Below are 54,784 nucleotides of genomic sequence, written 5' to 3' on the forward strand. Positions count from 1 at the left end.
CAAATCACCTTACCGTCCAAATACCTAGTTGCTTGTGAAACAAATCAGCCTATAATTCAAGCTTCTCCTACAAGAATGTGGCGATTAGCGTTCCAATGAGCAACTTCCTCGAGTCGCCTCAAGTACATAATTTACTTGACTACGGGTATCATCTAGCCGCCTATAAGACTGCAACTGACGAATTTCGAGGCGTATTTCTGGTCACGTCCTATAAGAACATCGCATACGTACCAGTCGTTGAAATTCCAACACCTACAACATTTAAGACAGAGCGCGGCGCAAGAATCGAAGCGTCGGCTTTGGCGTACCAGCTCATGCACACAGGTGTAATAAGTTCGCTTGTTCCGCCCAGCGAGGAGTCTTACAAGCTAACCAAGCTCTAGACTGACTTACAAGATGATAGCGTTCTGTGTTCGGTTTTTGAGTCCGGCCACTACCGCTCACCGGTCCAAACCGTTGTTACGTACAAAAGCCTGACATGCGCGCCCTGTCGCTGCAACTTCCTCGGTACGCAAAATCAAGGCTTGAATATCTCGCGCCACCGCGTCAGGAAGTAGCCCGCCGGAGGGATCGGCTGCAGCGCCTCCTTCGGCGCCACTGCGACTGGCCGGGGCGGCAGGTCCACCACTTGCACAGAAGGCGGGCTTGCGCATGCGCTCAGCAGCAGCAAGACGAGCGCGCACATCGTTGATTTCGTCATCGTAGACTTTCGTGATGGCTGCCGCTTTGGCAGCCTGTTGTCGGGCTTGGGCTAGGTTCTCGGCTGCGCGCTGCGCCACCGCCTTCGTTTCGACTACCGCGCGGGCTTTCTTGTCGGCGTCCGACAGCGCGTGCACCGCCGCCCTACCCTGGGCATTACCCAGCGCGCGCTGGTACAGCATGCCGGCGCCGGCCACCACGCACACCAACAATCCGCCATACAGCCAGCCGGGCACCTTGTCCGCCAGCCTGAGCAGCGTGCTCACGCCAGCACCCGTTTGGCCACAGCGAACAGCGCAAGGCGCTCGGCCAGGCCATTTGTGCCGCCGTTGACACGCCGGGACACCTTCACCTGGTCGCCAGCATCAGCCAAGGCGTTGATTCCGCGCGCCTGCCAGAACCAACCGGCCGAGCGGCAAGCATTCACCGTTTGCTCCAACAGCTCTGGCTTGGCCAGCAGGTCCAGGCCCAGCGCGATACCACAGGCCGCGTAGTTGGCGCGACCTGTCACCTGCAGCAGGCCACGGCCCTTGAAGCGCACACCGTCGCCCGCGCGCACGTTGCCCAGGTCCGTGCGCCCTTCGTACGCCTGGCCGCTGGCCAGCTCGCGCACATACACCAAGCTCCCGGACTCGTGCCCAACTTGAGCCAGGAACGAAGCCTGGCGCGCGGGCGTCGTGATGCCGAATTCCACCATGGCCGCATTCAGCGGCGCCAGGAACGTGGCCGCGCGCGGGCGCGAATTGGGCAGGATGGCCAGCAGCTGGCCCAGCGTGACGGCGCTCACTGGCCACCTCGCACGTCCCGCACGATAGCGGCAGCGTCGTGAACCAGCTCGCCGATGTCCTTGTCGCGGCGCTTGTCGAGCCAGCGCACCGTGGCGCCCAGTACCCACCAGGCGGGCAAGCCGGCCGCCACCATCAGCGGCGCGGCGATGAACAGGAAGCCCAGTGCCGGGTCGCTGCCGTAAAGTACGGCGACAGCGCGCGCGCTATCGAACAGGCCCGGCATCCAGTTCCGCACGACCACGACCAGGGCCGGGCCCATCAAGGCGGAAAAGAGAATGGTGACGAAGAAGCGCACGCCCGCTTCCTTGGCAGTTTTTGGCCACATGAACATGAATCCCAATGAGGTTGCGGCAGCGCCGGCCAGGACCGGGATACCAAAAATTTTGATCAGTGCGCCGCCGGCGGCGGTTGTTTCGATGGCCATGTAATGCCTTTCAGGTGGGGGAAATGAAAAAACCCGCCGAAGCGGGTTTGTGGTGAATGCTGTTTTGCTACACGACCTTGACCATCACATAAGCCCTGCCGTCGGGTTCAATCGAGATCACGCGGCCAACGGCCTGCAGGTACTGCAAATGGGAAAGATCAGCCTGGCGGATGGCAATCCCCTTGATGCCGGCACCATCCTGGACCGGCACGATGTAATCGCCCGGCTGGGCGCCCAGCACATTGACCGGCACGCGACCGGCGATGGCGATGCGGTCGACCTTCTGGCGCTCAACTTCGAGCGCGGCGTCGAAGACATCCATATTGGCGTTGTCTTGGATTACGGCGGCATGCCAGGACGCGATCGCAACGTTGTAGTCCGCCATTTTGGCTGCCCACTCTTCGTCTGTATCGCCTCGCTTGAGCCCCACCTCGATATGCTCGGTGGGGTTGCTTCCAGGCACAGATTCCTCGCCCATTTCGTCAGAGATGCGAACTGGCTTCACCGGTTCCGCACCAGCCTTAGCAGAGGGGCGAGGGCCAATGTCTTTCGACCAGGTGTCACCGCCGACAAATGAAGGATCAGTGGACTTGATGGCGAACATGACAGCGTCAGCCCAAACATCAGTCACCTGATTTTTGTTATTGATGCCGATGATCTGCCCGGCAGTAACGGAGGCACACGAGGGACATTTCCAAAAATACTCCGCCATGTCGCTGCCTTGGCCGGTAATGGTGCCCCCTGCAGCAATACTGCGACCAGTTACGCTATTCTTGCCAACATACAGCACAGACGTAGGTGCAGCCCACGAGAAAGTACCATCCGAAGCCAAAACACCAACACTAGGCGCAGTAGCCCCGTCTATACCAATATATAAAATCTCTTCACTCTGAGCAGTACCTCGGGAAATATGGTGACGTAGAGATGTGTCAGAAGAGCCTGCTTTAAGCGCAGGAATGTAGACCGCACCTGTACCCGTCACTGAAAACAGCGGCGCTGTCAGGTTATTCGATCCCAGGTCGAGGGCGTTCAGCGTCAACTTGTACCCTTGCGTGAAGGGGCTGCCTGCCGCGCCTACAGACGTGAACCAGTTGAAGCAGCCTGCGTAGCTGACGCCGGCGTTAGCCGAGATGCCCATGCACAGGACGGAGGCCGACGAGCTCGCTGTCATGGAATTCTCCTTCCATGCCCCGTACAGCGCAGAAGTTGCCACCGTCGCCCGGGCATCCGCAGAACGGACTTCTACTACAGTGTCAAAGCTAGTGCCAGTCGACGCTCCAGCTTGGGCGCCCATACCGCAGGAACGCGGAGAGGCATAGCCTGCTGTACTCGGAAGCGCGGCGCTATTCCATACAAGAGTGCCAGAAGCGCTGCTCACTTCTGCGGGAGTCGCGTAGGTGACAGTCTGCAGGCCAAGCATATTGAATGCTGCTTGAGCGAAACTGCCCGCAGCGAAGAACAGATAGACCGAGATTCTCCCGTCAGTTTCCTGATACGCTAGAAAACGAGAGTCAGAAGGAATCCAGCGGCTAGAAGACCAATCTACGCTGACGCCACCACCGTCATCGACACGACTACCGATGACAATAGTCATGGCAGTTAAAGTGGCAGCGCCCCAGCCGCCCAGCACAGCATCAATACGCAACGAGGCGAATGTACTGCCCCCTGTCGCAGCCATAGTAGCAATCTTATACAGGCGCTGCCCTTGACCGCCCTGCAGAAAGGAGTAGCCAAACTTATTGGTGGTGTGCACTCCAAGAGGCCAGGTCGTGACGATCGGTATGCTGGGGTCAAGCCACTTCGGGTCCATGTAGCCGTTTGGCCCACCCAAAGGTGACATGCCGACCTTGGGAGCGTACGATGCCACCACGGCACCACGTCCTGCCAGTTCATTCAGCCGGCGAATCACGTTTTTCTGGCCATAGTAAAAAAAATCACCCATTACAGTTCCTCGATGTCGATGTTGGTGGCATATGCCTGGTAATACGGCGTGGTGATGGCGGCGTTGGATGCCAGGCGCCCATACACTTGGTGCGCCTGCTCCAGCTGACCGTCTTCATCGTCTGGATACAGGCTGACCAGCAGCGGCCGCGACAGGCCGTTGCCGCGCACGATGCGCCACACTTCGGCCCGATCCAGCGGTGTCATGTTGTCGAGGGCCAGCGACAGCTTGCGGTACATTGCGCCACGCGCCACTGTCTGGCCGCCGGCGCCGTCCCTGTTCAGGGTGCTGGTGTCGACCGAAGTGACGCCTGCACCATACGAGGCGTTCACTTCCGGACTCCAGTAGGGACCCGTTACCAGGCGTGCCGCCTCGATGTAGCCGGCGGGGTTGTCCGGATCGTCCAGTTCGATGATCAGCTTTTTGACGTCGACCATCTGGAACCAGCAGCGCGCATAGGTGCCACCGCCATAGCTGAAGGCATTCACACCCAGCGGCAACGCGCCCCAGTCCCACATGCCCACGCTGGCGTACTCGCAGGCCGGCACGGCACCCGTATCGAAGTCGGGCACGTTATCGTCTGGCTCAACATAACCACGCACACGGATCGTTGCCGTCGGCGTCAGGTTGCAAAATGGCAGGGCCACGCAGCCGACGATTTCGTACGTTGGCCAGATTGCCGTAATCGTCAACGCCAGCCCGATCGAGCGCAGCACGTCGTGCTTGCCCTCCCGCTGCAGGTTGACCGGCCCCAGCGCGCCGGCCTGGCTCGATGCCGCCAGCACTGCCCGATCAGCAGCGTTGTCGTAAATGATGCGTAGATTTGGCATTTTATTCCGTTGTCACTATCGTCAATCGTTGATCGTACGAGCCGCCCGTGTCCATATCGATCGGCGCACCGATCTTGCGTTTCAACGTGAACTCCTGATAGGTAATGGCCGCAGCGAGCCGGTAGGTGCGCGGTAGCGTGCTTTTCACAGGGTCAAGGAAGGTGAACGCACCATTGAGCGAAATCGTGCCGCTCGACAGATCCTCGAACGAGTTATAGTTATCGAACGATATGCTTCCGCCCAAATAGAACGTGTGGACCGCAGTCTCGGCACCGTTATCGCCCAGCTTCCGGAACAATGTAAAGGCACATCCGGTAGCGCCCGCCCCGGCACTAAAATTGTAGTTATGGGAAGTCTGTGTGGAGTACATGTTCACACTGCCGACCACTGTGATGGCGCCGCCGTTGCTGCCGAACGGGCCGGTGATGACGCTTTGAGCGGCCCCGAACGTCGGGTTTGTAACTGCGGTCTTTAGCGTGCCGGCAGACAGGGAACCGCCAAAATAGCCTGCGCCCGACCGTTTCAGGTAAAAAATGGCATTCGTGTCGTTTTTTGTGCCGGCGCCAGCCCACATGGCATATACCGGATCATCAGGCCCCATTTCAACGCGAAAACCGGAACCGACACCCGAAACAACGTTGCCAGAAAAATTGGCCTTGCCCCCGGCAATCGTAAATCCTGGCGCCGATATGGCACCGTCCGCAGTAACAGCCAAATACTGTGCACCGGGCGCGCCGCCGTTGTAGTCGCCCATCAGCAAACCCACAGCGCTCAAGTGAAAACCCTTGCCGCCTCCGGTACCCATCGGCCAGCTATAGGAAGGGGTAGGATAACCAGGCCCGCCATAAATCACGGAACTACCGATCGTGCCAGCCGTCACATCACCGAGAATAGCTTTGATAGCGGAGAGCTTGTCGGCATTCAGCGCCTTGGCCGCCACTGTGCCGTCAACCAGCAAGTTGCCATTCAGCACCGTGCCCAGTTCGAGCCAGGCGCCATCAACATAGAATTTCGTTACCGCATGCGTGGCGTCGTACAGCGTGACCACGTCGCGGTTGATCGGCGCGCCATAACCTGCACGGCCCAGCTCGTACACGGCCGAGGCATCCGACCAGGTCGAATAGCCGGGCGCCGTGACTGTGACCGTGCCGCGCTGGCCGGCGGCGCCGTCGGCAGCCAGGCGCGTCGCGGCCGCCCATTCACCTGGGGCAATATCGTCGGTGGCGCCACGCGATGCGGCCGTGGCGGCCGACGTGAACAGGTAGGTACCGCCTGCCGTCGGCACCTGCGCCGACCAGCCATTGTTCAGGCCAGCCAGCGCGCCGCTGGCAAACGTAAAGGTGCACGCGGCCGACGGCAGCGCCGGCGCAATGCTGGTCGCGCCGCGCTGGTAGATGCGCACGGCCGCCACGTTCAGGCCGTCTGCACCATCCTTGGCCAACTGCACGGCAGCAGACCACTCATTGGCAGCGATCTCGTCGGCAGCGTTGCGGGAGCTGGCGGCGGCCACGCGCACATACAGCGGCGCCGTGCCGGCCGGAATATTTTTCGACCAGCCATTGGCCAGGTCATTGCCGGCCGGCGTCGTGATGGCCGCCGTGGCAAACGTGAAGATCACGTCGCCAGGAGAATCCGTGGGCACGGCGGCAGCGCGCTTGTAGGCGAAGGCTTGGCCCGTATTCAGCCCGGCCAGCCCGCTATTGCCAGCGGCGCCATCAAAGACCTTGCTGATCACGTAGTTGGCAATGTAGTCGACGCCGAATTCGCGGATACGCGCCTGCACCAGAGCGGTGTCGGTGGTCATCGAGGCAAAATCGACGGTGGCCACGTTGCCGTCGATGCGCAACGCGGTGCCAGCCGACACCGAAAAGACGATGTCGCCCACGACATTCACCGGCGTGGCCGTGATGGCGATCGATGCGGGCGCGCCGGCGCCAGCGCTGTTCACATGAAACACAGGCGTGCTGGCCGCCATCAAGATTGCCTTGCCGTCCGCCACGGTACTGAAGCGTTCCGCCGTTGCCTGCAGCAGTTTATCGCGCATGCCTCCGATCGCGCTCATACCAGCACGCCCACCGTCACGCGGCCGGCCAGCCAATGATGCGACAGCAGCACCACAACGCCTTGCACGCCTTCCTGCAAGCCGAAACGCTCGTCACGCACCACCACGGGCTGCCCCAGTTCCAGCATCATCATTTCAGGCTCTCCGTCAAATTCATAAATCGTGCGCTGCACCTTGTTCAGGGCCAGGCGCCGCGCCGCCTCCGCTCGCGCATCTTCTTCAGCCTTGAGGCAGGTTTCGATCTGCGGCGGATCGTCCGTCAAGCGGTACCGTGCCCGTACCACCTCATCGACCGCCGTTTCCGTCATCCATTCCGTGGCATACATGTCGGCATGCGCCGGCGGAATGCTGGTGGTCAGGTTGGCCTGAATCGTGTAATTGCGATCAAAGGCGATCTTGACGGCGGCGACCACCGGCAGACGCTGCACCACGTGCAATGAGTCGATCCGCATTTTCTCGGGACCGATCTGCACTGGCACGCCGGTGGCTGGCAGCGCGATCTGCACCAGGCGCAGCTGGCCGGTGCGCGACATCAGCGCCTGGGCGCCGACGCTGGCCGCCAGCTGCTGGATGGCTTGCGCCTGGTTCGTACGGTCCGAAACGTACAGCCCCACCAACTGCGGGTGCGCCGTATCGAACGCGGCCAGATTGGCCAGGTCCAAATCCGCCAGCGTGAAACGATCGACGGCCTTGCCGTAGCCGGTGGCGATGCGCTGCACCAGTGGCGCGATGCGCGGCGCATAGCCGCCACCGTTATCGCCCTGCACGCTGGCGGTGATCGTCGTGGAAAACGGGTCCGTGGTCAGGTTGAAGCGGCCCGCCTGGTCGTTCAGGGCCACGGCAATCGGCTTGCCGTTGGTGCGCACCTCGAACGTCGACTCCACGGCGCCCAGGAAGCCGTACTCCAGCGTCGCCGGGTTGGTCAACAAGGGCGCCACGTTATGGCATTCGCCGAATGGAATGGGCAAGGTGGCGTCCTTGTTGGACGAAGTGCCGCCCAGCTTTGCCTCGGCGATCGGCGTGTCGAGCCGTTGCAGCTTGTCGCGCAAGGACAGGTTGAGCACCTCGCGGCTGGAGCTGCCGATATCGGCCACGATGCCGTCAAACACCAGCCGGAAATCGGCGCGCGGCCAGCGCGGATCACCCGCCCAGGCCTTGATGGAGCGATTGCGCCACACGTCGCCGAGCCAGCTGTCGAGCGCTCCACCGGGATTGGCCAGCTCGATATCGCCTCCTGATAGGCCCGCTTCTTCCGTCAAACTGACCTGTTCAGTAAATACCAGGCCGCCGGTGGCCAGCGGCTGATAGGCGGTGTTGGCTGGCACCTCCGTCAGACGGGTGACATACGGCCGCGAGGAAATGTAGCGCGTCACTTCGCGCCCGGCCACGTTGACCTGGGCCTCGATCAGCACCATATGGATCGCCAGCGGACTTTTCAGCCAGTCCAAAAATTGTGCATCGGTCATTGGGAATACTCTACTTTTCTTGCCCAGGCGGACGCCTTGGCGGATTTATCGACACCGGCCACCACAGTCATGGCTGCGCTGGCGTTCGAGTCGACGGTGGCCTGGATGGTGGCGCCTGTCTGCTTGTCCTGATCGGCGCGCAGGCCTTTTATCTCAGCGGTCTGCGCCTCCAGTCTCGCATTTAAGGCACGTATTTCAGCGACCAGCACATCGGAATCAGCATTTGAAAGAGCCGAATAGCGTATGGGATCAAAAACTACTGGGGCAGGAGCAGAGGACAATGCGACTGGCGCAGCAACCGCTGGTGAACTGGTGAATTGCACTCCCAGCCCGTTCGCTGTGCCCATCGCCGCCTGCAGGTCGGCAATGGCTTGCGCCACCGTCAGCACGCTATCGTTAATGGTGATCAGGCCCGACACCTGGGCCTTGAGCGCGTCCAGGCTGGCCTGCTGCACGTCGACTTGCGCCGAGGCCCACTTGAGCGCTTCATCGTTGGCCGCCACCACGCGGGCGTAATCTGCCGCGTAGCGGGCATCCGCAGCGTTGACCACCTGCGAAGCCGTCAGAAAAGCTTGCTCGGCGGCGGACAGCCCGGATTGCGCTGTCGTGTCGCCGGCATTGGCGGCTGCCAGGGTCTTCTCGAACTGCGCGCGTGCCTCGGCGTATTTCTGCTCCGGCGTCAGCGTCGACTGCGCACCCAGCGCCATGCTGGCGTTCAGGCTGTTGAGGGTGGTCACCCACGACTTCGATTTCTCCAGCGCCGTCTTGGCAGCTGCTGATTCCGTTTCGTAGGCCTTGGCCAGTGCATCCTTGGCCGATACCACGGCCTTGGCCGCCTGAATCTGATCGAACAGCGCACGATTACTTGCATCAAGGGCAGCACGCTGCAGGTCCAGTAACTGCACCGAACTCATGGTGATTTCGTTGAGCTGCTGCTGAAGGTCCTTGCGCTCGCTGAGGATTTCATCTGCAGTTTTGGCGACTACCCCAAACTCATCGCCATATCGCATCAGCTCAACAAACGCTTGGCTCATCGCCATCATCGAGGCGTAGGTTTTCCGGCCCGCGTCAGTGGTGAGATCCTGCGCCAACGCCAACTGCTTAAACTGCTCGATACTGGTTACGTTCGCGCCCTGATTCAAAGGCGTCAGCACCGAATTGATACTGGTGCGTAGCGTTGCCGCCTTTTCAGCATCCGTGAAAAAGTTCTCCAGAAAAAAGCCGCCCTGGGATGTAAATTTATCCAATCCCCCGGACAACTTCAACAGTTCCTCGCGGGCTGCTACAGAGGCCATGCCGACCTGCCCAAAGGACTTATTAAACGAACCTAAAACAGCATCAACAGTGGCGTAATCACTTGCGATACGGACAAGGGTTTCGTACGTGCCTTCACCCGCTGCCTGGAAGTCTTTCAGGCTTCCCATCGCAAATTTAGCCATATCATCCCCAACTTTCGAGAACGCTGCCTCCAACTTCGTTTGCGCTTCCGCGCCAGTCAAGCCTTTCAGGCTGATCAGACCGAGATCCACGACGAAGGTGTCCAGACGGTCATTGAAGGCTGCGCCACTCTGTCCCAGGATGTCTGCTGCCGAGCGAATCGTATCCCCCATGCCTGTGATGATCAACCCGAACTGATTGCTGATGTCGTCATCCAAAGCAGAGGTTTTTATGCCGCTCTTATTGCTATATGTGACACCAAAAGCCTTCTTTTTCGTCTGGACATCTGCATAGGACTGCGCCACAAACGCTCCATCATCGATCCTGCCCAAGCTCATTGCATTCGCGGTCAAGCCCTGATCCTTAACGGATACCGTGGTACCAAAAAGCTTTGACACGGCCTTGCCCAGCACGGCACCAACCAGCGCGCCAGCGGCCATGCCCAACGGGCCGGCAATTGCCCCCATCGCTGTGAGCGTGCCACCCATAGTGCCCATCGTGGCCACACCTGCAAGTGCGCCTCCCAACAGTGCACCGCCATAGGCGCCAGCCCCAGAAAAGGCCGCGGCACCGACAGCGCCACCCAGTGTGCTGGTGCCGGTGGCGACACCACTGGCCGCCACATCAGCCCCATCCGTACGAGCAATCAGCGCGCCCAAGTTGCCGATATTGCTCTCGATATTGCGCAATGACGAGAGCATGGCACTGCTGATTTGCATGTCACGATAGGTATTTCCCTCAACCAGACCCAGGGACTTGGCAATCGATTCGGAGGCAGCCTTGCTATCGCCTAGAATAGATCCCGTGCCAATGGCAGCCTGGCGGTCCTTGACGGTCGTGTCCGAGCCACCGCTGACGCCGCCGATGGCGACGCCGAGCCCAGCAACAATTGCCGCCATGGCCGCCATTCGGGCAAAGGCCGAGTAAGGATCGCCCTCCCCTTGCGTCAGCACGGCATTAATACCCTTGACAACCGTCAATGCCACTTCTGCGGCATGCATTACCTGCGAGGCAGCCGCCATTGCTTGGTAGCCTTTTGAGCCCTCGCTGAAAAAGCCCTGAGCCGCCGTGGTCATATCCGCGTAAGACTTCAGTTGCGCGGTGGTGCCGGAGAGGTGTGCCTGGTTGATAGCATCGATCTTGTCCGGGTTGTCGTCGCTCAGTTTCTTGGCCTCGCGCAGCTCCTTCTGCGCACGTAATTGCCCTGCGACACCTTCACTATAGGCCTTGAACATTTGGCCGATGGCCTTGCCGCCGCTGCCGAATGCCGCGGACAGGCTGTCAGCAATAGATTTGCCAGCGCGGTCCCAGTCCTTGATGGCCTGGTTGGCGAGGTTTTCCATGTGCTTAGCGTCGCTTTGCGCGTCCAGCCCTTGGGCCAGGCGCAAGCGCGCCGCACGCTGGTCTTCCAGATACTTCAGGATTGCAGGTGCTTGCGCCAACTCCAGGTCCGTCGCACCAGCTGCGGCTTGGCCGGCCATGAACTGCTTCTGGTATGCGATGGCCAGGTCAAGCTGCGCCACCGCCTCGCGCTCGATGGAGCCACGCGAGACTTCGCGTCCGTGGTTTGCTTCTTCGATTTTTTGCGCTTCCTGGTTCAAGCCGGAAATATATTTGTTGATGGCTGCATCAGATGCCTCACCGATGGCCTCCTTGCGCAGCATTTCTTCTGCGTTGAGCAACTGGATTGCCCTATCCGATTGCGCCTCGGCAGCCGCGCGCTTGCCGATCAGGTCATTGATCTGCTTGGCATGTCTTGCAGCCTCAGCTTCCGTTGCACTGTGATGCGCGCGCAAAGCGGCAATCTGTACCGTGTAGCCGCCAATTTCCTCGGCGGCGGTAGCTTTTGCATAATCGCGCTTGTTTTTAAAATACTCCTCATCTCCCAAGCGACCGGCGTTGTGGAACATCTCGTTATATTTGGCCAGTTGGTCAATCATGGCCTTTTCCGCATTGACATCATCCTGGACGCGCGCCAAGCGATCCGCCATTTCGGTGTTCTCGACCTGATTGACCTTCGTTGCGGTGGGCTTTTTGGAGAATTCCTTGATGGTGGCAAGGCGGCGCGCCTCGATGGCTTCCGGCGTGATCATCGCTTGAATAAGCGGATCATTCGATTTCAAATCGATGAGCCCTTGCTCAGTCCTCCGGTTTTTCTCCAGTTCGACATTCAGCCGTCCAAGCGACTCTTCTTTGCGCTTATCGTCAGCGGCTTGCATGCGTTGCATGTCATGCATCAGAGCTGATTTTTTCTGGTGCTCATCGCCCTGCGCAATAGCTTGGGCTTCGGCAATATTCAGTTTTTCAACAGCTGCCGTTAATCCCAGGACAATTTTAGTGCGCGTCGCATCCATTTCTGGCGAGATGGTTCCAGGCGCTCGACCAAGGCGAACGTTACTTTCTTCCAGTTGCTGGTCGAAGTGACTCAGGCGGAAACTGTAAGCGTCCACATCCTTGGCTAACGAACCTTTCTTGGCGAAGTCACCGATTGCCGACATAGCCTCGCCAATAGCCTCGGTGACACCATGCCAAGCGGTTGCCACCGATCCGAGATTTTTTACCATCTTCTCGGCACCGTCTTTTGTTGCCTTTGCAAATTCTTCTGTTGCCAGAGCGGATGCTGCCTTTTGCTCCCCTTCTTTTTCCAAGGCGCGAATATGCGCAAAAACTTCGATGGTCAAAAAGTGATAAGTGTCGTCAAGCTTCAGTGCAGCACGAGTAATAGCTTCCGTCGAGCGCGCACCATTGCCCGTCATTTGTACGGCCAGAGATTCGAATTCAGCGATGGTTTTCTTAATGGTACTGCTGCCCGCATGCTCAAGCGCGATGATCGCATCGGAGATGTAAGCAATCTGGTCGCCCGTAAATTTGCCTGTACCGGCCAGTTCCGTGACGACCTTCTTTGCCTCACGAATACTCCCGCCAGCCTCAGTTGCCGCATGTGCCATCTCGTTCAACCTGTCGCTGGTCACGCCGGCATAGTTATTGGTCGAGATCAGGGCATTATTCATTTCGCGCTGCTCGCTGGCGCCTTTAATCATGGCGTAGGCAACCGTGCCCAGTGCGCCCACAAAGGCCAGTGCAGCCAGGCCGGCGGCGCTGAACAGCAGGCCCGCAGCGCCGGTCTGCTCACCTAGCACCATCATCGACCCGCCGAAACGCTGGAATTGCCCCTGGCTCAGCTCATGGGCGAGCACCAGCAGTTCGCGCTTAGCGCTCGCCGATTGAAAACTCAGGCCCTCCATGTGGCCGCCCGCCGACTTCGCGCCGGCGCCGGCCTCGGCCAGCTTATTGATCAGTGGTGAAGCGGCATCGGATACGCCCAACTGGGCTGCACGGTAGGTTTGTAGCTGCTGGGTCGTCATGCCTAGCGTGGCAACCTGGTCTTGCAGGCTTTTGATAAAGCGATCACCTGCCTGGGCGGCGCGGTCCTGCGCACCGGCAGCATCGCGAGCAGCCCGCTCTTCGCGGTGCATCGCATCGATGCTATTGCCCAGGGCTGCCGCCTTGGTCTGAGCTGCGCTGCCCAGGCCCAATTCGGCGGCGCGATAGCGCTCTAGTTCTCCACGCGCCAGGCCGAAGGTGTCAATCTCGCGCTGTAGCTGCACCAGCATCTTGTGATTCGACTCTTCGAGCGTGCGCGCGGCTTCAGCGGCTTGGCGCATGATGCGAGAGGTGTCGTTCATGGCGCCGTTGTAATCGGCCTGCTTTTTCCACGTACGCTCCGTCGCGGCGCCCAGGCTATCAATCCCGGCGGCGGCGGCCTCGCTGCTGCGCCAAACGCCCATCGATGAGCCCATGAAGCCGTCGAGCGTATTGCTGCCGCCGAGGAAGACTGTTCGAATGCGGGTAGTGGTGGCGCCCATGGCGTCGATGGAGGTGGTCGCTGCATCGACTTTTGGCACCAAGCGCGCGCCGGCCTCGCCGATGGCGTCCACGGCCGCAGCGCCTTCAGCGGTTTTCCCCTTCGCGTCAGCACTGGCTTTGCCAAGTTTGTCGATGGCCGTGGTCGCGCTATCAACCTTCTTCTCGACGCCTTCACTCGCCGCACCAAGTCGATCCATCGCCTGAGCACCTTGCTCCAGCTGCCGGGTATCGATTGAAAGGCCAAGTTCAGCAATATCTGGCATAGGTCACCTATAAAAAAACCCGCTCAAGGCGGGCTGAAGTCGCAAAAAAAGCCACCCTAAGGTGGCTGCGGTCGCATGAGTCAGATTTGTCTGCCCAAACTAATAGCTAAAATCTCCTGCTAGGCATTTTTTGTAGCCTATCAAGCGAGCGCTCTTTGAATCTAACTTGACGGTAAATACATGTCTTGCAACGTTTTCGAATAATCGCTCGTTCGCCAACTCTTTCTTTATTTCTTCATCGGTCGGCATCTTGGTCCGCTTTGGCGCATTCTTTTTTCGATAGTCCTTGATATCTTGCTCGGTGCCGCCCGCCTCCATCACTCGGGCATTAGACTCAGCTAATTCCCCGACCATCAGGCAATAGCCATCACTTGGAGACGCCGTAGCGCTGCCAAGACATAAACCACCTACCATAAATGCAAAGAAAAGTTGCCTCACACGTCCTCCTGTTTTCAAGGAGGCAATCTTACACCAGCGCCAATAGCGGCCGGCATTTCTGCGGGCGGCTGCTTTTTATTTCAAATCACTCATTCCAGCTTATCAGGCGGATCATCCAGGTTCAGCTTCAGTTGAAGCTCTTCTCCAAAAACCTCGCGCATCCCCTTTTCCAGCAACGCTCGGTCATGAGGTGTTGCGCTTCCGTCGCCAATTCGCTCACAAATGGGGATCGCTTTATCCAGTCGCTCCAACGTCATGTCGCGGTAATGCTTGGTGCCTGCGATAGCGTTGTTGATCTTGTGGGCAGCTGAGAACAGCATGCCAGTGTGGCTGACCAAATTCAGGGCCGCATGATGCAGCGGCAGCCGGTCGCGGTGGCCGCTCAGCCTCGCACGGGATAGCTCGGCTTCCAGGGCGACCATTCTATCCCAAACCTTGGCCTGCAACTGGTAGCTGTAGCTCATAGCCATCAAGCACGCTTCGCGCTTTGGGAAGTAAAAGCATGGCCGGTCCTGGCCATTGCCGCCGCGATAGACGCCGGAAAATTTTCCGGCGTCCTTGCCGAGTACGCGAGGGACCTTCTTTATAAGGTCTGCATGGTCCAGCTTAGCAAAGGGCTTCCCTTCTTTCGCCTGCTCCTTGCGATCAGCATTGATAAATTCCACCATTTCTAAGCTGGACATGGTGGGCTCGAAATCGCGGATTGGTCCGCTCATGCCGGAACTCCCATCGCCACGAGTTGATGGCCGTAAGCCTCGCGCTCCAGCGGGCTATTCAGATTCGGCGGCCGTCCAAACAGCACGCCCACCCCCTGCTCGCGCTTGTAGGCTTCCAATTCATCAACCAAGGCAGTAAGGCGTTGCTGCCAATTGTCCATCCGCTTCTGAGCGCGAAGATAGCGAGCCAGGCCCTCACTCATCGCCGTAACGCGAATGCGAGCGCCCGAAACGTCATGGCCATCGCGCGCCAACTGGTCCAGCAATTCAACCTCCAGGGCGCGATTACGCGGGTCCATCAGAACCTTCGGCGACAGCATGCCGTCACCGAAGCGCTCGTCTCGGTCATGCGGATCGGCTGCCGCAATAGGATAGTGATAGTTGGCCGGTTGCACCTGCTCTTCGTCAACGATTTCCCAGCTAGCGGGAACGGCTTCCATGAATTCACGGGCAATCGGAAACTGATCGGCGCGCAAATCTTCAATGGCCTCGACATTAAACTTGCGCAGTAGAGCCGAAGTCATATTGCGGAAAGTAGGTTCGATCACCTTGCCGCGATTCATCATGTCGGGAATCTCGTTGACCTTTTCCATAACACGACGTTGGCAAATCTCTTTCAGCACGGCCAGCTGATCGCCGCCGATACGGGCAGGCGCGGCGGCCTGGCGCTGCCGCTCGATCTCGGCATCCAGGATGTTGAGCACCCATACCCGGAAAGCCTTGGCAATCGGCGTTCGGGCAAACATGGCCAACAAGTGCGCACCGCGGAGACTAAACACTCGCAAGGTCTGTTTGCCGCCTGGGGTGCTGAGCTTCATCAGGCGCGTCATGCTATCTGTGAATTCATCGGCGTGGCTGTTGTAGAGCTTCATTAATGCCGCGCCCTTCGACGCGTAACCGAGCATATCTTCGATCTGAGAAATACGCAGCCAGATTTGTCGACCACGAACAACAGGCTTAATCAGGGCACCTTGGAAGCTGAGAGTGATCGCCTTCATTTCAGACTCCCTTCACGAGTGCCGAAACCAGTATTGAATGCATTGTAGGTGGCATCTCGCCGCAACTTTATTTCGCGCATCTCGGCTGCAGTTCGCCGCATCTTGAGGTCAAGGGCCGCAACGAGATCAATGACACCATCATAGGATACGCAGAAGAACTCGCCGTCACTTTCTGCATCTTTCAATGCACTGAGAACTATTTTTTCGTTCTCAACCACGTTGACGTGAGGCTGAGTCACAGCAACCCTTTGAATGGTTATCTTGGTGGATCGGAGTCCTCGAAGAATTGCTTTGAGGCGCTCAGATGGGTCAATTGTACGTCCAACCTTCACCCACCCCGTAGACAGCTGCGCCACATATATGTAACCCATGTCAAACAAGCCTACCTTCGGGCAATTTTTTTTGCTGATTTGAGCTGCGCTACCGCAAAAACTCCATGCTTGAGTATCAACCCTCAATGTAGTACTATCCATCGCGTAAACCCTTTCGTATTGGTTGACATGAGCCCCGAGCGATCCGCCAAGATTGCGTTCGGGGCTTTTTACTTTACTGTACATCGCGTTGCTCGGGACGCTTCTGAGCGCGCAAATTTTCGAGGCACGCTACGATAAAGTTGTTGGTACTGCGGTGATCGTTTGCTGCGGCCTCCACAACCCACTTTTTCAGATCATCAGGCATTCGAAGGCCGAATGGATTGACTTTTTGCTGCGCGCTCATTGGACTCCCCTTGACTGCGTTGTGATAACATCTGTGCTACTACGGTGCTTATACTAGCACCGTAGTAGCACAACTTCAAGATTATTTTTTGGATTTTTATGGCGCGCACAGACCCCCAAGTAAACATTAGAATGCAAGCTGAGCTGAAAGCGCAGCTTGAGGCCGCTGCAGCCTTCTCAGGCAGAAGTCTGAATTCCGAAATTGTCGAACGACTGATGTCGACCTTCGCGACGCCCTCTGTGCAAATATCCTTAAAAACGATAGAAATGCAAAACGGCCTTATTTCCTTACTGGGCAAATATTTAAAAATGATGGCCAGCCTTGCCAAGTCGGGCAATCCGGACAGACTTGAGCAAATACTTCTGATCGAAGCATTGGCAGAGACGCTTGAGCACGGTGATTACGAGGCAAGCGCTGAAGTTACCGGCACAATGCTTGATCTTGCAAATAAGCCAGCGGATAAAAAAATGCGTTGATTTGGATTGTGCAATCCAAATCAAATACCGTCCAAAACGATATTTGGTGAAATACAAAGGGTACCCCAGCCTTGGGGGTACCCTTTCCTTTATTGCCCCACCCTTCTCGCTCGCCACCCAACAACAATACACACCTGACACAACAAAGTCATGCGGAACGGTTCGCACGACTTTTTGATGCTTGTGGTAAGCACACGGCCATCCTATCGATGCAGAGCCGCATTGTCACCCACCCCGATCACTCGAAACTTATGGCAAATCAGGGGTTGGCCTTCGTGTTTTGGTGATAAATAAACAGCGCATCGAGGCGATCGATCACGCCCTCTTCGAACGGATCGAAGCGGACACCGTGGCGCGCCTGCCAGGCCAGTATTTCAGCGCTGGTGAGCGCGTTCACGGCCATGCCGCATTGGCGCTTCTGGTTCAACTGGGTGAACCAGATCCAGATATAGGCCAGCTCGGGCGGCAACTGCGGCAGCGCTGGGGCCTCGGGCGCCCGGTAGAGCGGGTTCTGCCGGGCAGTATCCAAGTGATCGCCCTTGGCATTGCCATCGCCGGCTACTGACGCTCGATCAAACAGGTGATCGGCGTACAGCAGCAGCGCCTGGGTCAGACCTTCAAAAAATTGGCGTCGTTTTCCAGGGCGGCCGTGACGCGATCCTGCCAGGTAGGGTATTTTTCGAACGCCGTGGCGATCAGCGCCTTGTCGAACGGCACTGCCGCGCCGTTGCTGGTGAAGCCGTACCAGTCGACGGCCACGGCCAGCGCCAGGCGCTTCTGGTTGTCATCGATGACGTGCACCAGCTGATCCGCACCTTCGTCCGTCGAGGCATCGATGGCGGTCTTGCGCTTGGCCGACTTCTTGTAGCCTTCGGCGCGCACGGCGTGGCTTTCCTTGCGGTACTCGTCGGAGTTCTTGCCGACGATGCGGATACCGGCTACAGGCTCGCCGTCGACGTCGAAGATCACGGGCACGTCGAAGGTCACGCGCGCGGCTGGCGCGGACAGGTTGGCGATATCGAAACCGACGACGGCCAGGGCTTGAGCGGCGTTCAGGGATGTTTGGGTGGTGTTCATGGGTAATACCTTTCGTGGGTAATAGACAATGCCCGTGCCGGCCGCCGCGCCCACGAAGGCGACAGCGACCAGCCGGTGCTGGGGTTGGCTTGGGCCAAAAAGAAAGCCCGGCGCGCGGCCGGGCAGGAGGGTTACAGGCTTGTGTCCTGGAAGGCCACGGTCGTGGCCTCGTGCTGCGCGTCGGCGCCTTGGTAGCGCAGGATGTCGAAAGCGCACGTGACGATCTTGTTTTTCTCGCCATCATCGACTTTCGCCGAAGTGATCTTGATGCGGCCCATGGCGATCGACATCACCTCGGCAAGCGGCGCCGTGCTGGCCGCCATGGCATAGGCCAGCGACAGTTCGACTTCCTGTTTGAAGTAGTCAATGTATGCCGAGTCCTGCATCAACACCGTGAACTGGCCACTGCCCAGCACCTTGCCGCGCGAGGCGGCCGTGGCGAACTTGGAGCCGATCACGGGATCGATCTTGACCTGGCCATCCAGCGACAGCGACATGCCGGTGCAGATCTGCGACGGGATGCCCGCCACCGACAGCATTGCGGTGGCGCCGGAGAACTTGCCGGTACCGGGCGTGGACGCTGGCGCCGCGAAATACGCCGCCGGCGTCGTCGGGCCTTCCAGCTTGCCCATCAGGGTGAAGTCCATGCTCGTGATGCCGTTCGGCTGAACGGCGATATCGACCTTGCTCACCAGTTGGTCGATGAAGCAACGATTCACGGCGATGCCCGGATCCTGAACTTCCGCAGTGAACCAGTCCGTCGTGTGCCCGGTCAGCGGCGTGAAGCTGCGCTTGCCAGTCGCAGTCACGGTCACCGGATCGGCTTCTACCTTCACCGTCATGGCGCTGCCATCCATGAACTGCCCCGTCAGCTTCAGCGCCGTGGCCGAGGTGACGAAGAAGTTCTTGCCGTTGTTGGCGGCGCCGGTGGTCAGGAAGCCGCCGATGCGCACCACGGTACCGGCGCGGTGGCCGTCGGCCAGCCAGGAGCCAGCGCTGCGCGTCAGACCCGTTGCGCTCGATGCGATGGTATTTTGCGCCGCGGTGGTGCCGCCGGCCGTGAAGTCACGGCGCAGCAGCGCGGCCAGCAGCACGGCGTAGGTGCCGCAGCTGGCCTCGCCCTTGATTGCGCCGGAGGTGCGGAAGTTGCCCAGGCGCGTGTCGCTCTGCTGCTGGCTGGGGTCAATCTCGTTGCTCGAGTACTTGTCAGCGTCCGTGTCGAACGTCGCCGTCACGCGCGGGTAGAGGCGGCCGGCGGCGGCCAGGGACTTCGTGCCTTCCGCTGGTTGCTTGCCGATAACGAGCAGGCTGTCGATGCCGTTTGCAGTGGTCATGGTGTTGATTGCCTTTCTTTGGTCGAAAAAAAAGACCGCCGAGGCGATCTGTGTGGGGTGATGCGAGTTACAGGTTGCAGAAGTACCGGACCTTGACAGGGACCATCCAACGGTCGCCGTCCTCGCGGCCGTCCGCGATTTCAGGCGTGCGCTCGATCTGCACGGTCACATCGCCCTTCGTGAAGCTTGCGCCCCGCTTGAACAGCGCCGCGATCATTTCGGCGCGCGCACCGGCCGCCGCGGTGCCCTGCCCTGGCGGATACAGCAAGCTGACCTGGAAGATGCCGCGCTCCTGGCGGGCGCCGTCGCCCATAGAATAGTTGTTTGGCTCAGCCGGCAGCAGGTAGGCAGCCTGGTAAGGTCGGTCGACAACCGGTTTATACGGCATGTTCTGCCATGCTGTGTCGATGCCCGGCGCGAGGCTGGCCAGGGCCGCCTCCAGTGCCGCGCGTATTGTTGGTTGGCTCATAATTTATAGGTCGAATAGCCCTGCGCAAACTCGCTTGCAGTGGTTCCATTGCGTGCACCGTTCACAGCGTCATCCACAATGTTGCGGAATTCCACGACCGTCAGGGCAACCACGCCAACAGGCGCCTGGCGGGACCAGCCCTCCTCGATGCGACGGGCATAGGGCAAATTATTCACAAGGAAGATCACGTCGCCCGCCTTCGCCGTGTTGATCGTGCTACCGTGGGCAGCTATTGTGGCGCTACCGTCCTTGTCGATCAGGTCGCGCACGCCTGCAGCCGGGGAGCCGATGGACAGTTGCCAGTTGGCGCGGAAGCGGCCCCCGGTGTAGCCGGGTGGCGGTTTGTGCTTCCAGAACTTGGCATCACCTACCGGCGAGCGCTGCACCAGCTTGTTGTCGACCTTCATGGTGACAGCGCGCACCACCAGATCCTTATTAGCCTTCGTCTTCGCGATAAACTCGGCGATCTGCATGGAAAATGACATACCGGCCATCAAAGCCCCCTGAGTTGCAGCGTGTGCAGCACGGCCACGTCGACCGGCGCTGTAGTTTCGACAGCCTTCACCGTGTAACTGGCTCCGCCGAACAGCACCAGGTCGGCCGCAGTCGGCGCCGGCATCGGCGCGCCGTTGCGCTGCAGCGGCGACAGCAGCAGCTGCTGGTCGCCCGCCTGGATCAGCGTGCCGTCGATGTTCTCGGCCTCGTAGTTGATCTTGACGCCCGTGCCTTCATAGTCGGTGGGGGTGCTGGGCGCCGTACCCAGGTCAGGGTCGTATTCACCAGTCACGATCTGACGCAGCACCACGATGCCGCCCTTGCGGCGCAGCGACTGATCGGCGCGGGCGGCAGTTTTGGCGTAGTCGGTCATAGGCTATGGCACTTTCAAGTAGTCATATGGCGGCGTCTCGGCAAAGCGCACAGCCTTGATCGTGGTCTTGCCGTCGATCAGCGCGCGCAGCACACGATGCCAGCCATCCATGATGAAGCCTTGCTGGCACATGATGATCGGATGGCTGGTGTCAACGTCCAATGCGCGCCGCACGTGATGCGCGATCCCGTAGGCCGATCCAACAGGGGTCCAGACCTCGCTGCCGGAGTAAATCGCCGCCAGTGGCAGGTCGAACGGCTCCAAATTCATGGCGCGCGCGATCAGGTTTGTGACGGTCCATACCTTCCCATCGGAACTGTATGTGTTATCAGCGACGAAACAGCCATCGATCTTCACTGCGGGGTATGCGCTCATGCTCGTGTCACCTTGATCGAATTGCTGCCACCGGCCGCGCCGATGTAAGGCGCCAAGAGCGCGTCTACCGCCACGAAGCGCTCACGCGCATCAGTAGTGCTCTGGAAGTATTCTGTTTCGAGCGGGCCGGTCTTGTCTTTTTTGATCGCGTTAGAGCCGGTATCGAGGTCCGGCAGCAGATCCTCGCCGCGGCCAGCACGCACGGCCAGGTCGATACAGGCATTGACCACCTCCGCAGGCACGATGGTGCTGGGCACGGGGAAGCCATCGACTGCCACTCCATAGCGCGGCCAGTCCAGAGCCTGCTGCTGATGCACCCGACGGCCGGCCCAGCGCGCGCGGTAGGTTGCCATGAACAGCATAGCCTTGCGCAGCGCGATCTCCTTGTCAGCCTCGGCCAGCGCCATCCAGGCGCTCTTGCCCAAACTGGCACAACGAGCATCTGCCGCCGCGATGCTGGCGTAGGTTTCGGCATCGCCCAGCCCTGCGCCAGTTTCAATTACGATAGGCATATCAGGCTCCCAACGCGATGGACAACTGCGCTTCGGTCATCGGTACATAGCCCGGGTCAACTGGCATATTGTCCGGGCCATAGCGCCGTACCAAATAGGACAGATCGTTCTCGTCGTGGCTGGTCTTGATCTGCAAAGTGCCCGTGCCCGTCTTCACTTCGGCATACTGGCAGGCATCGCCGCAGCAGTAGTCGCGCCATGCGATATCGTCAATTTTCATCACTGCCCCGTTCCGTAGTAAAAACCTGTGAAGCCATCACACATGCGCACCTTCCCGGCCAGCTGCTGCTGGCGGATGTAAGCGCAGGCTTTCTCAAATGCCGATTTCATCAGCAGCAGATTGTCACCTGTAGCATCTTCGCCGCTGCCAGTGTCGCCCAGGCCGCTGACGCCATGCCAGAACGGGAACCAGGTATCACCGTAGGCGATGATGACGTCGGTCATGCGGTTGATCTGGCTGGCCTTCTGCCAGCCCGCGATCGAGCCGGTCACTCCGGCCGTGATCTTCGAGATGCCGCCCGCCGTAGCACTGCCCCAGTCGCAAGCACCCACGTGGTGCGGGTTATCGATTCCCCATGGGGTAACCGTGATATTGATCTTGCGAGCGTGCCGCTGCATTTTGATGCCCGTGCCCTTGATCACCTTTTCGGAAAGACGGCTGGTGGACGACTGCGGTGACGCGTAGAACTCCAGGCCGCGCGTCATACCGGAATTGAGATACAGCGCAGTGACCGGCACAACCTCGTATGCAATGGCCGACGGTGACGTGATGGTGCCTGTCGCATCAGCGCCGCCCAAGTGGTTGGTTGAATGATTGATGCATTCCCAACCGGCGTCGTAGGCCAATTTCAGCCATGGATTCACGCCGGTCCAGTCCGTCACTACTTTGTCACCGCTGGTCCATATTCTTTTGGGTACAGCGACATACCCTTTCCAGTTGTAGGCGTCGAAGATCGGCAGGTAGTACGTTGGCATATCCGTGCCCACGGAATCCGTGCCCAGCACGATCTGCGCCTGCGAATCGAAATCGGTCCAGATCGAGTCGAAGTAGATGTTGGCGCCCGCCATGCCAGACAGGTCGATCTTCATGCCGGTAATTGCCGCGTCGCGGATATTGGCGGCGGCACCCGTGCCGTACGCGCCAGCCAGCACACCGAACGGGTGATATTCGGTTACACCGGAACCAGCCATGTAGGCGGCAGGGTCGCGCATCACGAATTTGAGAAAATTCCAGCCCTCCCTGACCTGGTTGCTGTTGAATCCGACCGTCAGGGCGTTGGTGTTCGCTGCGCCGGCGTCCGTGGTAAGCGTCATGCCGATGGAACCGGTCGGCGTGCCGCCTGGCTCGTAGCCTGGAAGGTTGTCGATGTAGACCCACAGGCCGATTCGCCCTTTCAGGTCCTTGACGCGCGCGCCAGTGGCGAACGCTGTCAATTTGATTTCGTGCGTGGTCGCCAACGTTGGCGACCACTGCAGCATTTCGGCCTGGCCGGTACGGCTGGTGACGCCTGTGATATTGCCTGCGGCGTCATAGCCAGTGTATCCCTGAGTAAGTGGTGGCGTGCCGCCTGCCACCATCCACATGCCGGCGCTGAAATTGGCAACCAAGCGACCCGCGTTTTTCAGGCTGCGCAGGATCCCGGTCGGCTGGCCAGATGGCAGCAATTTGACGTCACCCACCTGAAGCGGCCCTCGCGAGCCGTTGAATCCGCCCACATCGGTGGCCTGTCGCACAGCAGTCAGGGCTGCGACCTGATTTCCGGCACTCACAGACCCTGTAGTGCACGTTACCAAAAAGCGCTGTGCACCTGTATATGGCCCGATAGGCAACAGCGCGCCAGGGCCGACTGCCCACGATTGCAGCGAGTTCGTGCCGCCCAGCACTGGATCGAGGCGGTACACCACCCCGGAAGTGCCGGCTCCGCCAGTGACGTTCAGGACCTGGCCAACAGGCAGCGTGATGGTTTGCGGCGTGCCGCCGGCGGAGATGGTTGGCATAGCGACTTTCGGGAATGCGGTTTATGGAATGCCCCGGCGCGGGGCGGTGCCGGCCTGGGGTTACGCCTTGGCGGCCTTGGCTGGCTTTTCGGCCGTAACCGCAGCAACTTGTACCTGTGCAGCGGCAGCGTCCTTGGCAACCCGGACGCTCGCGGCTACTTCGCGCAGGCGCTGCGCTTCAGCCTCATTGGCGTTCTCGCGCACGGCGACAGAATCTTCGCGCGCGGCCAGCGCCTGATCGCGTTCGGCTTGATCATCGCTACGCTGGCTCAGCAACAGTTCCAGGTCGTCCAACTGATCCTTGCGCGCCAGCAGTTGCTCACGCCAGGCCAGAAGCTCGGTCATGGTGGGCGCGCCGTCAATGGTATCGCCGCCCAGAGTTTCGCCTTCCAGCAACTCGTGCTTCCTCGGGTCGAAGTCTTTCTTCTCGATCAGGACAAATTCGCCTTGGCTCGAGTGGCTTGGTTTAATCTTGATGGTTGTCATTTCATTCTCGCAAGTTGCCCGACGCCGTGCTGGCCGCCGGGGTGTTTAATGGCTTAGCCGCCGATCAGGTGGCCGCCCAAGTGCGGATTAGGCGCCGCAGTACCCCACGCCAGGTTGACCTCGTAGCGGACCTGGCGCTTCTGCTTGTAGATGCAGAATTCGTAGGTGATGCCCGAGATCGGATCCGGCACCAGCATGACGTCATCGGCCGAGTCGCCGCCTGCTGGCATGGCAGGCGCGCGGGTCGCCAGTTGGAGAGCTGCGCGCTGGAAGAACGCATTGCGCACGGTCGCCGCGATCAGCGTGATGCTGGTTGCTGCAGCCGGGATCGCCTGGCGCAGGCCCGGCGCTTGCAAGCGAATCTGACCGCCGTTCGATGCATCTGCATCGCCAGCGGCCAGAATGTACTGGCTCGGGTCGCCAGCAAATTTCACGATGTCGCCGGCGAGAAAGGCGCCGGTGCCTGCCGCAGCCAGGTTAATCACGGTCGCGCCTTTGGCGTGACCAGCATTACTGGTCGTCGCGGCTGCAGCATTGCCGGCCACGATCAGGTCGCCAATCGCGCCCGAGTTATGAAGGTCGAAGCCCTGAACTACGCTGACGGCGCCACGGCGCAGCAGATCGTCGGTACCGGCTTCGTTCACGCGGAACAGGCCGGCCTGTTTGCCTTCGATATTCGCCATCGCAGCTGAGCCCAGGACCATATGCAGGTCGGACAGCGGCGCGCCATTGTCTTTCAGGATCTTCTTCGGCTGGGCGAAGTCGGACAAGTCGCCCGAGGTACCAAAGGGGATCGTGCCCACAGCGCCATAGGCGCGGCTCAACTTGATACTGGTGGCGGCCAGGTCCGCTTCCACTTCGTTCGTCAGCGTCCGCAAGGCCTGCGCGATACGCTGCTGATTGATGTTGGCGTAAGTGCCAGCGCTTTGCAGGCGCTGGGTATCATCACCGTTGATGCCGAACGGAACGGAGCGCTGCTTCGAGATCGTCATGTCGACGTAGTTGATGGTCTGATTGCCAGCGTCTTCGGCGTACGCGCCTTGCGTCAGGTCTTCAGCGGCCATTGCACCGACAACCGGCGAGCGGACAGTCTGGTTCAGAGCAGCGCGCTCGGCGGTCGAGTCGCGCGACACGGCCGGGATGAAGCCAACTTGCTCGCGCGCAATGACGTTCATTGCTGCATAGATGTCGGGGATGAGGCCGGTAAGGGTAAGGATGGTCATTTGCTAATGCCTTTCGGGAATAAAAAGGCCCGCGTAATGCGAGCCAGTCGGGATGGTTTGAGTTGTAGAACGGATAGGCTATCCAGCCCAAAGCACCCCGCCGACATCCATCAGCAAGGCATAAAAATAGTTCATTGAGAAGACTGGATGAATTGGTTGCAACTGCTTAATCGGTAACGACCGCGCCGCCCTTGATTGCCTCGGCCTGCGCCTGCGGGGCCATGGTAAAGAACTGGGAGCGCGGGATTTCCTTGCCACCGCCGGCGCCGCTCTTGCCGCCACCAGCACCACCACCGGAGGCGCCACTGCCTTTCAGGATCATGTCTTTGTTGGCGTATTGGCCGACCATCACTTGGATGGCCTCATCGAAGTCAGCATGGTTGCCATGATTCGTGGACGAGAAAATGGGGTTGCCCTGCTGGTCCATCGGAACCAGCTTGCCGCCATCGACTTTGAAGCGACTGCCGAAGAAAGTCCGCGCCATGTCAGCTGGGATGGCCAGTTTCTCGGAAATGAATTTGGAGCTCGCAAACGAACCGCCAATGATGTGATCGTTCAGATCATTGGTGAGCTTCGTATTCTGCTCGGTCAGCGTACGCTGCTTTTCTTCGGCTGCGCGGGTCGCCGCAGCAACCGCCTCATTTGCCGAACGAGTGGCGGCGTCCTTGATCTCCTGCACCTTGGCGGCGGTGGTCAAGTCGCCGGAATTTATGTTGGCCATGGTTTGCAATGCGGCGGCAGCGGCGGCGGCATCTTCGATACCAGCATCCTTGAATGGCTTCAGCGCAGCTTCAGCAGCCTCTTTTGCCTGGCGATGGCTCATAGCTTCGCCGTTCAGGCTGGAAATCTTCGCTACGGTAGCGGCGGCGTCGTGCGCAACTTCGCGGCCGTCGTCAAGAATGTAGACTGGCTTGCCATCCTGGACAACGACATTGCCATTTGCATCGAGTTTCAGTTTCATTTGGTGGCTTTCTGGGCATCCGCCCTTGAGAATGGCCTTCCGGCCGTGCACCGCGTCGCGTCCGCTTGCGGCAGAAAAAAGGCCGCCTGGTTGCCCGGGCGGCCTTCGTTGGTATGAAAAATTCTATTTGTACTTCGCCTGCAGCTGCTCCAGCGTCAGCTTCCTGCCCTTGAGGTTCATCAAGTCATTCAGCGTGATTTTGCCAGCCTCGTACATCTCGGCGCGGCCCGGGCCCAGGTATTCGGCGCGCCAGGCCTTGTCCTTGCTGGCCAGGAAGCTGGCGAAATTCAATTTGCTGCTGACTGGGCCGCCGTCGCTGGGCCGCGTGCTCTCGCCCGGCTCGTCCAGCTCGATGCCCAGGTCCTTGAATGACTTGGTGCGCGTGCTGAGCACGCAACGGCAGCTGAAGTGAATGCCGCCCGGCCCACCCGCCCACTCGTGGGTGTGATTGATCGGCTCCTGGTCGTCCAGCGAGTACTCGCGCAGATCGCGCATGGCGCACAGCAGGCAGGTGTGTGAATCCAGCGTGGCCAGCCACACCAGGCACTCGATCAGATCCGCGTTCTCATGGAAGCTGGCCAGGCGCGCGGCATTGGCCACGGCCTGCACCGAGCTGTGCACCAGCGCGCGAGCGTTCGGTTCGGACGTCTTCAGGATGCCGGGCATGACCTCCGCATCGCCGCCGGCGGCCTTGGCACTGGTGCCGACGACGCGCGCCACGATCTGCGAGGTCGTTTCACCCTGTGCCGCGCCGAGCCGGACCTGGCTGGCGAAGCGGAATTGCGTGTCGAGCGCCTGGCGTTTCCACCAGTTGGCAGACGAGGCGCCCTTGATCAGCGTGTCGCCGACCAGCTTTTCAAGGTAGGTCGCTGGCGGCAGCTTGGCGCCCAGCTCGATCTTGAGGCCCTGGGTCAGCACCTTGGCGGTGTAGTCAGCCTCGATGCGGGTCATACCCAACAGGTTGCGCATGGCTTCCGCTTCCATGCCGCTGTAATGCGAGGCGATGACAGCGTTCGATTCCCGCAGCAGCGCGGCCAGCCGCTGTTTGCCATAACTCGACACCTCCCCCTCGCCCAGCTTGGCAGCCAGCTCCTTCGACATGGCACCCATCAGCGCAACGATCTTGCCCTGCACGTCAGCCGAAAAGCGCAGCAGGTTCAGCGAATGCACGAGAAACATCTCGGCAATCCACTCTTCGAGCGCGCCCATCTAACCCCCCGTCAGGTCAGGCCCGCTCGACTGGATGCGCTCCTGCTCCGTTTCCCAGTCCAGATCCGGCGACAGGATGCCGCGGCGCTGCAGCTCGTTGAAGTACGTTTCGCCCGAGATTTTCCCGCCGGTAGCACTCTTGAACAGCAGCTCTGCACTGGCCTCAGCCAGCGACGCGGCGCCGAAGTCCTTGAAAATGGTGATGTGACCGCCTTCGCCCTCCCCCACCCATTCAGCCATGAACTGCAGCGCCTGGTCGCCAGCGTCCTCGACATTGCCTGCGATCTTCTGCAGCGCGCATGCGCCCTGTTCGTTGTCGGCCAGGGTCTGCGATTCGGTCACGTTGCCGGGCTTGATCACCAGCAGTTCAGCGCCGGCCTGGCGCATGCGGTCTTCCAGGTCGAGGATGGACAGGCGGCCTGCCTCAATGGCCTTCCCGCCGTGTTCAACGAATTTCAGGTCGCCCTCTGGCGAATCCGACTTCACTGCCGTCCCGGCGCCGACCGTGATGCCGCCCTCGCCCAGCATCTTGGAGAACAGGATCGGGACGCGCGCGACGTGCAGGATATTCTGCTGGTCGCTCTTGCTCTGCCAGTGCTCGATGTTGCTGTGCGCCAGCTCAAGCAGCGGCGGCGTGGCCTGCATGTAGCCCAGGCGCTTGCCGTAGACCGGCACGAAGGGGATAGTTTTCAGGCTCGTGACACCTTCCTCGAACAGCGCCCATTCCTTCTTGCTACCTGCCTCGCGCTGGCGCCAGATCTGCCAGGTGCCGCGCCCCAACACGCGCACCTGCTCAATTTCCTTGGTGTCGAAGTCGCCATTCGGCTCGGACACGCTTTCCAGCAGCCGCAACTGGGTCAGCCCGTTTAGACTGGTCGCATTTTTCGGCAGCCAGCCCAGGACGTTCTGCACGTGGACCTGGACGAAATACGGGCGCACGCCTGCGGCCTGCTCGTCGGCCTTCGTCACCAGGTTGTCAGCCTTGGGAAAGTCGACCAGGATGCCGGCGAAGCCGTAGCCCATCGCCTCCTGGGTGATCTCAGACAGGAAGCTATGCAGGTCGCGGCCGGACAGGTCGACATTTTGCAGCCAAGGCTTCAAGCGTTCCGGCACGTCTTCGCCCAGCGTCACCGGCTTGCTGAACGGCTTGGCCGACAGCACGTCGATGGTGCGGGCATAGGCCGGAAACAGCGTTGCGACGGCCAAACGGAGGTCGTAGCTCGCACTATCCTCGCCCGGCCACTGCGGCAGATATTTCTTGCCGGCGGCACGCATGGTCTTGGTGCCGCCCAGCAGCGCGGCGATCAGCGCGCAATCCTCGTTCAGCTTTGCGGCTTCGGCTGATTGTTTGCGTACGGCGTCGGTCATGGAAATCCTCGTTGTTACATGCGCAGCGGCGCTGTGGTGGTCGTGCGACTCGTCACTGGCCAGCGCTTGGTGATGAAGTAGCCGCCGGCATCATTGGCGTGGTCAAAGCCGCCCTTCTTGTCCGGCTCTCCCTTGTCGTCATAAATCTGACGCTCCAGGCTGAGCGTGTATTTTGGGCACTTGGTGGCATTGACTAGCATGCGGCGCTGGTCGTAGGTGTTGCACAGCATCGCGTTGACGCTGTTGATCCGGTCTTTCACCGCAGGATTCGCATGGTCGACCACTACCGTGAAGCCAGCGGCGCGCAGCAGCGACAGGTCTGATTCGCTGGCACCACTGCTCTTACGGTTCTGGCCGGACGCATCCGGATAAATCGTTATCAGGTGCTGCTGGCCGGCCTGCTTGTAACGCGCCTCGATCTTCTCGATCATGGCCGGCGTGTCGAACACCTCCATGAATTCATCGACAGCGCGCGGCAGGTCGTCGCGAATCACGAAAACAACCGCGGCGCCTTTGCCGACGTTGAAGTCCATGCCGATATGCAGCGCGTCGCCCGGCTTGACCGTGTCGTCGGTATGGTTGCGGCGCCGATCGAAGCAGTAGTAAATGACGCCCTGATAGTTCTCGAAGCTTGCCAGATACTCTTGGCGGAACGTGCGCGGATCCATCTTGCGCCGCGCGGCTTCGATCTCTTCGGCCGGGACGTTGCCGCCGTCGACCGACGTGTACAGCCAGCTTTTGTGGTCAGGCTCACGGCCCTGGCCGTCCAGATAACTGTCGTAGCAGTGATTGAAGCCTTTCGGCGTGCCGATGCGCAGCGCATGTCCACCAACCCGCTCCTCGCCGTTGATGACGAAGCGGCAGGTCGACAGCATCGGCCGAAGCACCTCCTCCCACGCGGCGTACACGCAATCGGCCCATTCATCGACAAGCGCGAAGAACAGGCCGGAGCCGCGCAGGTTGTCGTAGGCATCCAGCCCGACAATACGGATGACGTGGCCCGCCTTGGTGGTAATCGAGCATTCCGTCTCGTTCGGCTTCCCGGCGCGCCAGCTGGGCGGGATAGCCTGCTTGAGGCGCTTCCAGAACACGCGCTTCGCCTGCTTGAACGTCGGCGCACAATACCAGATCTCGTCCTCAGTGCTGACGTTCCACTCGGCGGCCAGGCGCGCAGCACGGCGAATCTCGGCTTTGCCCAGGAACGTCTTACCGAAGCGCCGGCCGCACACCGCATCGCGGAAGCGTGCCTTCTTTTGCCATCCCCAGCAATAAATGTTCGCCTGCTTCGGCGTCAGCGCGACGGGCCCTTCAGAGAATCGGGCTGTCGGGGAGGTCTTCATCGGGCTTCAATATGTATTCAGGCGCGACCGGCATGCCTTCGCCGGTATCACCTGGTGCTTTCGGCGCATCAAGGCGGCGGTTCACGTACACGTCGCCCACTTCTTTGGCGGCCTGCTCAATCACGGCGACGGCCAGCGCGATATTGCGCATGCCCTCGGCCTGCTGCGCCATCCTGGCCAGCGCGCGCAAACGAAAGGCGCGGCTGGCAATCGGGATGGCCGCCGTATCCTCGCGGAACTTGGTGCGTGTGTCGTTGAAAATCGTTCGCCACTTCAGGCTGAGGTTGCGCCCGACGTAGCAGTTCGGGTCGTAGCACGCCACCTGCTGGCGGAGGACATCGAGGCCAAATTCCTCTTTTACCGCTTTCGCCACCTGCGTCGGCGTGTCGTAGCAGGCCAGCGCTTGGACGATGAACTGCTTCACTTCGTCTCGTAGTGCTGCCATAGTTGCCTTCCGGTAAAGCCAGCGTAAAGCCTACGCGGCCTTCAGTAGGCAGGTTCCGCACGCCCTCGCTATGTTGATTTTCGCCACTTCTGGCGCTGTCTTTGCTGCGTCGATGATGCGCTGCACGTCCTCGCTTGCGCCGTAGCGGCGGACCACACCGACGAATTCTTCGACGTCGTGGCCGCGCATGCACAGCTTCGGCAGCCCGTACTTGTTGAAAGCTGGCGCGCCGAATTCGTCCTGCTCCTGGGCGATGTGATACAGCTCGTGCTCGAGCAGCGCGCAGAACTCGGCGTCGCTGCAGGTCAGGCAATACGATGCGTCCAAGGTGATGAGGAAATCCGGCACCGCGCCGAACCAGTCGACCATCTGCTGTTGCTGGCGGCCCTTCTGCCACGGCCCGCAGCGGAACGTCACTTCTTCGCACTCGCCCAGCACGGTGCGGCCTGCCTTCACGAAACCCATGGGCGCCCACAGGAACTGCACGTCGGCATATTCCAAGTGCGCGTGGTCCTCGTTATAGAGCGCGCCGCCTTCGGTGAGAATGGTTGCGCGTGCCCATTTGAGCACCTCGGGCGCGGGCATGTACCGATTATTCAGCGGGTCGGCAAATTCACACGGCGGCATTGGGCGCATTCCATCAAACGTCTTTACCCCGCACGTTTTTCTCTTCGTCATCTTTTCGAATTTCAAAATTGCGCACTGTAATTATGAAACTATGTAGTCGCTTATTAGCAAAGGCTTACTTTTAATGCTCAGAAATCATTATTAAAAAAATAAACAGATAATTGTCAATTGCTTAATTGATCGAGAAAAGCAATTAATTTCCATCTGCCAATTATTGTTTTTATCAATAAATATGCGACAGTTTTCTCCTACACAAGCGCGGCCGCGTGCCCCACGCGGCTTTGTCGATCTAGAGTTTAATATGAATTCACCTTAATGCATCGGATAAATCAATACTGATGAGCAAGGTAACCTTTTCATAAATCGGAGACACTATCATGAGTAACTCTAGCAAGGATCAAGGCAATAGTGGCAAAAGCGGTAATCAGTCCAGCAATGCTAGCCAGGATAAACAGAGCCAGGGCAAAAAAGGTGGGCAAAGCGAGCAGAGCGATACCGGCAATCGCGGGTTCGCATCGATGGATCCTGAACGTCAGCGCGAAATCGCTGCTGAAGGCGGACGTGCTGCACACGCGTCCGGCAACGCACACGAATTCACTTCAAAGGAAGGCAAAGAAGCTGGCTCAATGAGCCACAAGAACGACGGCAACCAGCAAAGTGCCGGCGGTAGTGGGAGTTCGGGTAGCAAATCGGATGGAAACCAAAACGGTAAATCTTCAACCGGCAGCGGCAGCAGTGGTGGTTCGGATTCGAAGTCCTCGGGATCGAACACCGGTAATCGCAAGTAAATTTTAAGCAATCATGGCGCACTTGTATAAAAAGTGCGCCATTCTTTTCTGGGAGAATTGATCATGGCCACCCAACGCGCACAGGCAGATGCCAATCAAAGCACGAATCCAACTTCAACTGCCGACAGCGTCGACGCGATTGAGCTGCTCACCCAAGATCATCGAAACGTCAAAGATCTGTTTGAACAGTATGAAGCACTGAGTGATCGAGCATTTATTGGAAAAAAAAAGCTTGCAGAAAAAATTTGTCTTGAATTAACAAAACATGCAACCGCAGAGGAGGAAATTTTCTATCCTGCCGTTCGTCAAGCAAGTAAAAAAAATGAGGACCTAATTGACGAAGCAACTGTCGAACATGCCTCTGCGAAATCGTTGATTGCGCAAATTCTGGCCATGGAGCCGAGCGATGACCTTTATGACGCGAACATCAAAGTTCTTTCCGAGCAAATTGATCACCACGTCCAGGAAGAAGAATCTGAAATGTTCCCTAAAGCTCGCAACGCAAAAATCGACCTAGTTGCACTTGGTGCGGAAATTGCTGCCCGAAAAGAAGAAGTACCCCTTCCCGAGCCAGGTCAACATTGATCCCTCTATTCTGACGTCTTGTTTCACAACCGGTCCAGAGTACTCGATTTTCTCAATGTTAAAAGCCCGTGTTCAACGGGCTTTTATCTTTTTTCATGGCTATGCTGATATGCACAATAAATCCAAGGCGTGCAGGTACCGCGCTGGGTCCGGGTACTGTCGCGAGTTCCAGCTATCGGCGGCGCGACGCGCACATTACGATTTCCGGAAGAATTTTCTTGAACTGAGGTGTGAAGTATACCGCAGAAATACTGTTTGTAAACACAGGCTTAAAGAATATCAGCGCTACTGTTCGCCCCCACGCAGCAACCCCCCTGCGCGCCCGGAATGGCTGTCGTAAATGGCGCTGAGTTCGCTCACCATATCCTTGACGCGCTCCAGCTCCAGTCCGGCCACGCCGTACACTGGCGCCACGCCGGTTCCTTTGCAGGACGTGCACTGCCCGTTCCCCAGCAGCAACTTGACGCCGGTACCGCTGCAGCCCTTGCACTTGCCGTCGAGCCAGTGCGCCAGCGACTTCTCGGCCACACGCCGATACAGCGCCTGCGCCGACTGCGCATCCCAGGCCGTGTTTTCCGGCACCCAGCGGCGCGCGCGGGCGCGCTTGATAACCTCGACTGTCCAAATACGCAGCAGCTGCGCCAAGTTCTGCTGATTGCCCTCGAACATGCGGTTGAGCGTGCCGTCGGCGTACTTCACGCGGCACAGCAGCGCGCCGATGCCGCCGGCAAGCGCCGCAGCGGCCAGCGGGTCAGTCTGATGGTGCTGTGCGTCGTCCATCAGGTTGCTCGATCCGATTGACGCAACATACTTTTCAGCAAATCCCATGCTCTACTCCTGTCTGAATTCGACAATCGTAGCACAGGATTTCAGCCGCCTAGCAGAGGGAAGCCGCAGGAGCAACGCAAGCGACGCACTGCTCACTTTGGCGAAAAAAAAATCATTAATATGTCCCAGGCACAAGGTTTGCACACTCCGCGCCAAGCTGATATGCACACAAGTTCTCGAAGGTTGTTGCAGCGATTTCCCGCATCGCTTCTATTGTAAAGAAACCTTGATGTCCGGTAACAAGCACGTTCGGAAAAGTCATCAGGCGCTGGAAAATGTCATCGGTAATGATGTCACCTGACCGATCCTCAAAGAAAAGGTTGCTTTCCTGCTCATATACATCGATGGCCAAGGAACCCAGTTGACGAGCCTTCAAAGCTTCAATCACCGCTTGGGTATCGATGAGAGCGCCGCGCGACGTATTGATCAGCATAGCGCCCTCCTTCATCAGGTTTAATGTGTCACCATTTATGAGATGGTGAGTATCCGTTGTGAGAGGGCAATGCAAGGAGACAAAGTCCGACTCAGATAGCAATTCCGACAACTCAACCATTTCGCCAAATGCCTCAAATGCTGGAGAGGGAAAAGGATCAAAGCCTAGGAGTCGGCAGCCAAACCCGTGAAAAATCCTTGCAGTTGCCAAGCCAATTTTTCCTGTGCCAATGATGCCCACAGTCTTCCCGTGCAGATTGGTGCCGAGGAGCCCATCAAGCGCAAAATTGCCTTCGCGCACCCGCGCATATGCGCGATGGGTTCTGCGATTCAATGTAAGAGTCAGAGCCAAGGCGTGTTCAGCAACGGCTTCTGGTGAGTAAGCAGGAACGCGTGCAACGAAAAAGTCTAAGCGTCGGGCGGCTTCCGTGTCGAGATTATTGAAACCTGCACAACGTAGCAAAATTGCGCGGACACCTATATGAGCGAGCGCATGCAGCACTTCAGCATCAAGCACATCGTTCACAAAGACGCAAATTGCCTGGCAGCCTTGAGCAAGTGACACCGACTGCAAGGACAAGGATTCTGTGTGAAAACGCAGCTCCACAGCATCACGAGCATCGCGTTGATCCGCTTTCTCATTGAGAAAACGCCGATCATATGGTTGGGAGCTGAATACAGCGATTTTCATCGTAAAAGTCCTTCGCACTATAGTGCTTCGAGCAGGTTAAAAACACATTACCAATGGAGGTTACTCCACAATCTATGGTGTGCCCACGCAATTGAACACATACGAGGTCCGTGGCCACATTTCTAAAGGAAAATTCAATTCGCTAAAACCGGCGAACATCTTCGCACCGTTAGTTTATTCGAGATGGAGCCGATCATTCTGATAGTCAGTCTTCGCCAAAACAGCGTCAAGAAATACCTTTTCATCTTGCAGCGCAGCCCTAACAACGCTCTCTCGCAGCCCTGCATCTATCAATACAAGGCGCGCAAACCTCAAGCCATGCATTTTTTTTAAATACACTCCGGCGGCAATCAGTCGTACTGTTCTTTCAGTGGCATTATCAAACATAGCACCTCCCTTTTTTGAGTAGAATGCGACAGATATAGCTACTCGTATTGATCCATATCAAGTAAGTGCTAAAGGTAGTCGATGCCCCCCCCCTCAGCTTGGGAGGCGGCGTACCCGCTGAGCAATTTAAGCGTCATAGTTAAAGCTCCATCAGGCGAGCAATACTTTACTGATGCATATCAGCCACAAAGCATTCGCCCTGCCAGCGCTGCGCCTGAACCGCGTTCGTAGCACTCCACGGTGGATATAAGCGCAGGGCGCGCTTACCACCCGAGGCAGTGCGCGAAATCACGCCTCGTTCGAGCAGTACAGCGCGTGAGCAAATGAACAAACCCTGTTGAATACCGTCATATTTAGCGACGGCGATGATGACGAAATCAACCGGGTCGTTCTCGTCGACTGGCGCGATAGGTCCATTTGAAAATGGGCGTTTCCAAACAGTGACAAACTACCCCGTTTTTATAGAAGTTGTCTTTGCAAGGGGCAAGACCAACCTCAAGCCATGAAGGTTGGCTCGACATGCTCCATAATCGGCACTTTCTGTCTCGAGTACTGGCTCTTGCGCCAGCCCCAAACACGTCCAGGGAATGGGCCGCCAAGAAGCCGGCGTCATTCCCCGCTAAACTCGGCGGCTGCCTTAGCTGCCCACAATGCCTCCGCATGGCTGGCGAACGGATTCTCGTAGCCGTCGACGTTACCGTCCTCGTCGACAAAGTACAGCCACCATCCATCGCCCTGTTCAAGGATAGCAATGTGGCCGGGTGCACAATGGGTTTCGACGGACTGGCTGCCGGACAGTGTGGTGATGCTGGTGCCGCGGTGAATGATCAGTGGGGGTATCATGGCAATGTAAGTCATGCGAAATAAATGATATCCGTAGTTTAGCTCCGCCGCTCCCTTCCTTGCCCGCGTTCCGCTGAAAAAAGGCCGTCAGCGCAAAAAACCTTGCGCTACACTGTAGCTTAACTCGGAGAACGACATGGCCTCACAACAGAGCACGGTTAATTTTCTGCTTGACCAGATGGCGGGCGCGGGCAATCTCAGTGCGAAGAAGATGTTTGGCGAGTACGGGATATATTGCGACGGCAGAACGTTCGCCATCGTCGCCGACGACCAGTTGTTCATCAAACCGACGGACTCGGGCCGCGCCTGGATCAACGCGCAAGGCATGCTGCAGGACGCGTCACCCTACCCTCAAGCAAAGCCGTACTTTCTGATCGACGGCGAACTCTGGGACGAGCGAGAATGGCTAACACAACTTGCAAGACGCACAGCAATTGAACTACCGTTGCCAAAACGCAAGCCGGCGGCCCAAGGAACAAAAAAGCCCGTCAAACTGTTTTAGTAATTCACCCTTAGCTGACACTTAATCTCTACTCGACGTCCGCAATTGCCCCAAAGCAGACATTACTGTCACTCTTACCGGGTTGTACAAGCGCAGTTGAAGCGAACTACAGCAACGTTATCTAAAGCCAATAAGTTACATAAAGATCAATACTTTCGACACAAAATTGATGGGAAATGTGAAGTTGCCTACTATACTTTTGTGGAAAAAATAGTATGCTTATATTTCTTATACACTTGTTTTTTGCAGAAAAATACGGCCATGACGACACTTGAAGAGACACGCAGGGCTTGGATGGATGCGATACACGACCACAGTGACGCCGTCGCATTGAGCCAGAATACTGGAAGACCGATACCTAACTTAAGGGAATTGCTAGCTAATCTAAGGGCAACAAGGTGTGCTTATTTTGACAACTATATGGAAGTCGAGAGGCGCGCAAACGAGGAACGGCGAAAAAAAATTGTCACGGTAGCGAGCCCTTTACACGATGAAGTAAATAATATCAGGAGAGACAGCCATCCATAATTATTTTCTGGATTTTCAGAATTTTTTACTCAATTATTCTGCATAGTACTCCTACCTGATAAAAGATAGCTTAAATAACAGCGAATTCAGGTGAGTAGGAGATACAATATATCGAAATGAGACTTAGTTAAATTTCATTAGGGCAATATTCATTCGGAAAAGTCAATGGAGTGCCCGTTGGACAGGAGGTGAAATTTCACAAACACCTGTATTCACGTATTCCAGCCCCTAAAAAAAAGCATATTTTTCAGCTTTTTCCCCTCACTTCCTCTTTGACTATGAATATCTCAAACTTTATCACTACGAACATGGAGCAAATTCTTGTCGAATGGGAGGCGTTTGCGGCCACGTTTGGTGCAGTGGCGGACAAAATGTCCCCGAAAGAATTGCGCGATCATGCTAGACAAATACTGCAATTTATTGCAAAAGATATACAAGTAATAGAAAGTCAAGAAAAAACCAAGGCGAAATCTCAGGGTCTAATCAACAACTACTTGAAGGAGGAGAGCGCTTCAGAAACGCATGGTAGATTGCGCTACGTAAGCGGGTTTACACTCTTGCAACTAATTGCAGAATATCGCGCCTTACGTGCAAGCGTACTAGCACTATGGGGGCAGGAATTTTTCGAAGTAACACTCAAAAGCCAGCAGGATATAACTCGTTTTAATGAGGCAGTGGATCAGTCCCTTGCTGAAGCCGCTGTAGCGTACTCGGACAAAGTTAATCAAACAAGAGACATTTTCCTCGCCATTTTAGGCCATGATTTACGTAGTCCGTTGGCTGTCACCTCTATGGCTGGTGCCTTTCTATCGCGAGAGGGTATATTTGATGAGCAGGTTCGACGCATGGGCCAGCGGATTGGAAGAAGCGCCGCAACTATGAGTGTCATGGTTAACGACCTCCTAGCTTTTGCGCGGACACAATTAGGTGACGGCATTCCAATAGAAAGAAGTCTATGTAATGCCCGTGAGATCGCTCGAAACGCCATCGAGGAAGCAAGTGCAGCCCATCCCTCTTCAATGTTTGAACTCCAGGCAACTGGAGAATTATCAGGCCATTTTGATCAACCGCGACTTCAGCAATTATTAGCCAATTTGGCTAATAACGCCGCACAATATGGCACACCAGGAAAATCAATAATCTTTAAAGTTTCCGGCGAGGAAAATAGAGTCATCTTCACCGTGCATAACGCTGGCTCGAAAATACCAACGGATGCATTACCAACATTATTTGATGCATTGGTACAATTATCTGACGAATCAGAGAACGAGCGGCCGCGTTCCAGCCTTGGTCTAGGATTATACATTGCCAAACAAATCGCAGTTGCACACAATGGCAATATCACCGTTAAATCAGACGACGCAATAGGGACGACTTTTTTAGTGGAAATCCCAAGATGCTAGAAAAAATTTCAAAATCAATAAATTTTTAACTCGTAAAAATAATTTCCAGCCACCATATTTATTCATCCTTGGAAATAAAATTTACTCATACAATATGATTTATAATTTATTTATATTTTCCAGCATTGTATTTGCTTGATTCCGAAATTCTGAGATTGTTTTTTCATCCATTTTATCAAGTTGACGATATGCCATTCCAATACGAGCGTTGTTTTTTAAAAGATGGGCGTTTCGATCGAAAAAATTCCAATATAAAGAATTGAATGGGCATGCTTTTTCTCCAGTTCTAATCTTCTTATCGTAGTGGCAATTTTTACAGTAATCGCTCATTCGATCGATGTACGCAGCGCTGGAGACATACGGTTTGGTTGCTAAAAGTCCTCCGTCTGCGAACTGACTCATACCTACTGTATTCGGTAGTTCAACCCACTCAAAAGCATCAATATATATTCCAAGGTACCATTTATGTACCTCAATAGGGTCTAATCCAGCGAGCAATGCGAAATTACCAATTACCATTAAGCGCTGAATGTGATGCGCGTGTGCTTGCTCAAGCGACTGCGTAATCGCTTTCGAGAGGCAATTCATTTTCGTTTTTCCACTCCAAAACCAACTTGGCAATGAACGGGTATGGCCAAAGAAATTGTTATCTATGTACTCCGGCATGCGAGTCCAATAGACCCCCCGGACATATTCGCGCCATCCTAATATCTGTCTTATGAAACCCTCGACTGCCGCTAAAGGAGCCTGACCATCATGATATGCTTTCTCTGCCCTAGCGACGACTTCACGTGGGTTTATCAATTTTACATTCAGCGCGAATGATAGTAATGAATGGAACAGTCGCCATGCAGAGGCACTCATAGCATCTTGAAAATCGCCGAAATTTGGTAGTGCATTTGCTATGAATGAGTCAACCTGGCGGAGTGCTTCTTCTCGATTTAGCGCCCAAGGAAACGTCGCTGCTTTCGGCGCCCCGAAAGACTTGACGTCTGCTTCAACAATAGTTTTCCATAATGCGGTATGGTCGTGCAGCGTCCTCGTATCGATGGGCTCAGTCGGTGTGCCACGCCACAGCTTTCGGTTATCATGGTCAAAGTTCCATTGCCCGCCAATTGGCTTTTTAATATCTTCCATCAATACCCCATGCGCAATACGCATTTGGCGGTAAAAAAACTCCATGAGCCATTGCTTCCGCCCAGTGAATATATCGGCAGCTTCGTTGCGCGTGGTGTAAAAATGGTCGCTATCGACCATCAACCAAGGTATTGATGAACGACGCCCGTGCACGTATAGTTGCTGATCAATGCGCCATTCGTCAGGTGCTTGGTATTGGAAGCTAGTAGCGTTAAATTGATTAATTAGTGCATCAATGTTCTGAGTCATTGACCGTAAACTAGATGGATCATCAATTGGAATATAGTGAACTTTATGACCTGCTTCGCGTAGTTGCCGAGCCATTTCTCGCATCGCCGCGAAAATGGCGAGAATCTTTTGTGCATGATGAAGTACATAATCCGTCTCTTGCCGTATCTCCATCAATACGTATACGACGGAATCGTCGATTTCCGTGAACCAACGATGTTTGAGGTTTAGTTGGTCACCCAGGATCAGTCGCAGTGTAAACTTCGATGAGGTCATCTTTATTCTTTGTGAAATTTATTAAATACTTGCATACGGCAATCAATTTCCGCGTTTAGCTTCTAGTAGTCTGTAGCAATAACAATACTAAACGGAAAAATCAACTTTTTAACGTCAATGCAAATCTCTGTTTCTAGCCGGTTGCTACCGTTTATAAATTCCGATCTAAAGCAGCGATAGCAGGAAAATATAGCTATTTCCTTACCGATTGCGACCTTTTTAGAGGTCCTTGGCGACCCAGCGGGAAACTGCGCAAACTTAAAATGCTACCAACTTATGCTCGGAGTACTTCCGAGCTGGCGATAGTACAACCACGCCCTTGCGATTTGGCTTTGTAGAGGGCGACGTCGGCACGATGAAGCATATTTTCTATGGTGTCGGCATTGTGCATACGCATGGCGACACCTCCGCTGTAAGAAAGTTTAAAACCCAGTTCGTTGAGTGCATGCAGCTCCAGCCACTGCCGCATGCGTTCGTCGTAAGCCATGATCGAAGGAAAGTCGGCACAGTTGAGTAGCACGCAGAATTCCTCGCCACCGTAGCGGCAGAACACGTCTCCGACCCGACTGACAGCCCGTAAGCCAGTGACGAAAACCTGCAGAGCCCTGTCACCACTGGCATGCCCGCGGGTATCATTGATTTGCTTAAAATAGTCGAGATCAAGCATCAATACGCCGAGCGGCTGCTCATATCGCAAACTGCTGGCCAAGTCGATCTCGGACTGCAATATCCAAGCTCGACGGTTCAATGCGCCGGTTAGGCCGTCTTGCGTCGCTAACCGCTCCAGTTCTCGGGCAACTTCGTCCCGGTGTGCTAGGAGTATAGCCACCACAGACATCATCATCATTGAGTTCGATGACAAGGCGAACACCCGATTGACCAGGTAGGGCCCAAAAAAATTGGGAAACTCAGCCGTGTAAAAAACACCCAGCACGGCGCGGCCGGCAAGTATAAGCATCTGCACTGTGAGGCATATGATCAATAGCCATCGCCAGCGTCCGACAGCTACCTGTGGTGTACGGCAGAGGGGTACGATGATGGTTGCAATCTGCAATGCAAGCAAGCCGTTCGCCCAGCCTACCCGAAATGGATAACTGGCAAAACCAATGCAGTAGCCAATTGTCATCAGGACAGCTATGGCAGCGGGAGAGCGAGCACTCGCCTTACGGCCATACCACAATTGGAAGGCCATAGCGTTGAATACCATACCGCTCGAAACGCCGCCCATTGCCATGGTTGACAATAGCTGGTCCGCCCAGCCACCTCGCTCAAAGGTGCTTGAACAGAGCAGGAAAACCCAGCCCGCCGTTTGCAATATGATCCCAGCTTGTGCATACCGGGCCGCACGATTAACCCGCCCCATGAAATAGGGGAGCGCCACCGCCATGATCGACAAGTTTAGTGTCATGCCGAAGAATAGGGTCGATACGTCCGTTGTTGCCACTATTACACTTTCAAAATAATCCAGATGCCCGTATTGTTTACTCAGTGACGTGCGTGCTGCAAAGAAATCCTAAACCTTTAACTGCCACGAAAGTCTTCAAAATCTGCGGGAATGTGCCAATCCCTAGGGCATCACAAACGTAAGAAAACAGAACCTGCGTGACATCTGGTGAGTCTTCGTTGGAGACGAGGTTTTACAGAAAACAATAGATGAGGAGCGCACATGTTACCACTACTGAATGCCTCAATAATAAGAACCCAGGCGAAAAAGCCAAGTGCGAGTCGAGCGGACAACGTTGGCAAGTGATATCAAGTTTCAACGCGTTTTCTTGCAGAGGCATCTTTACGACTTCCCACAAATTCTTAGTGTGGTTAAACGCACAGACCTAATGCTAAGCAGGCCCCATACTTAAAAAAACAACAAGGAAATATATGGACAACAGCCTACTTACCCGCCTCGCCCAGTACGGAAAATTCACCATAGAAGCCACAGCTCTCAAACTGGAGTCAGTTTGGTATCCGCAGTACCGAATCCTTTGCCACAAAGGTGAATGTGAACTTCCTATTCGTGCGCCCCACTCGATGGACAGTTATCCTTGCGGTGAAGCAGCAGTCGATAACGCGGTACAACGGGCCATGTTCGACTTGGAGTTCGGTGAAACCCTACCGGCATAACTCTGGTGAAAAATTCCCCCTTTGCATTCCCCAGGTCAGCTGGCCTCCAGTACGAAACTGAAGGGTTACTTCGCAGTCTTTACCGTGATCTCGACACCTCACTGCGCCCTTTCGAACTTGCCATTGCTAACGGTGATCGATTGAAGGCAATCGGCCTGCAAGCGCACATCGACTTTATCTGCGCTGCGATGGTCGTGATCTACGAAAAAAGGAATTTACTGCTCCTCCGTCAATTGGCGACGTAATTTCGACCACAGCCCCTATACTCGATGTAAGCGTCCAGGCAGTCACTTCGTAGCGACCATGGCCCTTGCGCAGTGCGGCAGTGCTTCTGGCAAATCCTGAGCGGCATTCGCGCTTGCTGGGCCAGCTGCATGTCTGCCGCTGGCCAGGTAAAGCTGGATACGCTCGGTAGTCGACCGCTTGAATTCCTCGTCCGCCAGGCGTTGCTGCTCGACGCCCTGCAAGCGAGACGCCTCCTTCGCCGCAGCTCCGTCAGCAATCATTTTTTTGATCGCGGCAAGTTGCGCGCGCGCGGCATCGTCCGGTGTCTGGTCCTGCTTGCCCTGCAGCAGGCCCGCCACGGCCGGCGCCGGCAGCCGCCCTGCCCTCACCGCATTGCCCAGCACCTCGACGTGACGCGTCTTGTCCCACCCCACGGATGCCCGCCACTCGGCCGGGCGCCGATCTAGGCGCGCCGCGGCAACGATGCGCTCGTACGCCTCCAGGAACGGCTTTCGCGCGCTGATGGCGCCGCTAGAGTCGAGCACTGGCCGGCAAATCCGGAACGCCTCGGCGATCTCAGTCGTCCACACCACGCTGGCCATTTCGTCCTGGCTGCTCAAAGCGATGGCCCAGGCTTCTTCCGCACCCGGGCGGCCATCCATAAGCTTGCAGCGCTTGGCGATGCCGGCCGGTACCGGCGCAAATTCGCCGTTCTCGTCGCGGTAGGCCTGCATTGCCGCTTCCACGGTGCGCAACGGGTAACGCTCCAGGTTCGCCAACCAGGCGCGCGCCATTGCGGCCTCGGGCAGGGGCTTGCCGTAGGCGGCCAGCGTCTCGGCCAGCAACTGCATGAATCGTGGCGTGTCGGCGGTGTTCATGCCGGCACCATGTCGATGACGTCGCCGGCCGGCGCCGTGCCCATCAACTCGCGCATCACTCGGGCATTCGTCTGCTCGATCGTTTCGCTACCGGCGCTGGCGCGGGCCTGGCCAGCATCATTGCGGATGAAGCGGTCGATGTGGTCGGCATCGCGCAGGATCAGGCCCAGGCCGTTGTACTTCGTTTTGCTGTCGTTCTGGCCCATGTTGTGCGGCGTCTTGGAGCAGCCACGGATGGCCTTGCAGATGTCGGCCGGCGAGTAGCCCTTGAGCGCCTTGGCAATCAGGCGCTTCCGCTTGTCGTCCAGAACGGACTTGGGCGAGTCCATGACTTTTTGCCAAAATTCGAAGATCGTCTTCACGGGGTCGAGCTGGGTTTGCTCGACAAGAGTCTCCTTCCCTTCCTGTTCCCCTTCCCTTCCTTTCCCTTCCTTTCCCTTCCCTTCCACTTGAGCATGCTTAAGGGGCGTGCCTGTCGCGTCATCCACGCGTGCCGCACGCGTCGAAGTCATTGATATATATAAGGATTCGTCCGGCGCCGGCAATTCCGAGTCAGATTCACGATTATTTATGACTTGGTGCTTGGAAAACGTCGGAATGAAGCCGAAAAACTCGCCTTCGACCTCATATTTCACTACAAATCCACGCGTCATCAACGCGTCAAGCACGCGTGAAAAATCTAGCTCGTCATATGGAAGAATGTCGAGCTTGAGCGCGCGCGGACGCCACTTAAAGCGACCCTCCTTGTCGCAGCATGTGAAAAGGCCCATAAATGCGGTGCGGATTGGAAGCCCGGACTGCTGCTCGAGGTCAAACAGGTCCTCATGCTTAAACAGCTCCGGTTTTACAGTGCGAATGCGGCCCATCAGCGAGCCTCCTGTGTGCGCGCCGCGCCGAACAGTGCAGTAACCAGCGGATCGCCCACGGCGCCCGCCTTACGGATCCAGTACTTGGTGCGCCAGCGTGCCTTCATCGAGTCATAGCGACCATCCTTCTTGGCCTTGGCCTCGAAGCGCAAACGAATCTGGCGCTTGCTCAGGCGCGACAGAGCGCACGGCGCGTCTGGCTGGTTGCCGACGGCATACACGGCCATGGCGGCGCCAGCGCGCGGGTGCGGCTTCCAGCGGGCGATGTAAATCTTGCGCTCGGCGTGCAGCAGGCGAACCCAGCGCAGCACCGCCGCCTGACTGACGCCCGACTTGATGACAATATCAGCCTTGGTACCAGGCATGGCGCCCAGCACGAATTCACGGAAGTTAATGCGCGTCATGTATGTTCCATATTTTGTTTTTGGTCGTTGGGAACTGCAGCGAGCAGGCCCATTGACCGTAAAATTTCGTGTGTGGTGCCGACGGCCGCGCGAAAGGCGACTTCCAAGCCAGCCAGCGATAGATCAGTCGGGCACGGACGCCGGCCGTCGAGCACGTCGTGGCAGGCGCTGCAGCCGAACGCCGCGGCGGTGTCTGGAGCCTTCAGACCCATGCCCTTCCCGTCTGCCAGGAAATTGCTGTGGCAGAGCACGGTGGTGTCAGGGTCGAAGTTGCAGACGGCCAGGCGCAGCGTGCAGTCCTGGCCGCGCGCTGCGCGCCGGATTGGCGTTGAGCGTGGTCCTTTGGGCTTCAAGCCAACTTTGCGCTTCGGTGCCTTGCGCTGGTGCGACTGCACGGAGAGCACGCCGGTGCTGGGCATAGGCGAGGTGCGCTTGAATGGCGTACGTGCCACTGGTTTAGCGGGTTTGATGGAGGAGCGCTTCATATGCCTGCACGAATGTTACGGCGCGCGCATTCGGCTTCATATTCAAGCCATATCTCAACAACAACTCCGTTGCGCTTCACTGGATTGCCGTTCTTATCCATCTTCGGTCCGCGAACCATGATAATCGCGCCGCGCACGTTGTCGGGATCAATTGCAAGCCAATCCCTGCAAAATTGTGGCGCGTCCAATTCCGGACTGATCTTCGTCAAACGAGTGGTTTCATTAAAAAGCTTTTCTGCCATAGCATCGCGTAGCAATGCCCATTCGCCTATTGAATAGGCCCGCAGAGTCTTTGGATCTCGCTCTGGAGTCCGCCTTTGAGCGGACGTAAGACATGCCGACCGGCTTACGCCAAAAACACAAAATGCGCCCATGGCTATGTCCTCGCCTTCATGCATTTGAAGCGGCACCTATATTTCAATAGTTGGCGCGCGGTGATGGCTTTGCCGCAGAGGTGGACCTCATGAATTACCGCGTAGGCGGGTGCGTCATGGTTCGCCACATGGCGACGTTTAAAATGGGCAGGATTGGTGATCATGATAGACTGTAAGGTGCGAGTCAGATGGAGTAATAGATGGGCGTCACGATTTATTACAATGGTTACGATATTCAAATTCAAGCAAATGAAGGAGCTCCTCGCGGTTCCTGGTTTAGCACTCTTCAAATTTTTCGCGGGCAAGAATGCATCAACGTAATGGTTGTAGATTGCCTGGCGATCAGTTCTTTCGATGCCGAAAAGGCCGCTTTCAAACACGCTGAGCAATTTATAGATCGATTGGTGTTCAAGTAAAGTCACGCCATCCTCGCGATCTCGCGCTCATGCGCGAAGTTGGCGAGGATCAGCGCCTTGGCCATGGGTGGGCAGACCGAATTGCCGCACATGTGCACCTGGGCGCTCTTCGTCAGTTTCAGACCCTGCGCCGGGTCGTCACCGATGATGTAGTCGTCGGGGAAGCCCTGGGCTCGGAACAGTTCGCGCGGCTGCAGCATGCGCAAGCCGATGTCCACGATCTGATAGTCCTGGCCGTGGATCGTCACCAGGCCGAAACGGTCGCGGCTCGTGACGGTGGCCAGCGGCCCGTCGATCTCCGGCGCCTGGTCGGTACCGTAATAGCTAAGCAGGAAAGCGCGCACCTCGGCATGGTGCTGGCCGCCAGCGCTGACCGTGCCCAAAGGCTCGTCGGTGCCGGCCGCCGTGCTGGTGCCGCGCAGCTTGATCATGTTGCTCGTGACCAGCGCCGACTTGCCGCCACCGCCGGCCGTGACCGTGCCGAGCGGCGCATCGGCGGCGTGGCCGACGCTTGCGCCCATGTCTCGCTGGATATGCGCCGATACCATGCTGAAATGGCCGCCCTTGACCTGTGCGCAGATCGTGCGCAGCGGTTCGTCTGCTGGCATCACGCGCTGGTTGCTCGCGTTGGCATGCTCCGTCAAGAACGCCGTCACTAGGCTGTGGTGGCCGCACCCAGTGACCGTGCCGATAGGATCGGCCAGATCCGAATCCACAACGCCGGTGTAATGCTTGGCCAGGAATGCCGTGGCCACGGCCTTGTTGCCGCTGGCCGTTACGGTGCCCAGCGGCGCCTCGACGTCGTGCGCGCCAGTACCCCAGCGCTTCCCGCCGCCGGGCGACACTTCGCCGTGTGCGGCGTCAACCAGCACGGCCGTTACCAGCGCTGCGTCGGCTTTTGACGTGGCTGTTGTCGTCGGCTCGTCCACGCCGCGCGGGTGGCTTTGGCCGGCACGGCCGCCGACGCCGGTCAGCAGCGCGGAGACCAGGGCATGCTTGCTCTCGCCCACCACCGTGCCCAGCGGTTTCTCGATGTCAAGCGCGCGCGGCGCCTGGCCCTCGCGCTCCCCGTAGCCCACCTGCACCAGCGTGGCCACGCCCAGCGCCTTCTCGCCGCGGTGCGTGCCAGTGATGGTGCGGAACGGTTCGACGACCGATTCGGTGCGGTCGCCGCCCTGGTGCGGGACCGGGACGATGGTCGGTGCACAGAAATAGCTGTCATTGCGCGCCAGCAGCGTGCCGAATGGACGCGCAGTCGGGCGCGGCTCGCCAGCGCGTGCCGGGCCGCCGGCATCAACGATGAACGGTTCGGGAGCATCGACCACATAGCGCATGATGCCCTTGGCTATGCGGCGCAGCGTGGCCGGCGCCAGCGGCTTGTCGCGCTCGAAGATCGATGGGCAAGGCAAGCTAAAGTCGATACATTCGGCAGCCGTGCGGTACGGCAACAGCTTGCCGGCGCGCACGCCGATGCTGTCCGGCGCACCGTGGGTAGGCTCCGGCCACTTGATGGCGATACCGTCGCGGCGCGCCACCAGGAAGAAGCGTTTGCGGATAGTGGGCGTGTCGTGCTCGCAGCCACGCATTTCGCGGTAGTCGACGGTATAGCCGTGCGCGCGCAGCTGGCGGATGAAGCTGTCGAAGGTCTTGCCCTTCTTGGCCGGGTCCGGCTTGGCGCTGCCATCGGCCACGACCAATAGTGGGCCCCACGTTTTGAACTCCTCGACGTTTTCCAGCATGATGACGCGCGGCTTACACTTGGCCGCCCAGCGCAGCGTCACCCAGGCCAGGCCACGGATGCGCTTTTCGACTGGCTTGCCGCCCTTGGCCTTGCTGAAATGCTTGCAGTCCGGCGACAGCCAGACCAGGCCTACGGGGCGGTTGCCCGTCACCTTGATCGGATCGACGTCCCATACGCTTTCGCACAGGTGCGTGGTGTGCGGGTGGTTCGCCGCATGCATGGCCAGCGCTTCGGGGTCATGGTTGATGGCGATATCGACCGGGCGGCCAAACGCCTGCTCCAGTCCGGTGCTGGTCCCTCCACCTCCTGCAAAGTTGTCGATGATGAGCTCACTGCCCAAGTCGAGGGACAGAGTAAAGGCGTCGCGCTTCATGAGCGCTTCTCGATGGCCGGTGCGCAAAACATGGCTGCTGCCGAATAGAAGCCCACGTGCTGGTCACGCAGCAATTTGATGCTGGGATTTCGGTAAATGCTGAAGCCAGTCTGATCGAAGCGCTTAGAAAAATCGCTTGGTCCGCGCGAGGGACGCGTCGCACACATAACGATGGTCAAACTGCTCGACCGTATCAATACGGTCGCGCGCGCGCAAGCATCGGATGAGCGGCAATCCTGCAGGAATTTAGTAGTACAAATATGTTGGTCCATCACACCGCTCTGTGGGCCGGCGAACGGTTGTTCGATACTTGACCTGTTAATGTCTTTCCACGAACAGCCACAGAGGTCCAAAAGATGCAAAATATTTCCACCAGCATTACGTTCAAATATGTCGACGCTGGAGCAAAGGAGCCTGGGCCGAGCAGAGAGTTCGTTAACCAGAACATCATCATTCCTAACGACGCCCATGTTCCGCGGGTCGGGGAGGCTGTCGAATTGATGCACTGGGACAATAGACGAGATATGAAATTTGGCGTCTACATCGTCCTCTTTGCACACACCAGAATTGCCTTGTTTGACAGCAATGATCGGCCTTCTGGTTGGCATACCACGCTTACGGTTGGCCCAATCCCTGACGACATTGACGAGCGTTTTATTAGCCCGGGCTCGTGATTTCTCATTCAAACCGAAAATGTTGCGACATTTTTGAAGTACAATTTGGCTCATAAATTCTTTCGCGAATTTGTGTTGTTTCAAGGAAGCCCGCCTGCCAGCGGGCTTTTTTCATTTCTGGCCTTGCAGCTCCCGCAGCATTGCTTCGTAGTGCTGGCGCGTCCGGACGTGGCCAGGGTCGACCGGCAGCTCGCGCTCGACGTGCTCTTGCTGCTGGGCGCCCTGCTCAGCCTGCGCCGGCGTGCCGCCTCCCGGCTGCATGGTCGTCCAGGTCAAGCCGCCACCTCGGCACGCGCAATGCGCTTGAGCTCGCGGATCGACACGTCGAACACCTCGTGCATGCGGATCAGCAGCGAGGCGCCAATCGGCAAGCGGCCGTGGCGAATCTTGGAAATCACGGGCGGCGCAACTTCCAGCGCGCGGGCCAGAGCTGCGTCGTTCTTCGGACCCTTGGCCAGCAGCATGTCGAGCAATTCGTTATTGCCGTGGGCGTCGTCCAGCGAGCGGTATGGCTTAATTGCAGTTGTTTGCGTCATGTCATATTCCTAATTGATGGTGATTGAAGTGGCCTTTTCCGGCCATGCGATGCTGTTGCTGTCGGGTGCGAGTCCGTTATGGCGGCTCGCGCCGCGGCACCTCGTATTTCTTCGCCACCCTGTCGGTGGCATCGCGCCATTTCTGGCGCGCTTCCTTGTGCGCAGCCTTCGCCACGCCCTCGCCCTCCCCGTCCTTGGCGCCCTGCAGGTCTTTCTCGGCCTGCCGGTAGATCATCGAACGCTGGAAAACCAGCTCCTTTTCCTCGGCCGTGACCTCAGCTGCTCTATTCAATAGCTGCCTCCATGCCGTTAAACCCGCATCCGCACGACGCGCGGGACGACGCCAAAGCACGGGCGCGGCGCCGGCGAAATCTGGGCCCTGTTATTTACTGATTTGGGCCTAGTCCCGCTAGAAAACGGCGGCGTATCATTCCGTTTCGGCCTGGCGTCCAGGTGATTGCGGATGATCACGATCGTGCATTCGTTCAGCACGTCGCTGACGGTCTTGCGCATCGCAGTGCATGCGGCTTGCAAGGCATCCTTGTTCTCGTCGGTGATGTAGCCCTTGACGAGCGCAGTGCGTTTTTGCTTCTGTTTCATGGTTTTCTCCTGGTGGTCGGTGTTACAGGGTTTGGGTACAGCGAAATGCAGAGTGATGCTTGGTGCTGTTTTACGGTGGGCGGGCGCTTGCTGGCGATGCGCACTCTTCGAGCGGCACGCAGCAAGGCAACTGGTGCGGTTCGAGCAGCGGGATGCGAACGAAGTCGTCCACCGGGCGCGACGGGGAAATGGGGATCAAGCGGATCATGGCTTGGCGCCCACGTCGATGCCGACGGCGGCGCGCTTAGGCACGGTGTCGAAGATGGCATTGGTAGTAGGCGGTTGGCGGCCGGCGTGGCCAAGGTCGGCAGCAACCAGCTCAGGCCAAATCTTGCGCCAATCGTCAGGGCGAAGCTCTTGACGCGTTACCTTGCCGCCGGTCTCCTCCTCAATGGCTGGGCAGTGCTGAATAGCAACTGGTCGGATGTTTTCAATCCACTGATGCAGCAGCGCTGGGGAAACGTTGATTGCACGAGCAAATTCAGCCTTCTTCGTGCCCGACTCGATGAGGTAGTTTTTGAGGTTCATGCCGCAATAATAGCATTGCTAGTATTAAAGTCAATAGCATAGCTCGTTGCGCTCTTAAATAGCATCGCTATACTCCGCTTATGAAAAAAGAACCCAAGGCCTTAGAAAATTGGCAGATTGAAGACGCGCAGCGACTAAAGTCGCTTTTTGACGCGCGCGAGCCAAAGATTTCCCAGGCTGAATTTGGTGCAAAATTCGAGATCGGCTCTCAGGGCATGGTTTGGCAGTATGTGGCGGCACGCCGGCCACTCAATATCAAAGCGGCTACCGCCTTTGCCCGTGGCTTGGGCGTGAATGTCGAAGAAATCAGCCCAACAATTGCTAAAGAGATTGCAGAAGCGGCCTCCCATACCGGAGCGTCAGCTGGCGCGCAGAGCGTGCCAGGCGCCAGCCCAGTAACCGACGATGAGGATTTGGCTCCGGTGATGGTGCGTATTCGCATGGTGCCTGAGCATCTACGAGCAGGGATTACAGGATTCGAGGCGGATCATACTTTTGAGGAGGGCGGACATCTACACGTCCCTCGCCAATGGCTGGAAGAAAATGACCTCACTCCCAACGCCCTCCTGGCCATCAAGATCAAAGGCGACAGCATGGTCCCGATGATGTACGAGGGAGACATTGCCGTAGTAAACGTCAAGGACAAAAACCGTGTGAACGGCGGAGTTTTCGCATTGAACTACAAAGGCGAACCGGTCGTCAAACGCTTGAAGTATGAGCGCCGCGAATGGTATCTGACTTCGGAAAATCCCGATTTCCAGCAGGAGCCTTGCAGAACAAGCGACTGCAATGTCGTAGGCCGCGTTGTGCGCTTCGAGCCACGCAATTTCAAGGATCGGCTATAAATGAAGGTATTGATATTCGTCCTCTGCGCGATCCTTGCACCGGTGGCCCACGCCGATACTTGGCAGTGCACCGATGCAGCATCTGGCCACGTCTACACCGTTAGCCAGACCGTGCCAGTTGATATCTGCAAGCTGGTCAGCGGCACGAAGAATCCGCACTCCCCCGGCCCGGCTCCACGCGAGCGGCAAGCGCCCGCAGTCCAGAGGGAGTCGAAATCTTGCAACAAGGGCGCCGCGCAGGACGTGCGAAAGATGATGTCTGAATTCGCAAAATGGGAACTCGGTAGCGACACCAGCAAAATCAAAGTCACCTGGAACCACAAGACCGATAGCCAGTCGGTGAATGGAATATTGCGCCTCATGACCGCGTTTGCCGATGCGGACGCTTGCATCATGGGCTATACACGCGAAATTCGCTTCTATCGGGCTGGGCAAGCAAGAAGGCCTCGCCTCACCTGATTACGGTATCAAACTAACAAACTAGTTCGCCGCAGTTTGCCTTCACATGCCATCGCATCACGGACGGCGGTGCGGCTGGTGAAATAAAGATAAAGGCCGCACACCATCCAGTGTGGGGACTAAGAATCCGGGGTGATTCCCGGACTGCGGACCATCAATCCGCTTAAGGTGATGCGGCCGCCCCCGGGTGGATACCTGAGTAAAGAAAGCCGCATTGCTGCCTGCGCGATTGACGGTGTCTATCGTGCAGTTGCCAACGTAGCTGCAGCTACAACGGCTAGCGCCCGGCAAGGCGCGATATAAATGTTCAGCCCTCTAATCCAGGTGCTGAACGAGGCCTCGTTCGGCACCAAGCATAAGCTAACGCAAAATGCCAAAAGCCAAACGAAAAGTAGCGAAGGTGAGCTGGACGATTGATGTAGCCAAATGCATCTCTGCAATAACAGGGTTGCTTTGGACACTTCACAAAATCGGGCTGCTGTGACCTAGAAAGCAGGGCGGTAGATGCCGCCCTGCCTACTTAAGCAATCGTACTGCGTTTTTTGAAAGTTTACAACGCCTTGCATCGCCCTCCCCCTCTTGCTCCATGCAAACTAGGCAAAAGTTCGGGCATAATGCTTTCATGCAACTATGCGCCGCCATCATTAAGATCAAGCAAGTCCAACTGGCCGTGGTCCAGGTCGAGCCAGAGCGTACCTGGCCGTCCACTGGCCCGGCCGCGCTGGAGCATGCGCAACTGCTCTTCCCGACCCTCCCCATCCTGCTGCTGGCGCCACGCGTCGGTGGCTTCTCGCGCAGCTACGCTGCGTTCGATATTGCGCCGCTAATCCATCTGATAAACGCTGACGAAATCGCTTGGCGGACTTACTCGCGGCAGCCACCACTCGAACTGCCCTTCTAGTTCACACATACCAGCCCCGACGATTTGGGGCTTTTTTTTAGCCTATCACTCCTCGTCGCTAAAAATTTCGCTTTTTTACTAGCAATGCTATTGCACTCTAAAAATAGCTTTGCTATTATTCAGTCATCGAAAGCAAATCCAGGAGTACGGCATGTCCCCAGCAGAGCTCGCAGCCCTCGAAGCGGTCCTCGTCGCCCACGGCGAAGTGATCCCGGCAATCGCCATCCCAGCGCGCGGCTAATCGCCATGAACGCCCGCGACCACGACGCAGCCCAACTGCAAGCCGAGCTGACGCAGCACCAGGCTACTGCCGCAGCGCCGGCCCAGCGCTTTCACTTCAACGTGACGATTCGCTTCACGGACGGCACGTACCGCAACAAGGTCCGGGCCCGCAACAAAAGTGTGGCGCATGCCATGGCCCTGACGGATGCACGTATGGCCTCTCCCTGCAGCACCTTCTACGGCAAAGAGCTCGGCCATCTGGTCGAGCTGGCCAAACAAGATCAGCGGTCGCCCGCGCCGTAGTTCAAGGCGGGACAGGCCGGCGGGCCGGATAAATGCCCTGTGGGATCAGAATGCCCCGATTGATCTTCGTGAGGATCAGGCGCTAGGGAAAGCCCTGCGCAGCAACCAACATTGAAGGAAACACAGCATGTCGAATTTCAAAAAAGATCAGAAAGTGAATGTGAAGGGTACGAAAACCGAGCCGCTGCCGCGCCCGGGCAAGTTCGTGAAAACGCATCTGGGTGCGCGCGGCGACTTCCTGGAAATACTGCTGGACGGCTCGACGCAAAGCCAGCGCTTCCGCCCTTCGCAGGTGTCGGCGGCCTAATTTCACCCCGGCCAGTCGCCCTGGCCCGTTTCGCCGGCGTAACCGGCGGCCAACAAAGCAAGGGAGGCGGGGAAAGCGGACCCGCAAGGATTGATCCCCTACCACAAGGCACCTGATCTGTAATCAGGCCCGCCACGGAACGCCTCGGCGCTTTGCGCCCGAGCCGGTGCAGCTGGAGTAGCGCCCAGCCCCTTGCTTTGTTGGCGGCCCACCAGCCGCAGGAATCACACGCCCGACGGATTTTATCGGGTCGTCAACAAACCGCCCCGTAGTGGCCTTGATGTCGGACAGTGCGGCCGGCATCAGCAGGGTTCGATTCCCTGCCGGGGCGCCAGATCATAACCAGAGGAGCAGGACATGAGCTACATCATCACCATCCGCACTGAGAGCACGGTGCATAGCTTCGCCGCCATCGGCAACTTGGGCGCGCTGATCGATGCCGCCTACGACGACGGCGCCCTGGGTGTGACAGCGATGGTGCGCCCATGATCGCCCTCTTCCACCGCCTGCTGGCCGCCCACCGCCACTACCAAGCGCAGCATCAGCACCGCATGAACAAGATGCGCCTGGCCGGCGTGCGCCGCGAGCTGGCCGGACTGGAAGAAATGCGCAAGGAACTGATCACCGCGCAGATCGAAGCACTGATCGACCTTGACGCGTCTACCGCGCGCGTGCAGCGCCTGGGCCGTGCCCACCGGGAGGCGCAGTGGACGTCGTAAGCCAAGCCGTGATGGACGTGGCCAGCCAGGCCCTGCGCAACTGGCATGCCGGCCACGCCATCGTCTACGCCGTCCGCCTGGCGCTTTTGAAGGCAGAAATTATAAAACTCACAAGGAAAAAGTCATGAACGCAGCAACCCAAGAGGGTCAAACGGCCCTGCAAACAGCGCAGTACGGACAGGGCGATCTGTCCGTCGCCAGCACAAGCAGCGCTTCCCTGATCCTCGATGTTGCGAGCATGGATAGCATCATGCGCTTGGCCGACATCATGGCCAAGGGCCGCTCAACCATCCCGGATCACCTGAAAGGCAGCTCGGCCGACTGCGCTGCTGTCGTCATGCAGGCCATGCAGTGGAAGATGAACCCCTTCGCAGTGGCGCAGAAGACGCACCTGGTGAACGGCACGCTCGGATATGAAGGGCAGCTGGTGAACGCGGCCATCCAGTCCAGCGGCGTCACCTGCGACCGGTTCAATTACGAATGGTTCGGGACGTGGGAAAAAATCATTGGCAAAACGCGCGTGTGCGAGGCGGCGGCCAAGGGCAAGCCGGGCGATAAAGACTACAAAAAAGCTTATCAATACCGCGTGCCGGATTATCCCATGCAAGACGAAGAAGGCTGCGGCGTGCGCATTTGGGCGACGCTGCGCGGCGAAAGCGAGCCGCGCTATCTCGAACTGCTGCTGGTCCAGGCCACCGTGCGCAACTCGCCACTCTGGGCAACCGACCCGCGCCAGCAATTGGCCTACCTCGCTGTGAAGCGCTGGA

At 57.6% G+C, this 54,784-nt stretch carries 64 protein-coding genes and 2 pseudogenes (1 of these 66 cut by a window edge); 16 read left to right on the forward strand and 50 right to left on the reverse strand.

Annotated features, from left to right (window positions below):
• Positions 1–440 precede the first annotated feature (440 nt).
• The 13 genes from ACZ92H_RS12820 to ACZ92H_RS12880 form a co-directional block, all read right to left on the reverse strand.
• Positions 441–965, reverse strand: coding sequence for a lysis system spanin subunit (locus ACZ92H_RS12820; protein ID WP_465049647.1), 525 nt, complete (start codon positions 963–965; stop codon positions 441–443).
• Positions 962–1,486, reverse strand: coding sequence for a glycoside hydrolase family 19 protein (locus tag ACZ92H_RS12825; protein ID WP_465049648.1), 525 nt, complete (start codon positions 1,484–1,486; stop codon positions 962–964). Before ACZ92H_RS12825 ends, ACZ92H_RS12820 begins: the two co-directional genes overlap by 4 nt.
• Positions 1,483–1,911 carry a hypothetical protein gene (locus tag ACZ92H_RS12830; RefSeq protein ID WP_465049649.1) on the reverse strand — a complete coding sequence of 143 codons (429 nt, stop codon included), beginning with the start codon at positions 1,909–1,911 and terminating at the stop codon, positions 1,483–1,485. Before ACZ92H_RS12830 ends, ACZ92H_RS12825 begins: the two co-directional genes overlap by 4 nt.
• Before the next feature lie 67 nt (positions 1,912–1,978).
• A complete protein-coding gene (locus ACZ92H_RS12835; RefSeq protein WP_465049650.1) occupies positions 1,979–3,853 on the reverse strand; it encodes a hypothetical protein in 1,875 nt (624 codons plus the stop codon).
• Positions 3,853–4,683, reverse strand: coding sequence for a hypothetical protein (locus ACZ92H_RS12840; protein WP_465049651.1), 831 nt, complete (start codon positions 4,681–4,683; stop codon positions 3,853–3,855). Before ACZ92H_RS12840 ends, ACZ92H_RS12835 begins: the two co-directional genes overlap by 1 nt.
• A gap of 1 nt (position 4,684) precedes the next feature.
• A complete protein-coding gene (locus ACZ92H_RS12845) occupies positions 4,685–6,727 on the reverse strand; it encodes a hypothetical protein (protein ID WP_465049652.1) in 2,043 nt (680 codons plus the stop codon).
• A 14-nt stretch (positions 6,728–6,741) separates the two neighbouring features.
• A complete protein-coding gene (locus ACZ92H_RS12850) occupies positions 6,742–8,211 on the reverse strand; it encodes a hypothetical protein (protein WP_465049654.1) in 1,470 nt (489 codons plus the stop codon).
• On the reverse strand, positions 8,208–13,778 hold the full coding sequence (locus tag ACZ92H_RS12855) for a phage tail length tape measure family protein (protein WP_465049655.1): 5,571 nt from the start codon (positions 13,776–13,778) through the stop codon (positions 8,208–8,210). Before ACZ92H_RS12855 ends, ACZ92H_RS12850 begins: the two co-directional genes overlap by 4 nt.
• A 99-nt stretch (positions 13,779–13,877) precedes the next feature.
• Complete coding sequence (locus ACZ92H_RS12860; protein ID WP_465049656.1) at positions 13,878–14,216, reverse strand: hypothetical protein; 339 nt, start codon at positions 14,214–14,216, stop codon at positions 13,878–13,880.
• An 89-nt stretch (positions 14,217–14,305) separates the two neighbouring features.
• Positions 14,306–14,932: a hypothetical protein gene (locus ACZ92H_RS12865; protein ID WP_465049657.1), complete on the reverse strand. Its 627-nt coding sequence runs from the start codon at positions 14,930–14,932 to the stop codon at positions 14,306–14,308.
• On the reverse strand, positions 14,929–15,930 hold the full coding sequence (locus ACZ92H_RS12870) for a BRO-N domain-containing protein (protein ID WP_465049658.1): 1,002 nt from the start codon (positions 15,928–15,930) through the stop codon (positions 14,929–14,931). The genes ACZ92H_RS12865 and ACZ92H_RS12870 overlap by 4 nt, the downstream gene beginning before the upstream one ends.
• Complete coding sequence (locus ACZ92H_RS12875) at positions 15,927–16,487, reverse strand: GIY-YIG nuclease family protein (protein ID WP_465049660.1); 561 nt, start codon at positions 16,485–16,487, stop codon at positions 15,927–15,929. The genes ACZ92H_RS12870 and ACZ92H_RS12875 overlap by 4 nt, the downstream gene beginning before the upstream one ends.
• The gene (locus ACZ92H_RS12880) at positions 16,477–16,647 is read right to left on the reverse strand and encodes an Arc family DNA-binding protein (protein ID WP_465049662.1); all 171 of its coding nucleotides are present in this window, start codon (positions 16,645–16,647) and stop codon (positions 16,477–16,479) included. Before ACZ92H_RS12880 ends, ACZ92H_RS12875 begins: the two co-directional genes overlap by 11 nt.
• Before the next feature lie 98 nt (positions 16,648–16,745).
• Here ACZ92H_RS12880 and ACZ92H_RS12885 point away from each other — a divergent pair, with 98 nt between their 5' ends.
• Positions 16,746–17,123, forward strand: a complete 378-nt coding sequence (locus ACZ92H_RS12885) for an Arc family DNA-binding protein (protein ID WP_465049663.1) — start codon at positions 16,746–16,748, stop codon at positions 17,121–17,123.
• A 259-nt stretch (positions 17,124–17,382) separates the two neighbouring features.
• On the opposite strand, the gene ACZ92H_RS12890 is transcribed toward ACZ92H_RS12885, so the two are convergent.
• The 18 genes from ACZ92H_RS12890 to ACZ92H_RS12975 form a co-directional block, all read right to left on the reverse strand.
• Complete coding sequence (locus tag ACZ92H_RS12890; protein ID WP_465049665.1) at positions 17,383–17,652, reverse strand: phage tail assembly chaperone; 270 nt, start codon at positions 17,650–17,652, stop codon at positions 17,383–17,385.
• 80 nt (positions 17,653–17,732) lie between these two features.
• Positions 17,733–18,200, reverse strand: coding sequence for a hypothetical protein (locus tag ACZ92H_RS12895; protein ID WP_465049667.1), 468 nt, complete (start codon positions 18,198–18,200; stop codon positions 17,733–17,735).
• Between the two features lie 131 nt (positions 18,201–18,331).
• Positions 18,332–19,534: a phage tail tube protein gene (locus tag ACZ92H_RS12900; protein WP_465049668.1), complete on the reverse strand. Its 1,203-nt coding sequence runs from the start codon at positions 19,532–19,534 to the stop codon at positions 18,332–18,334.
• A gap of 67 nt (positions 19,535–19,601) precedes the next feature.
• The gene (locus ACZ92H_RS12905; protein ID WP_465049670.1) at positions 19,602–20,003 is read right to left on the reverse strand and encodes a phage tail terminator-like protein; all 402 of its coding nucleotides are present in this window, start codon (positions 20,001–20,003) and stop codon (positions 19,602–19,604) included.
• On the reverse strand, positions 20,000–20,488 hold the full coding sequence (locus ACZ92H_RS12910) for a hypothetical protein (protein WP_465049672.1): 489 nt from the start codon (positions 20,486–20,488) through the stop codon (positions 20,000–20,002). Before ACZ92H_RS12910 ends, ACZ92H_RS12905 begins: the two co-directional genes overlap by 4 nt.
• An 8-nt stretch (positions 20,489–20,496) precedes the next feature.
• The gene (locus tag ACZ92H_RS12915) at positions 20,497–20,871 is read right to left on the reverse strand and encodes a hypothetical protein (protein WP_465049674.1); all 375 of its coding nucleotides are present in this window, start codon (positions 20,869–20,871) and stop codon (positions 20,497–20,499) included.
• A gap of 3 nt (positions 20,872–20,874) precedes the next feature.
• Positions 20,875–21,246: a hypothetical protein gene (locus ACZ92H_RS12920; protein WP_465049675.1), complete on the reverse strand. Its 372-nt coding sequence runs from the start codon at positions 21,244–21,246 to the stop codon at positions 20,875–20,877.
• Positions 21,243–21,758 (reverse strand): DnaT-like ssDNA-binding protein, encoded by a 516-nt coding sequence (locus ACZ92H_RS12925; protein ID WP_465049677.1) that lies wholly within the window; start codon positions 21,756–21,758, stop codon positions 21,243–21,245. Before ACZ92H_RS12925 ends, ACZ92H_RS12920 begins: the two co-directional genes overlap by 4 nt.
• Before the next feature lies 1 nt (position 21,759).
• Positions 21,760–21,978 (reverse strand): hypothetical protein, encoded by a 219-nt coding sequence (locus ACZ92H_RS12930; protein ID WP_465049679.1) that lies wholly within the window; start codon positions 21,976–21,978, stop codon positions 21,760–21,762.
• Complete coding sequence (locus ACZ92H_RS12935) at positions 21,978–23,756, reverse strand: polysaccharide deacetylase family protein (RefSeq protein WP_465049681.1); 1,779 nt, start codon at positions 23,754–23,756, stop codon at positions 21,978–21,980. Before ACZ92H_RS12935 ends, ACZ92H_RS12930 begins: the two co-directional genes overlap by 1 nt.
• A 60-nt stretch (positions 23,757–23,816) precedes the next feature.
• Positions 23,817–24,242: a hypothetical protein gene (locus ACZ92H_RS12940; RefSeq protein WP_465049682.1), complete on the reverse strand. Its 426-nt coding sequence runs from the start codon at positions 24,240–24,242 to the stop codon at positions 23,817–23,819.
• Positions 24,243–24,295: 53 nt separating this feature from the next.
• On the reverse strand, positions 24,296–25,465 hold the full coding sequence (locus tag ACZ92H_RS12945) for a major capsid protein (RefSeq protein ID WP_465049683.1): 1,170 nt from the start codon (positions 25,463–25,465) through the stop codon (positions 24,296–24,298).
• A 166-nt stretch (positions 25,466–25,631) separates the two neighbouring features.
• Positions 25,632–26,426, reverse strand: a complete 795-nt coding sequence (locus ACZ92H_RS12950; protein ID WP_465049684.1) for a DUF6651 domain-containing protein — start codon at positions 26,424–26,426, stop codon at positions 25,632–25,634.
• A gap of 123 nt (positions 26,427–26,549) precedes the next feature.
• Complete coding sequence (locus tag ACZ92H_RS12955) at positions 26,550–27,635, reverse strand: hypothetical protein (RefSeq protein ID WP_465049685.1); 1,086 nt, start codon at positions 27,633–27,635, stop codon at positions 26,550–26,552.
• Positions 27,636–29,003 (reverse strand): DUF4055 domain-containing protein, encoded by a 1,368-nt coding sequence (locus tag ACZ92H_RS12960; RefSeq protein WP_465049686.1) that lies wholly within the window; start codon positions 29,001–29,003, stop codon positions 27,636–27,638.
• A gap of 14 nt (positions 29,004–29,017) precedes the next feature.
• Complete coding sequence (locus ACZ92H_RS12965; RefSeq protein ID WP_465049687.1) at positions 29,018–30,343, reverse strand: phage terminase large subunit family protein; 1,326 nt, start codon at positions 30,341–30,343, stop codon at positions 29,018–29,020.
• On the reverse strand, positions 30,312–30,788 hold the full coding sequence (locus ACZ92H_RS12970) for a DUF2280 domain-containing protein (RefSeq protein ID WP_465049688.1): 477 nt from the start codon (positions 30,786–30,788) through the stop codon (positions 30,312–30,314). Before ACZ92H_RS12970 ends, ACZ92H_RS12965 begins: the two co-directional genes overlap by 32 nt.
• A gap of 30 nt (positions 30,789–30,818) precedes the next feature.
• Positions 30,819–31,466: a putative metallopeptidase gene (locus tag ACZ92H_RS12975; protein ID WP_465049689.1), complete on the reverse strand. Its 648-nt coding sequence runs from the start codon at positions 31,464–31,466 to the stop codon at positions 30,819–30,821.
• 326 nt (positions 31,467–31,792) lie between these two features.
• Between ACZ92H_RS12975 and ACZ92H_RS12980 the strand changes: the two genes are divergently transcribed.
• On the forward strand, positions 31,793–32,203 hold the full coding sequence (locus ACZ92H_RS12980; protein ID WP_465049690.1) for a KGG domain-containing protein: 411 nt from the start codon (positions 31,793–31,795) through the stop codon (positions 32,201–32,203).
• 63 nt (positions 32,204–32,266) lie between these two features.
• Entirely contained in the window at positions 32,267–32,788 is a 522-nt protein-coding gene (locus ACZ92H_RS12985; RefSeq protein ID WP_465049691.1) for a hemerythrin domain-containing protein, read from the forward strand.
• A gap of 285 nt (positions 32,789–33,073) precedes the next feature.
• Here ACZ92H_RS12985 and ACZ92H_RS12990 read toward each other — a convergent pair whose 3' ends face one another.
• From ACZ92H_RS12990 to ACZ92H_RS13010, 5 genes and pseudogenes are all read right to left on the reverse strand, one after another.
• Positions 33,074–33,616, reverse strand: coding sequence for a hypothetical protein (locus ACZ92H_RS12990; protein WP_465049692.1), 543 nt, complete (start codon positions 33,614–33,616; stop codon positions 33,074–33,076).
• 115 nt (positions 33,617–33,731) lie between these two features.
• Positions 33,732–34,739, reverse strand: coding sequence for a 2-hydroxyacid dehydrogenase (locus ACZ92H_RS12995; RefSeq protein ID WP_465049693.1), 1,008 nt, complete (start codon positions 34,737–34,739; stop codon positions 33,732–33,734).
• Between the two features lie 174 nt (positions 34,740–34,913).
• A complete protein-coding gene (locus ACZ92H_RS13000) occupies positions 34,914–35,126 on the reverse strand; it encodes a hypothetical protein (protein ID WP_465049694.1) in 213 nt (70 codons plus the stop codon).
• 166 nt (positions 35,127–35,292) lie between these two features.
• Positions 35,293–35,562 (reverse strand): annotated as a pseudogene (locus ACZ92H_RS13005) (MepB family protein); the annotation flags it as partial.
• Between the two features lie 173 nt (positions 35,563–35,735).
• A complete protein-coding gene (locus ACZ92H_RS13010; RefSeq protein WP_465049695.1) occupies positions 35,736–35,984 on the reverse strand; it encodes a hypothetical protein in 249 nt (82 codons plus the stop codon).
• A gap of 121 nt (positions 35,985–36,105) precedes the next feature.
• Between ACZ92H_RS13010 and ACZ92H_RS13015 the strand changes: the two genes are divergently transcribed.
• Both ACZ92H_RS13015 and ACZ92H_RS13020 read left to right on the forward strand, forming a co-directional pair.
• A complete protein-coding gene (locus tag ACZ92H_RS13015) occupies positions 36,106–36,471 on the forward strand; it encodes a TfoX/Sxy family protein (protein ID WP_465049696.1) in 366 nt (121 codons plus the stop codon).
• A 716-nt stretch (positions 36,472–37,187) separates the two neighbouring features.
• Positions 37,188–38,402: an ATP-binding protein gene (locus tag ACZ92H_RS13020; RefSeq protein WP_465049697.1), complete on the forward strand. Its 1,215-nt coding sequence runs from the start codon at positions 37,188–37,190 to the stop codon at positions 38,400–38,402.
• Positions 38,403–38,501: 99 nt separating this feature from the next.
• Here ACZ92H_RS13020 and ACZ92H_RS13025 read toward each other — a convergent pair whose 3' ends face one another.
• Positions 38,502–40,043 carry a cryptochrome/photolyase family protein gene (locus tag ACZ92H_RS13025; RefSeq protein WP_465049698.1) on the reverse strand — a complete coding sequence of 514 codons (1,542 nt, stop codon included), beginning with the start codon at positions 40,041–40,043 and terminating at the stop codon, positions 38,502–38,504.
• A gap of 274 nt (positions 40,044–40,317) precedes the next feature.
• Positions 40,318–41,487 carry a GGDEF domain-containing protein gene (locus tag ACZ92H_RS13030; protein WP_465049699.1) on the reverse strand — a complete coding sequence of 390 codons (1,170 nt, stop codon included), beginning with the start codon at positions 41,485–41,487 and terminating at the stop codon, positions 40,318–40,320.
• 431 nt (positions 41,488–41,918) lie between these two features.
• On the opposite strand from ACZ92H_RS13030, the gene ACZ92H_RS13035 reads away from it, so the two are divergent.
• Positions 41,919–42,161, forward strand: a complete 243-nt coding sequence (locus tag ACZ92H_RS13035) for a hypothetical protein (RefSeq protein ID WP_465049700.1) — start codon at positions 41,919–41,921, stop codon at positions 42,159–42,161.
• Positions 42,162–42,166: 5 nt separating this feature from the next.
• A complete protein-coding gene (locus ACZ92H_RS13040; protein WP_465052358.1) occupies positions 42,167–42,406 on the forward strand; it encodes a hypothetical protein in 240 nt (79 codons plus the stop codon).
• A gap of 42 nt (positions 42,407–42,448) precedes the next feature.
• Here the strand turns inward: ACZ92H_RS13040 and ACZ92H_RS13045 are convergent, their stop codons facing one another.
• The 5 genes from ACZ92H_RS13045 to ACZ92H_RS13065 are packed head-to-tail and all read right to left on the reverse strand — an operon-like array spanning position 42,449 to position 45,261.
• Positions 42,449–43,264, reverse strand: coding sequence for a hypothetical protein (locus ACZ92H_RS13045; protein ID WP_465049701.1), 816 nt, complete (start codon positions 43,262–43,264; stop codon positions 42,449–42,451).
• Positions 43,261–44,130 (reverse strand): hypothetical protein, encoded by an 870-nt coding sequence (locus ACZ92H_RS13050; RefSeq protein ID WP_465049702.1) that lies wholly within the window; start codon positions 44,128–44,130, stop codon positions 43,261–43,263. The genes ACZ92H_RS13045 and ACZ92H_RS13050 overlap by 4 nt, the downstream gene beginning before the upstream one ends.
• Positions 44,130–44,534, reverse strand: a complete 405-nt coding sequence (locus ACZ92H_RS13055; protein WP_465049703.1) for a hypothetical protein — start codon at positions 44,532–44,534, stop codon at positions 44,130–44,132. The genes ACZ92H_RS13050 and ACZ92H_RS13055 overlap by 1 nt, the downstream gene beginning before the upstream one ends.
• Entirely contained in the window at positions 44,531–45,019 is a 489-nt protein-coding gene (locus ACZ92H_RS13060) for a nuclease domain-containing protein (protein WP_465049704.1), read from the reverse strand. The genes ACZ92H_RS13055 and ACZ92H_RS13060 overlap by 4 nt, the downstream gene beginning before the upstream one ends.
• Positions 45,016–45,261, reverse strand: a complete 246-nt coding sequence (locus ACZ92H_RS13065; RefSeq protein ID WP_465049705.1) for a hypothetical protein — start codon at positions 45,259–45,261, stop codon at positions 45,016–45,018. The genes ACZ92H_RS13060 and ACZ92H_RS13065 overlap by 4 nt, the downstream gene beginning before the upstream one ends.
• Before the next feature lie 332 nt (positions 45,262–45,593).
• On the opposite strand from ACZ92H_RS13065, the gene ACZ92H_RS13070 reads away from it, so the two are divergent.
• On the forward strand, positions 45,594–45,809 hold the full coding sequence (locus ACZ92H_RS13070) for a hypothetical protein (protein ID WP_465049706.1): 216 nt from the start codon (positions 45,594–45,596) through the stop codon (positions 45,807–45,809).
• Between the two features lie 2 nt (positions 45,810–45,811).
• Here the strand turns inward: ACZ92H_RS13070 and ACZ92H_RS13075 are convergent, their stop codons facing one another.
• From ACZ92H_RS13075 to ACZ92H_RS13105, 7 genes and pseudogenes are all read right to left on the reverse strand, one after another.
• Positions 45,812–47,923 carry a DNA cytosine methyltransferase gene (locus tag ACZ92H_RS13075; RefSeq protein WP_465049707.1) on the reverse strand — a complete coding sequence of 704 codons (2,112 nt, stop codon included), beginning with the start codon at positions 47,921–47,923 and terminating at the stop codon, positions 45,812–45,814.
• Positions 47,920–48,681: a hypothetical protein gene (locus ACZ92H_RS13080; protein ID WP_465049708.1), complete on the reverse strand. Its 762-nt coding sequence runs from the start codon at positions 48,679–48,681 to the stop codon at positions 47,920–47,922. The genes ACZ92H_RS13075 and ACZ92H_RS13080 overlap by 4 nt, the downstream gene beginning before the upstream one ends.
• Positions 48,682–48,708: 27 nt before the next feature.
• A complete protein-coding gene (locus tag ACZ92H_RS13085) occupies positions 48,709–48,873 on the reverse strand; it encodes a hypothetical protein (RefSeq protein ID WP_465049709.1) in 165 nt (54 codons plus the stop codon).
• 20 nt (positions 48,874–48,893) lie between these two features.
• Positions 48,894–49,133: pseudogene (locus ACZ92H_RS13090) on the reverse strand (helix-turn-helix domain-containing protein); the annotation flags it as partial.
• Positions 49,134–49,209: 76 nt separating this feature from the next.
• Positions 49,210–49,425, reverse strand: coding sequence for a hypothetical protein (locus tag ACZ92H_RS13095; RefSeq protein WP_465049710.1), 216 nt, complete (start codon positions 49,423–49,425; stop codon positions 49,210–49,212).
• 17 nt (positions 49,426–49,442) lie between these two features.
• A complete protein-coding gene (locus tag ACZ92H_RS13100) occupies positions 49,443–49,733 on the reverse strand; it encodes a hypothetical protein (protein WP_465049711.1) in 291 nt (96 codons plus the stop codon).
• Positions 49,734–49,937: 204 nt separating this feature from the next.
• Positions 49,938–50,261 carry a transcriptional regulator gene (locus ACZ92H_RS13105; RefSeq protein ID WP_465049712.1) on the reverse strand — a complete coding sequence of 108 codons (324 nt, stop codon included), beginning with the start codon at positions 50,259–50,261 and terminating at the stop codon, positions 49,938–49,940.
• 80 nt (positions 50,262–50,341) lie between these two features.
• Between ACZ92H_RS13105 and ACZ92H_RS13110 the strand changes: the two genes are divergently transcribed.
• The 8 genes from ACZ92H_RS13110 to ACZ92H_RS13145 form a co-directional block, all read left to right on the forward strand.
• Positions 50,342–51,106 (forward strand): S24 family peptidase, encoded by a 765-nt coding sequence (locus ACZ92H_RS13110; protein WP_465049713.1) that lies wholly within the window; start codon positions 50,342–50,344, stop codon positions 51,104–51,106.
• Entirely contained in the window at positions 51,107–51,565 is a 459-nt protein-coding gene (locus tag ACZ92H_RS13115; protein WP_465049714.1) for a hypothetical protein, read from the forward strand.
• Positions 51,566–52,187: 622 nt separating this feature from the next.
• Complete coding sequence (locus ACZ92H_RS13120; protein WP_465049715.1) at positions 52,188–52,466, forward strand: hypothetical protein; 279 nt, start codon at positions 52,188–52,190, stop codon at positions 52,464–52,466.
• A 246-nt stretch (positions 52,467–52,712) separates the two neighbouring features.
• Complete coding sequence (locus ACZ92H_RS13125) at positions 52,713–52,991, forward strand: hypothetical protein (protein ID WP_465049716.1); 279 nt, start codon at positions 52,713–52,715, stop codon at positions 52,989–52,991.
• A 127-nt stretch (positions 52,992–53,118) separates the two neighbouring features.
• On the forward strand, positions 53,119–53,298 hold the full coding sequence (locus tag ACZ92H_RS13130; protein ID WP_465049717.1) for a hypothetical protein: 180 nt from the start codon (positions 53,119–53,121) through the stop codon (positions 53,296–53,298).
• Between the two features lie 357 nt (positions 53,299–53,655).
• On the forward strand, positions 53,656–53,787 hold the full coding sequence (locus tag ACZ92H_RS13135; RefSeq protein ID WP_465049718.1) for a hypothetical protein: 132 nt from the start codon (positions 53,656–53,658) through the stop codon (positions 53,785–53,787).
• Positions 53,784–54,017 carry a hypothetical protein gene (locus ACZ92H_RS13140; RefSeq protein WP_465049719.1) on the forward strand — a complete coding sequence of 78 codons (234 nt, stop codon included), beginning with the start codon at positions 53,784–53,786 and terminating at the stop codon, positions 54,015–54,017. Before ACZ92H_RS13135 ends, ACZ92H_RS13140 begins: the two co-directional genes overlap by 4 nt.
• Before the next feature lie 124 nt (positions 54,018–54,141).
• Positions 54,142–54,784: the 5' portion of a RecT family recombinase gene (locus ACZ92H_RS13145; RefSeq protein WP_465049720.1), read on the forward strand. The gene runs 296 nt beyond the window's last position; the window shows 643 of its 939 coding nt (coding positions 1–643); it begins with the start codon at positions 54,142–54,144; its stop codon lies beyond the right edge, outside the window.

Source organism: Janthinobacterium foliorum, from assembly GCF_978021625.1.

Coding starts and splice junctions, on each gene's coding strand:
- ACZ92H_RS12830 (WP_465049649.1), bottom strand. CDS start 1,911: ATGGCCATCGAAACAACCGCCGCCGGCGGCGCACTGATCAAAATTTTT.
- ACZ92H_RS12835 (WP_465049650.1), bottom strand. CDS start 3,853: ATGGGTGATTTTTTTTACTATGGCCAGAAAAACGTGATTCGCCGGCTG.
- ACZ92H_RS12840 (WP_465049651.1), bottom strand. CDS start 4,683: ATGCCAAATCTACGCATCATTTACGACAACGCTGCTGATCGGGCAGTG.
- ACZ92H_RS12845 (WP_465049652.1), bottom strand. CDS start 6,727: ATGCGCGATAAACTGCTGCAGGCAACGGCGGAACGCTTCAGTACCGTG.
- ACZ92H_RS12850 (WP_465049654.1), bottom strand. CDS start 8,211: ATGACCGATGCACAATTTTTGGACTGGCTGAAAAGTCCGCTGGCGATC.
- ACZ92H_RS12855 (WP_465049655.1), bottom strand. CDS start 13,778: ATGCCAGATATTGCTGAACTTGGCCTTTCAATCGATACCCGGCAGCTG.
- ACZ92H_RS12865 (WP_465049657.1), bottom strand. CDS start 14,932: ATGAGCGGACCAATCCGCGATTTCGAGCCCACCATGTCCAGCTTAGAA.
- ACZ92H_RS12870 (WP_465049658.1), bottom strand. CDS start 15,930: ATGAAGGCGATCACTCTCAGCTTCCAAGGTGCCCTGATTAAGCCTGTT.
- ACZ92H_RS12875 (WP_465049660.1), bottom strand. CDS start 16,487: ATGTACAGTAAAGTAAAAAGCCCCGAACGCAATCTTGGCGGATCGCTC.
- ACZ92H_RS12880 (WP_465049662.1), bottom strand. CDS start 16,647: ATGAGCGCGCAGCAAAAAGTCAATCCATTCGGCCTTCGAATGCCTGAT.
- ACZ92H_RS12885 (WP_465049663.1), top strand. CDS start 16,746: ATGGCGCGCACAGACCCCCAAGTAAACATTAGAATGCAAGCTGAGCTG.
- ACZ92H_RS12895 (WP_465049667.1), bottom strand. CDS start 18,200: ATGAACACCACCCAAACATCCCTGAACGCCGCTCAAGCCCTGGCCGTC.
- ACZ92H_RS12900 (WP_465049668.1), bottom strand. CDS start 19,534: ATGACCACTGCAAACGGCATCGACAGCCTGCTCGTTATCGGCAAGCAA.
- ACZ92H_RS12905 (WP_465049670.1), bottom strand. CDS start 20,003: ATGAGCCAACCAACAATACGCGCGGCACTGGAGGCGGCCCTGGCCAGC.
- ACZ92H_RS12910 (WP_465049672.1), bottom strand. CDS start 20,488: ATGTCATTTTCCATGCAGATCGCCGAGTTTATCGCGAAGACGAAGGCT.
- ACZ92H_RS12915 (WP_465049674.1), bottom strand. CDS start 20,871: ATGACCGACTACGCCAAAACTGCCGCCCGCGCCGATCAGTCGCTGCGC.
- ACZ92H_RS12920 (WP_465049675.1), bottom strand. CDS start 21,246: ATGAGCGCATACCCCGCAGTGAAGATCGATGGCTGTTTCGTCGCTGAT.
- ACZ92H_RS12925 (WP_465049677.1), bottom strand. CDS start 21,758: ATGCCTATCGTAATTGAAACTGGCGCAGGGCTGGGCGATGCCGAAACC.
- ACZ92H_RS12930 (WP_465049679.1), bottom strand. CDS start 21,978: ATGAAAATTGACGATATCGCATGGCGCGACTACTGCTGCGGCGATGCC.
- ACZ92H_RS12935 (WP_465049681.1), bottom strand. CDS start 23,756: ATGCCAACCATCTCCGCCGGCGGCACGCCGCAAACCATCACGCTGCCT.
- ACZ92H_RS12940 (WP_465049682.1), bottom strand. CDS start 24,242: ATGACAACCATCAAGATTAAACCAAGCCACTCGAGCCAAGGCGAATTT.
- ACZ92H_RS12945 (WP_465049683.1), bottom strand. CDS start 25,465: ATGACCATCCTTACCCTTACCGGCCTCATCCCCGACATCTATGCAGCA.
- ACZ92H_RS12950 (WP_465049684.1), bottom strand. CDS start 26,426: ATGAAACTGAAACTCGATGCAAATGGCAATGTCGTTGTCCAGGATGGC.
- ACZ92H_RS12955 (WP_465049685.1), bottom strand. CDS start 27,635: ATGGGCGCGCTCGAAGAGTGGATTGCCGAGATGTTTCTCGTGCATTCG.
- ACZ92H_RS12960 (WP_465049686.1), bottom strand. CDS start 29,003: ATGACCGACGCCGTACGCAAACAATCAGCCGAAGCCGCAAAGCTGAAC.
- ACZ92H_RS12965 (WP_465049687.1), bottom strand. CDS start 30,343: ATGAAGACCTCCCCGACAGCCCGATTCTCTGAAGGGCCCGTCGCGCTG.
- ACZ92H_RS12970 (WP_465049688.1), bottom strand. CDS start 30,788: ATGGCAGCACTACGAGACGAAGTGAAGCAGTTCATCGTCCAAGCGCTG.
- ACZ92H_RS12975 (WP_465049689.1), bottom strand. CDS start 31,466: ATGACGAAGAGAAAAACGTGCGGGGTAAAGACGTTTGATGGAATGCGC.
- ACZ92H_RS12980 (WP_465049690.1), top strand. CDS start 31,793: ATGAGTAACTCTAGCAAGGATCAAGGCAATAGTGGCAAAAGCGGTAAT.
- ACZ92H_RS12985 (WP_465049691.1), top strand. CDS start 32,267: ATGGCCACCCAACGCGCACAGGCAGATGCCAATCAAAGCACGAATCCA.
- ACZ92H_RS12990 (WP_465049692.1), bottom strand. CDS start 33,616: ATGGGATTTGCTGAAAAGTATGTTGCGTCAATCGGATCGAGCAACCTG.
- ACZ92H_RS12995 (WP_465049693.1), bottom strand. CDS start 34,739: ATGAAAATCGCTGTATTCAGCTCCCAACCATATGATCGGCGTTTTCTC.
- ACZ92H_RS13000 (WP_465049694.1), bottom strand. CDS start 35,126: ATGTTTGATAATGCCACTGAAAGAACAGTACGACTGATTGCCGCCGGA.
- ACZ92H_RS13010 (WP_465049695.1), bottom strand. CDS start 35,984: ATGACTTACATTGCCATGATACCCCCACTGATCATTCACCGCGGCACC.
- ACZ92H_RS13015 (WP_465049696.1), top strand. CDS start 36,106: ATGGCCTCACAACAGAGCACGGTTAATTTTCTGCTTGACCAGATGGCG.
- ACZ92H_RS13025 (WP_465049698.1), bottom strand. CDS start 40,043: ATGACCTCATCGAAGTTTACACTGCGACTGATCCTGGGTGACCAACTA.
- ACZ92H_RS13035 (WP_465049700.1), top strand. CDS start 41,919: ATGGACAACAGCCTACTTACCCGCCTCGCCCAGTACGGAAAATTCACC.
- ACZ92H_RS13045 (WP_465049701.1), bottom strand. CDS start 43,264: ATGAACACCGCCGACACGCCACGATTCATGCAGTTGCTGGCCGAGACG.
- ACZ92H_RS13050 (WP_465049702.1), bottom strand. CDS start 44,130: ATGGGCCGCATTCGCACTGTAAAACCGGAGCTGTTTAAGCATGAGGAC.
- ACZ92H_RS13055 (WP_465049703.1), bottom strand. CDS start 44,534: ATGACGCGCATTAACTTCCGTGAATTCGTGCTGGGCGCCATGCCTGGT.
- ACZ92H_RS13060 (WP_465049704.1), bottom strand. CDS start 45,019: ATGAAGCGCTCCTCCATCAAACCCGCTAAACCAGTGGCACGTACGCCA.
- ACZ92H_RS13065 (WP_465049705.1), bottom strand. CDS start 45,261: ATGGCAGAAAAGCTTTTTAATGAAACCACTCGTTTGACGAAGATCAGT.
- ACZ92H_RS13070 (WP_465049706.1), top strand. CDS start 45,594: ATGGGCGTCACGATTTATTACAATGGTTACGATATTCAAATTCAAGCA.
- ACZ92H_RS13075 (WP_465049707.1), bottom strand. CDS start 47,923: ATGAAGCGCGACGCCTTTACTCTGTCCCTCGACTTGGGCAGTGAGCTC.
- ACZ92H_RS13100 (WP_465049711.1), bottom strand. CDS start 49,733: ATGAAACAGAAGCAAAAACGCACTGCGCTCGTCAAGGGCTACATCACC.
- ACZ92H_RS13105 (WP_465049712.1), bottom strand. CDS start 50,261: ATGAACCTCAAAAACTACCTCATCGAGTCGGGCACGAAGAAGGCTGAA.
- ACZ92H_RS13110 (WP_465049713.1), top strand. CDS start 50,342: ATGAAAAAAGAACCCAAGGCCTTAGAAAATTGGCAGATTGAAGACGCG.
- ACZ92H_RS13115 (WP_465049714.1), top strand. CDS start 51,107: ATGAAGGTATTGATATTCGTCCTCTGCGCGATCCTTGCACCGGTGGCC.
- ACZ92H_RS13120 (WP_465049715.1), top strand. CDS start 52,188: ATGCAACTATGCGCCGCCATCATTAAGATCAAGCAAGTCCAACTGGCC.
- ACZ92H_RS13125 (WP_465049716.1), top strand. CDS start 52,713: ATGAACGCCCGCGACCACGACGCAGCCCAACTGCAAGCCGAGCTGACG.
- ACZ92H_RS13130 (WP_465049717.1), top strand. CDS start 53,119: ATGTCGAATTTCAAAAAAGATCAGAAAGTGAATGTGAAGGGTACGAAA.
- ACZ92H_RS13135 (WP_465049718.1), top strand. CDS start 53,656: ATGAGCTACATCATCACCATCCGCACTGAGAGCACGGTGCATAGCTTC.
- ACZ92H_RS13140 (WP_465049719.1), top strand. CDS start 53,784: ATGATCGCCCTCTTCCACCGCCTGCTGGCCGCCCACCGCCACTACCAA.